Annotated in this window: 55 protein-coding genes (2 of these 55 running past the window's edge); all 55 read right to left on the reverse strand. The window is 49.9% G+C overall.

The genetic code is table 11. The features are described 5' to 3' along the window. On the reverse strand, nt 1-139 hold the 5' end (the start) of the coding sequence (gene pgsA, locus AC0YNX_RS10270; protein ID WP_475815592.1) for a CDP-diacylglycerol--glycerol-3-phosphate 3-phosphatidyltransferase. Its footprint begins 446 nt before the window's first position; the window shows 139 of its 585 coding nt (coding positions 1-139); the start codon lies at nt 137-139; the stop codon falls past the left edge of the window. Further along, nucleotides 136-1,464 carry a 30S ribosomal protein S12 methylthiotransferase RimO gene (gene rimO / locus AC0YNX_RS10275; RefSeq protein ID WP_475815593.1) on the reverse strand — a complete coding sequence of 443 codons (1,329 nt, stop codon included), beginning with the start codon at nt 1,462-1,464 and terminating at the stop codon, nt 136-138. The genes pgsA and rimO overlap by 4 nt, the downstream gene beginning before the upstream one ends. A 135-nt stretch (nt 1,465-1,599) precedes the next feature. Then, complete coding sequence (locus AC0YNX_RS10280; RefSeq protein WP_475815594.1) at nt 1,600-2,088, reverse strand: YajQ family cyclic di-GMP-binding protein; 489 nt, start codon at nt 2,086-2,088, stop codon at nt 1,600-1,602. Between the two features lie 107 nt (nt 2,089-2,195). Continuing rightward, nucleotides 2,196-3,206, reverse strand: a complete 1,011-nt coding sequence (locus AC0YNX_RS10285; protein WP_475815595.1) for a RodZ domain-containing protein — start codon at nt 3,204-3,206, stop codon at nt 2,196-2,198. A 23-nt stretch (nt 3,207-3,229) separates the two neighbouring features. Further along, nucleotides 3,230-3,994, reverse strand: a complete 765-nt coding sequence (locus tag AC0YNX_RS10290; protein WP_475815596.1) for a DUF3388 domain-containing protein — start codon at nt 3,992-3,994, stop codon at nt 3,230-3,232. A 194-nt stretch (nt 3,995-4,188) separates the two neighbouring features. Next, a complete protein-coding gene (locus tag AC0YNX_RS10295; protein ID WP_475815597.1) occupies nt 4,189-4,440 on the reverse strand; it encodes a DUF3243 domain-containing protein in 252 nt (83 codons plus the stop codon). A gap of 86 nt (nt 4,441-4,526) precedes the next feature. After that, entirely contained in the window at nt 4,527-5,258 is a 732-nt protein-coding gene (ymfI, locus tag AC0YNX_RS10300; protein WP_475815598.1) for an elongation factor P 5-aminopentanone reductase, read from the reverse strand. Between the two features lie 14 nt (nt 5,259-5,272). Then, nucleotides 5,273-6,559, reverse strand: a complete 1,287-nt coding sequence (gene yfmH, locus AC0YNX_RS10305) for an EF-P 5-aminopentanol modification-associated protein YfmH (RefSeq protein ID WP_475815599.1) — start codon at nt 6,557-6,559, stop codon at nt 5,273-5,275. 3 nt (nt 6,560-6,562) lie between these two features. After that, nucleotides 6,563-7,843 (reverse strand): EF-P 5-aminopentanol modification-associated protein YfmF, encoded by a 1,281-nt coding sequence (gene yfmF, locus AC0YNX_RS10310; protein ID WP_475815600.1) that lies wholly within the window; start codon nt 7,841-7,843, stop codon nt 6,563-6,565. A 130-nt stretch (nt 7,844-7,973) separates the two neighbouring features. Beyond that, entirely contained in the window at nt 7,974-8,753 is a 780-nt protein-coding gene (gene sleB, locus AC0YNX_RS10315) for a spore cortex-lytic enzyme (RefSeq protein WP_475816220.1), read from the reverse strand. Nucleotides 8,754-8,851: 98 nt separating this feature from the next. Further along, the gene (locus tag AC0YNX_RS10320; RefSeq protein ID WP_475815601.1) at nt 8,852-11,512 is read right to left on the reverse strand and encodes an FtsK/SpoIIIE family DNA translocase; all 2,661 of its coding nucleotides are present in this window, start codon (nt 11,510-11,512) and stop codon (nt 8,852-8,854) included. Nucleotides 11,513-11,588: 76 nt separating this feature from the next. Next, nucleotides 11,589-11,813, reverse strand: a complete 225-nt coding sequence (locus AC0YNX_RS10325) for a YlzJ-like family protein (RefSeq protein ID WP_475815602.1) — start codon at nt 11,811-11,813, stop codon at nt 11,589-11,591. After that, nucleotides 11,810-12,580, reverse strand: a complete 771-nt coding sequence (locus tag AC0YNX_RS10330; protein WP_475815603.1) for a ClpP family protease — start codon at nt 12,578-12,580, stop codon at nt 11,810-11,812. Before AC0YNX_RS10330 ends, AC0YNX_RS10325 begins: the two co-directional genes overlap by 4 nt. Before the next feature lie 139 nt (nt 12,581-12,719). Then, nucleotides 12,720-14,399, reverse strand: a complete 1,680-nt coding sequence (locus tag AC0YNX_RS10335) for a ribonuclease J (RefSeq protein ID WP_475815604.1) — start codon at nt 14,397-14,399, stop codon at nt 12,720-12,722. A gap of 469 nt (nt 14,400-14,868) precedes the next feature. Beyond that, entirely contained in the window at nt 14,869-15,732 is an 864-nt protein-coding gene (dapA, locus tag AC0YNX_RS10340) for a 4-hydroxy-tetrahydrodipicolinate synthase (RefSeq protein WP_475815605.1), read from the reverse strand. A gap of 84 nt (nt 15,733-15,816) precedes the next feature. Next, nucleotides 15,817-17,028, reverse strand: coding sequence for an aspartate kinase (dapG, locus tag AC0YNX_RS10345; RefSeq protein ID WP_475815606.1), 1,212 nt, complete (start codon nt 17,026-17,028; stop codon nt 15,817-15,819). Nucleotides 17,029-17,105: 77 nt separating this feature from the next. After that, on the reverse strand, nt 17,106-18,143 hold the full coding sequence (locus AC0YNX_RS10350; RefSeq protein WP_475815607.1) for an aspartate-semialdehyde dehydrogenase: 1,038 nt from the start codon (nt 18,141-18,143) through the stop codon (nt 17,106-17,108). Between the two features lie 105 nt (nt 18,144-18,248). Further along, the gene (locus AC0YNX_RS10355; RefSeq protein ID WP_475815608.1) at nt 18,249-18,836 is read right to left on the reverse strand and encodes a dipicolinate synthase subunit B; all 588 of its coding nucleotides are present in this window, start codon (nt 18,834-18,836) and stop codon (nt 18,249-18,251) included. Continuing rightward, nucleotides 18,833-19,732 (reverse strand): dipicolinate synthase subunit DpsA, encoded by a 900-nt coding sequence (gene dpsA, locus AC0YNX_RS10360; protein ID WP_475815609.1) that lies wholly within the window; start codon nt 19,730-19,732, stop codon nt 18,833-18,835. Before dpsA ends, AC0YNX_RS10355 begins: the two co-directional genes overlap by 4 nt. A 457-nt stretch (nt 19,733-20,189) precedes the next feature. Further along, nucleotides 20,190-20,633, reverse strand: a complete 444-nt coding sequence (gene dut, locus AC0YNX_RS10365) for a dUTP diphosphatase (protein ID WP_475815610.1) — start codon at nt 20,631-20,633, stop codon at nt 20,190-20,192. Beyond that, nucleotides 20,614-21,879: a M16 family metallopeptidase gene (locus AC0YNX_RS10370; protein WP_475815611.1), complete on the reverse strand. Its 1,266-nt coding sequence runs from the start codon at nt 21,877-21,879 to the stop codon at nt 20,614-20,616. The genes dut and AC0YNX_RS10370 overlap by 20 nt, the downstream gene beginning before the upstream one ends. Before the next feature lie 107 nt (nt 21,880-21,986). Next, a complete protein-coding gene (locus AC0YNX_RS10375) occupies nt 21,987-22,979 on the reverse strand; it encodes a polysaccharide deacetylase family protein (RefSeq protein WP_475815612.1) in 993 nt (330 codons plus the stop codon). A gap of 137 nt (nt 22,980-23,116) precedes the next feature. Beyond that, nucleotides 23,117-25,222: a polyribonucleotide nucleotidyltransferase gene (gene pnp / locus AC0YNX_RS10380; RefSeq protein ID WP_475815613.1), complete on the reverse strand. Its 2,106-nt coding sequence runs from the start codon at nt 25,220-25,222 to the stop codon at nt 23,117-23,119. Between the two features lie 246 nt (nt 25,223-25,468). After that, nucleotides 25,469-25,738: a 30S ribosomal protein S15 gene (gene rpsO / locus AC0YNX_RS10385; protein ID WP_126016425.1), complete on the reverse strand. Its 270-nt coding sequence runs from the start codon at nt 25,736-25,738 to the stop codon at nt 25,469-25,471. A 171-nt stretch (nt 25,739-25,909) separates the two neighbouring features. After that, on the reverse strand, nt 25,910-26,863 hold the full coding sequence (locus tag AC0YNX_RS10390) for a bifunctional riboflavin kinase/FAD synthetase (RefSeq protein WP_475815614.1): 954 nt from the start codon (nt 26,861-26,863) through the stop codon (nt 25,910-25,912). Between the two features lie 40 nt (nt 26,864-26,903). Next, nucleotides 26,904-27,824, reverse strand: a complete 921-nt coding sequence (gene truB, locus AC0YNX_RS10395; protein ID WP_475815615.1) for a tRNA pseudouridine(55) synthase TruB — start codon at nt 27,822-27,824, stop codon at nt 26,904-26,906. After that, nucleotides 27,821-28,831, reverse strand: a complete 1,011-nt coding sequence (locus AC0YNX_RS10400) for a DHH family phosphoesterase (RefSeq protein WP_475815616.1) — start codon at nt 28,829-28,831, stop codon at nt 27,821-27,823. The genes truB and AC0YNX_RS10400 overlap by 4 nt, the downstream gene beginning before the upstream one ends. Continuing rightward, entirely contained in the window at nt 28,828-29,184 is a 357-nt protein-coding gene (gene rbfA / locus AC0YNX_RS10405; RefSeq protein ID WP_475815617.1) for a 30S ribosome-binding factor RbfA, read from the reverse strand. The genes AC0YNX_RS10400 and rbfA overlap by 4 nt, the downstream gene beginning before the upstream one ends. 7 nt (nt 29,185-29,191) lie before the next feature. Next, nucleotides 29,192-32,245, reverse strand: a complete 3,054-nt coding sequence (infB, locus tag AC0YNX_RS10410; protein WP_475815618.1) for a translation initiation factor IF-2 — start codon at nt 32,243-32,245, stop codon at nt 29,192-29,194. Beyond that, nucleotides 32,238-32,570 carry a L7Ae/L30e/S12e/Gadd45 family ribosomal protein gene (locus tag AC0YNX_RS10415; RefSeq protein WP_475815619.1) on the reverse strand — a complete coding sequence of 111 codons (333 nt, stop codon included), beginning with the start codon at nt 32,568-32,570 and terminating at the stop codon, nt 32,238-32,240. Before AC0YNX_RS10415 ends, infB begins: the two co-directional genes overlap by 8 nt. After that, nucleotides 32,554-32,874: an RNase P modulator RnpM gene (gene rnpM / locus AC0YNX_RS10420; protein ID WP_475816221.1), complete on the reverse strand. Its 321-nt coding sequence runs from the start codon at nt 32,872-32,874 to the stop codon at nt 32,554-32,556. Before rnpM ends, AC0YNX_RS10415 begins: the two co-directional genes overlap by 17 nt. Before the next feature lie 33 nt (nt 32,875-32,907). Continuing rightward, the gene (gene nusA, locus AC0YNX_RS10425; RefSeq protein ID WP_475815620.1) at nt 32,908-34,005 is read right to left on the reverse strand and encodes a transcription termination factor NusA; all 1,098 of its coding nucleotides are present in this window, start codon (nt 34,003-34,005) and stop codon (nt 32,908-32,910) included. Between the two features lie 64 nt (nt 34,006-34,069). Next, nucleotides 34,070-34,534, reverse strand: coding sequence for a ribosome maturation factor RimP (gene rimP, locus AC0YNX_RS10430; protein ID WP_475815621.1), 465 nt, complete (start codon nt 34,532-34,534; stop codon nt 34,070-34,072). A 261-nt stretch (nt 34,535-34,795) separates the two neighbouring features. Continuing rightward, the gene (locus AC0YNX_RS10435) at nt 34,796-35,068 is read right to left on the reverse strand and encodes a hypothetical protein (protein ID WP_475815622.1); all 273 of its coding nucleotides are present in this window, start codon (nt 35,066-35,068) and stop codon (nt 34,796-34,798) included. A gap of 365 nt (nt 35,069-35,433) precedes the next feature. Continuing rightward, on the reverse strand, nt 35,434-39,741 hold the full coding sequence (locus AC0YNX_RS10440) for a PolC-type DNA polymerase III (RefSeq protein ID WP_475815623.1): 4,308 nt from the start codon (nt 39,739-39,741) through the stop codon (nt 35,434-35,436). Nucleotides 39,742-39,859: 118 nt separating this feature from the next. Continuing rightward, entirely contained in the window at nt 39,860-41,311 is a 1,452-nt protein-coding gene (gene proS / locus AC0YNX_RS10445; RefSeq protein WP_475815624.1) for a proline--tRNA ligase, read from the reverse strand. 7 nt (nt 41,312-41,318) lie between these two features. Continuing rightward, on the reverse strand, nt 41,319-42,599 hold the full coding sequence (rseP, locus tag AC0YNX_RS10450) for an RIP metalloprotease RseP (protein ID WP_475815625.1): 1,281 nt from the start codon (nt 42,597-42,599) through the stop codon (nt 41,319-41,321). A gap of 82 nt (nt 42,600-42,681) precedes the next feature. Then, complete coding sequence (locus tag AC0YNX_RS10455) at nt 42,682-43,821, reverse strand: 1-deoxy-D-xylulose-5-phosphate reductoisomerase (protein WP_475815626.1); 1,140 nt, start codon at nt 43,819-43,821, stop codon at nt 42,682-42,684. Between the two features lie 57 nt (nt 43,822-43,878). Continuing rightward, nucleotides 43,879-44,673, reverse strand: coding sequence for a phosphatidate cytidylyltransferase (locus tag AC0YNX_RS10460; RefSeq protein WP_475815627.1), 795 nt, complete (start codon nt 44,671-44,673; stop codon nt 43,879-43,881). Between the two features lie 32 nt (nt 44,674-44,705). Next, entirely contained in the window at nt 44,706-45,470 is a 765-nt protein-coding gene (locus AC0YNX_RS10465; RefSeq protein ID WP_475815628.1) for an isoprenyl transferase, read from the reverse strand. A 74-nt stretch (nt 45,471-45,544) separates the two neighbouring features. After that, on the reverse strand, nt 45,545-46,099 hold the full coding sequence (frr, locus tag AC0YNX_RS10470) for a ribosome recycling factor (RefSeq protein ID WP_475815629.1): 555 nt from the start codon (nt 46,097-46,099) through the stop codon (nt 45,545-45,547). After that, nucleotides 46,099-46,830: a UMP kinase gene (gene pyrH / locus AC0YNX_RS10475; protein ID WP_126016398.1), complete on the reverse strand. Its 732-nt coding sequence runs from the start codon at nt 46,828-46,830 to the stop codon at nt 46,099-46,101. The genes frr and pyrH overlap by 1 nt, the downstream gene beginning before the upstream one ends. A gap of 109 nt (nt 46,831-46,939) precedes the next feature. Next, nucleotides 46,940-47,590: a translation elongation factor Ts gene (gene tsf, locus AC0YNX_RS10480; protein ID WP_475815630.1), complete on the reverse strand. Its 651-nt coding sequence runs from the start codon at nt 47,588-47,590 to the stop codon at nt 46,940-46,942. Nucleotides 47,591-47,694: 104 nt separating this feature from the next. Further along, on the reverse strand, nt 47,695-48,393 hold the full coding sequence (gene rpsB / locus AC0YNX_RS10485) for a 30S ribosomal protein S2 (RefSeq protein ID WP_475779558.1): 699 nt from the start codon (nt 48,391-48,393) through the stop codon (nt 47,695-47,697). A gap of 199 nt (nt 48,394-48,592) precedes the next feature. Beyond that, entirely contained in the window at nt 48,593-49,228 is a 636-nt protein-coding gene (locus tag AC0YNX_RS10490; RefSeq protein ID WP_475815631.1) for a hypothetical protein, read from the reverse strand. Continuing rightward, the gene (locus tag AC0YNX_RS10495) at nt 49,221-49,802 is read right to left on the reverse strand and encodes a DUF6115 domain-containing protein (RefSeq protein WP_475815632.1); all 582 of its coding nucleotides are present in this window, start codon (nt 49,800-49,802) and stop codon (nt 49,221-49,223) included. The genes AC0YNX_RS10490 and AC0YNX_RS10495 overlap by 8 nt, the downstream gene beginning before the upstream one ends. A gap of 32 nt (nt 49,803-49,834) precedes the next feature. Then, nucleotides 49,835-50,164, reverse strand: a complete 330-nt coding sequence (locus AC0YNX_RS10500; RefSeq protein WP_475815633.1) for a hypothetical protein — start codon at nt 50,162-50,164, stop codon at nt 49,835-49,837. A 46-nt stretch (nt 50,165-50,210) separates the two neighbouring features. Further along, on the reverse strand, nt 50,211-51,617 hold the full coding sequence (locus tag AC0YNX_RS10505; protein ID WP_475815634.1) for a DUF342 domain-containing protein: 1,407 nt from the start codon (nt 51,615-51,617) through the stop codon (nt 50,211-50,213). A 19-nt stretch (nt 51,618-51,636) separates the two neighbouring features. Further along, nucleotides 51,637-52,422: a FliA/WhiG family RNA polymerase sigma factor gene (locus tag AC0YNX_RS10510; RefSeq protein WP_475815635.1), complete on the reverse strand. Its 786-nt coding sequence runs from the start codon at nt 52,420-52,422 to the stop codon at nt 51,637-51,639. Between the two features lie 4 nt (nt 52,423-52,426). Further along, nucleotides 52,427-52,861 carry a hypothetical protein gene (locus AC0YNX_RS10515; protein WP_475815636.1) on the reverse strand — a complete coding sequence of 145 codons (435 nt, stop codon included), beginning with the start codon at nt 52,859-52,861 and terminating at the stop codon, nt 52,427-52,429. A gap of 4 nt (nt 52,862-52,865) precedes the next feature. Next, nucleotides 52,866-53,360, reverse strand: a complete 495-nt coding sequence (locus AC0YNX_RS10520) for a chemotaxis protein CheD (RefSeq protein ID WP_475815637.1) — start codon at nt 53,358-53,360, stop codon at nt 52,866-52,868. After that, nucleotides 53,357-53,977 carry a chemotaxis protein CheC gene (locus AC0YNX_RS10525; protein WP_475815638.1) on the reverse strand — a complete coding sequence of 207 codons (621 nt, stop codon included), beginning with the start codon at nt 53,975-53,977 and terminating at the stop codon, nt 53,357-53,359. The genes AC0YNX_RS10520 and AC0YNX_RS10525 overlap by 4 nt, the downstream gene beginning before the upstream one ends. Nucleotides 53,978-53,981: 4 nt before the next feature. Beyond that, nucleotides 53,982-54,443: a chemotaxis protein CheW gene (locus AC0YNX_RS10530; protein WP_475815639.1), complete on the reverse strand. Its 462-nt coding sequence runs from the start codon at nt 54,441-54,443 to the stop codon at nt 53,982-53,984. A 14-nt stretch (nt 54,444-54,457) separates the two neighbouring features. Next, nucleotides 54,458-56,530: a chemotaxis protein CheA gene (locus tag AC0YNX_RS10535; protein WP_475815640.1), complete on the reverse strand. Its 2,073-nt coding sequence runs from the start codon at nt 56,528-56,530 to the stop codon at nt 54,458-54,460. 45 nt (nt 56,531-56,575) lie between these two features. Further along, nucleotides 56,576-57,671, reverse strand: partial view of a protein-glutamate methylesterase/protein-glutamine glutaminase gene (locus AC0YNX_RS10540; RefSeq protein WP_475815641.1) — the 3' portion only. The gene runs 239 nt beyond the window's last position; the window shows 1,096 of its 1,335 coding nt (coding positions 240-1,335); its start codon lies beyond the right edge, outside the window — the gene reads right to left on this strand; it ends in the stop codon at nt 56,576-56,578.

The following is a 57,671-nucleotide window of genomic DNA, read 5'->3' on the forward strand; positions in this document are numbered from 1 at the left end:
CTAAAATTTGATTCCATGTAATGGAGAAATCGGAGCCGGAAATCGTCAGCGGCTTCAAATCCACATTAATTAAGAGCAGTACCATGATGATCGGAACCAAAAAGATGCGGGCAAGTGTAATACGATTGGCTAAATTCACGATAGTCCCTCCCCGGACATATCAAACTCATAAGCGTGCGTTATGCGCACTCTCTGAATTTCGCCGATAGCGGCTTTACAATTCGAGATGAACACTTCACCGTCAATCTCCGGCGCATCGTAAGGAGAACGGCCGACGTACACATCGCTGCGACCGTCGTAGCGTTCAACCAGCACATCGATCTCTTTGCCGACATGCTTGCCGCTCAGCTCCTTGGACACTTCACGCTGAATTTCCATCAGAGTGTTGGAACGCCATTCCTTCACATCATCCGGCACTTCGTTCGGCAAACGAACGGCAGGTGTATCTTCTTCCGGAGAATAAGTGAATACGCCTAGACGGTCAAACTTCATCTCACGAACAAAGTCGCACAGGCGCTCGAAATCCTCATCGGTTTCGCCAGGGAAGCCGACAATAATGGATGTGCGAAGCGCTACATCCGGAATACGTGATCGAATGCGCTGAACTAGCGCACGCGTATCCGTCTGACGGCCAGGACGGCGCATCCGCTTCAGGATCGAGTCCTCGCTGTGCTGCAGCGGCATATCGATGTAATTGCACACTTTCGAGTTCTTTGCAATCGTGTCAATCAGCTCGTCTGAGAAGAAGCCAGGGTAAGCATAGTGCAGACGCACCCATGCGATGCCTTCGACTTCGCTGACGCGATTGAGCAATTCTGGCAGCATAAATTTATCGTACAGGTCCGTACCGTAGTTCGTGGAGTCCTGCGCAATCAGGCTGACTTCCTTCACGCCTTGATCTGCAAGCTGCTGCACTTCGGCAACAATCGACTCCATCGAACGGCTGCGGAACTTTCCGCGCATAATCGGAATCGAACAGAACGTACATGCATTATCGCAGCCTTCAGCAATCTTCACATAGGCTGTGTAGCGCGGCGTCGTAACAAGACGCGGAAGCTTCTGATCATAGTCGAATGCTGGATTGCCGACCTTCACCGGACGTTTGCCATTTAGAGCCTCATCGACAATATCCGTAATGTGGTGGAAATCACCTGTTCCGACAATCCCATCAATCTCGGGCATCTCTTCCATAAGCTGCTTCTTGTAGCGCTGCGTCAAACAACCGGAGACGATAAGAGCCTTCAGTCTTCCGGTTTGTTTAAACTCAGCCATATCGAGAATCGTATTAACCGATTCTTCCTTCGCTGCATCAATGAAACCGCAAGTGTTCACAATAATAACCGTAGCGTCATCCGCCTGATCCACTAGCTGATAGCCGCGCGCATCGATTAATCCGGACATAATCTCCGAATCCACGAGGTTTTTCTCGCAGCCTAATGTTACTACTTTAACTCGTTCTGTCATTATATCCCCCAAACCCCTCCGAAAAGCTATCCTAACAAGTATAATACAAGGCATTTGCAGTGTCAAAAAAGGAAAAAGCCCCGCTTGCCTGCGCGAAACGCGGCAAATCAGGACTTTAGTTTAACATATCTGACCTTAACGGTAGTTCGTAAATTGCAGGTCAATCTGTAAATCTGCACCTCGTAACATCGCCATGACAGCTTGCAAATCATCAAGGCTCTTGCCGGTAACACGAATGGAATCCCCTTGAATCTGGCTCTTCACCTTCAGCTTGGAATCCCGAATAAGCGTATTGATTTTCTTCGAAATATCCTGTTCGATTCCTTGCTTTAGCTTAATCTTCTGTCTGACCGTTCCTGCTGAAGCGCCTTCAAGCTTGCCGAACTCCATATTCTTGATCGGCACACCGCGCTTGATCATTTTGGATTGCAAAATATCAATAACGCTCTTCAGCTTGTACTCATCATCGGAGACGACGACAATATCGTCTTTCTCAAGGTCGATGCTGCTCTTGCTGTTCTTGAAATCAAAGCGCGTCTCGATCTCGCGCAGGGCTTGCGTAATTGCATTGTTTAGCTCTTGCATGTCAACCTTCGATACAATATCAAACGCATTCTCTGCCATTGTTCATTGCAGCTCCTCTACTTCATTTTCATGGACAGTATTATAACGCATCTTCGTGCGCAAGAAAAGGCATTCATCCCTGTCCTTTCCAGGAAGAATGCCCTTCATTATTGCGTTGCCGGATTTTCGGTTGTATCCGTTGTTTGTGTCTGTGTCTGAGTTTGCGTACCGTCAGGCGTCCCCGTCGATTCAACCATGTTCAGCTGCATTCTGCGCGGATTCGCTTTGTTGCCGTCAGCGAGTGCGACGCCATCGACAGAAACTTCAACCAAATCTGCACGGCCTACATTAACATAAGCAGGTCCATCCACCTCGAAGGTTTCCGTTCCTCCTTCTTTCGTGAACTGCTTCTGATAGATATATTTGCCGCTGCGATTCTTGCTCTTAATGCCTACCCATACCCCGCCGGTTGCTTTAAAAGTAACTGTATGTTTGCCGGCAGGCGATACATTATAGAAATCCACCGTTCCGCTCGTACGATCCAGTACCAACGTCGTTGTCGGTGGAGGAGGCGTCACAGTTTCATCTGGCGGAGGAGTGTCGTCTTTGGGAGGCGTTGTATCGTTGTCTGTCTGATTCCCAGTCGTATTATCCGTGGTTGATTGATTCGAACCCGAAGAATCATCCGAGTTGTTCTTGACCGTATCCTTATCAGGCTTCGTCTCTGGAGGCTTCGTCTGATCCGTCATCTTCGTCTGATCCGCCGAATTGACATTGTCCTTGCTCGGCTGCTTAATCGCATAGATATAGACTAGTACGACAATAAGGAGCAGAAACGACCACATTAATGCGCGGAAGCCCCAACGACTAAGACGATCGGATGTATGCGATTGTGCCCGGCGGCGTGGTCGCTGAACGGGTTCAATCACTTGCTCCGGAGCGCTAGAAGGAATTTCATTCGTATATAAGCGAAGCACCTCTTCAGCATCCAAGCCGACCGCTTCTGCATAGTTCTTCACAAATGCGCGAACATAGAATGACCCGGGCAGCACTTTATAGTTGCCATCCTCTATCGCTTCAAGATAGCGTTTACGAATCTTCGTTAATTCTTGGATATCATCCAATGACAGACTGCGCTGCTCTCTTGCCTTCCGCAGCAGAGCGCCTAAATCCGACATGACCACACCTCCTTAATTAGAAATTAGAAATCATCATAACCCATCGTGAACTTCTCGTAGGAGATTTCCTCATCCGGCGTATTGCGAAGTTCGATGATATAATCAAAGTCGCTGTATTCAAAGGCAGATTCCTTCACGAAAATATCCGGATGCTCAATAACCTTCGTCGATGGCATAGCCATAATTTCTTGAAGGAGCGCATGATGCTTCTCATTAGATCTTATTGTAGATACAATGCCGTCAATGATAAAAATATTGTTTGGCGTCATTTCCTCTTCCGACAGCTGGCTGCGAACGGTCTGGCGCAGAAGAGTTGACGAAACAAACGTCCATCGTTTATTGGAGCAAACACTGCCCGCAATAATCGATTCCGTCTTTCCTACACGAGGCATGCCGCGCAAACCGATAATTTGGTTACCTTCCCTTTTGAACACTTCGCCAAGGAAATCGACAAGCATGCCAAGCTCGTCGCGCGTGAAACGGAACGTCTTGCGATCATCCGAATCGCGTTCGATGTAGCGTCCGTGGCGAACAGCGAGAATATCAAGTAGTCTAGGCTCGCGAAGCTTCAGTACGGTAATATTATCAACCTTCTGCAGCATACGGCCGAGAATTTCGATTTTTTCATCATCGTTTGTTTGAAGCAGCATGCCGCGCGTACGGTTCTCTACACCATTAATGGTTAAGATATTAACTTCAAGCATCCCGAGCAGCGAAGCGATGTCGCCTAGCAGACCAGGACGGTTCTTATGTATCTTGTACTCCATGTACCACTGTTTAAACTCCATAGGACACCTCTACTTAAGTATAAAAAAGGATTATTCGGCTCTAGAATAAGTCGGCTCTAAAAAGTTTATTCTACAATATTCGTCAAAATCCTGCAACTTTATCAAAACATTACAGAAAAGCCTCCACTAAAGGGAGGCTTTTCCGAATCATTCAGAAACTATAAGTTTCACGCCTAACTTTTCTGAATGAACGTTTACGATTGTGAGACAAGCTTGACCATAAGGCCCGCAATCGTTTTACGCTCTGACTCATCGCCGACATCCCAAAGCTCTTTAATGGCTCGTTCCTGCTCGTTCTTCGGATCGACCTTTTCTCCAAGGAAAGAGCCGATCTCAAAAGCAAGATTAGCAATTGTGTCTTCATTCAAACCCATGCCTTTTGCCTGTGAAACACGATCATTCAAGAAGTTTTTCCATGTGTCGTAATTAGAAAGGACAGTTGACATGTTAGTTCCTCCTTCGCGCGTTAGCCGTTACTCGGCAACAATCGTATTTTACGCGCAAAGCGTCCTTCTTATACAACGTTCATCCGTCACGTGAGCCAGCCGCCGTTCGGACTGATGATCTGTCCGGTAATATAAGCGGACTCGGGCAGCGCCAGAAAATAAACGAGCGATGCAATTTCTTCGGGCTGCGCGAAGCGTCCAAGCGGAATTTCTGATTCCAGCGCGCTCTTCTCCTCCGCGTTCAGGTTGTCCAACATGACGGTATCGACCGCACCAGGGGCAACGGCATTCACCGTAACACCAGATGGGGCGAGCTCCTTAGCCAGTGCTTTCGTAAAAGCATTCATGCCGCCTTTACTCGTGGAATAGAGCACTTCGCATGAAGCGCCTGACAGCCCCCAGATCGACGACACATTAATAATGCGGCCGAAGCGTTGTGAAATCATTGAAGGCATGAACAGCTGCGTGCAAAGAAACATGCCCTTCAAATTCACATCCATCACTTCATCCCATACATCATCTGTCACGTCGGCAAGCATGCTGTAATGGGCAATACCGGCATTGTTCACGACAATGTCCGGCATCATACCGCGCTGCTCCAGCTTCTCGCGCATCCGAGTAAGTTGTTCCCTAGAACGAACATCTGCCGTAACGGTAAGTACATTAGCAGCGCCAAGACGCATGCAGCTGCGAGCGGTTTCGTTCGCAGCTTCATGAGCTTGATTATAGTGAATGACGACATTCATGTTCTCCGAGGCGAACCGGCGCGCAATCGCCGCGCCGATGCCCCGGCTTCCCCCAGTTACAAGAACGGTCATTTCCTTGAGTGTTTTCACTTTGCTTCTTTCGCTACAATGGATACCGCCATGCGGTTCCAATCGAAATGGCTGCGCAGACGCGCATTCGCTTCATCCAGCGTGATATCCTCATACACTGGAACGAGCTTGAACAAGTCAGCTCCGCGGAACCGGTAGCGCGTAAATTCGCCGGCTATTGCCTCAGGGGAGTTGAGCATGCGCAGGTAGCCGCCAATCTTCTTCCGTTTCGTCCGTTCGAATGTCGCTTGATCAAGACCGCTCGCCTTCGCGCCTTCAATCGCTTCGCGCAATCTGCGGATCAGCTCATCCGGGTCTTTGGTTTCACCGCCAACGACAGAGAACGCGTAATCCTCGCTGCTGTTGAACTCATGCCCGAACGAATCGGAGATGAGATTGTCATCGTACAGCGCATGATAAATTGGCGAACTCGAGCCGAGCAGTGCCTCAAGCATCAGCTTCGTCGTCAGCTCGGTACGAAGCAGCTCAACCGGATCATTCGAACCGCGAGCTTCCTTGAAGCCGATCATGCACTTCGGCATGGATACCGGAAGCTCCGTCAGTTTGCGAGGGATCTTAACCGTCTCCGGTTCCGCATCGAAGAATCTGGCAATTTCTCCTTGCGGCTCGAAGTTCTTCGCCGCCTGGTTCTCGCGAACCAGCTTCATCACAGCATCAGGCTCTACGCCGCCAACCACGAAGAGGAACATGTTGGACGGATGATAGAAAGTCTCATAACAGCGATACAGCGTTTCTTTATCAATCTTATAAATGGACTCGACCGTGCCCGCAATATCAATATGTATCGGATGCTTATGGTATAGCGCATCTATTAAACCGAAATACACGCGCCAGTCGGCATTATCCCGGTACATATTGATTTCCTGCTCGATAATCCCCTTCTCCTTCTCGACATTCTCGTCGGTGAAGTAAGGATTCTGCACAAAGTCGATAAGTGTCCGCAGGTTCGCATCGATTTGCTCCGTTGCCGAGAACAGGTAGACGGTCCTGTCAAAGCTCGTGAACGCATTCGCCGAAGCGCCTTGGGATGCAAATGTCGCAAAAATATCGCCAGTCGGCTCTTCGAACATTTTGTGCTCCAGAAAGTGGGCTATGCCGTCCGGTACAGAAATCGGTGTCTGTTCGCCAACTGCGAAACGGTTATCGATGGAGCCGTATTTCGTTGCAAACGTCGCGTAGGTTTTGCTAAACCCTTGCTTCGGCAGCACGACGACTTCCAGACCGTTTGGCATGACTTCACGATACAATGTTTCTTGAACGCCTTGGTAAGCTAACGTCTCCATCTGCTAACCCTCCTTCCGATCACGTAGGAAATAGATCGTATCCAGTTCAGTCTTCTTCGCGATCGCCGCGATCTGCTCCGCAGTAACAGCCTGAACTTGCTCAAGGAGCTGCTGCGCCGAACGTTCCCGCTTCGACAGAATTGCATTGAAATCAAACCCGATCATCTCATTCGCGGAATCTTGCAGCTCACGCAAATGGTTCGCAATCATCGCTTTGGTCTGATTCATCTCCAGGTCGGTATAAGAGCCGCTACGCATACTCTCGAGCTGCTCTTGAATAATGGTTGTTGCTTTCTCATAATTGGCGAACTCGATCCCCGATTGAATCGTACATATGCCTTTATGCCCATCAAGACGAGATGCCGCGTAGTAAGCAAGACTCGCTTTCTCCCGCACGTTCAAGAACAGCTTCGAATGCGGGTATCCGCCGAGAATGCCGTTATACATCAGCGCTGCGGGGTAATCATCATCCCCATACGACGTATTAATACGCAGGCCCAGATTGAGCTTGCCTTGCGTCACATCCATCTTCTCGATGACGTTGCGCACTTGACCAACAGGCTTGCTCACCACTGGAAGCGAATAGTCGGCCGGCTGGCCATCATTATGATGGAACGCTTCGGCTACGAGCGCTTTCACTTCTTCCAGCGACGTATCGCCGACGACATAGAGGTCAAAGGCAGCCTTGGACAGCCAATCACGATATGCAGCCGTAATCGACGCCGGTGTAATGCCTTCGATATCTTCGAGCTTGCCAAGCGGGTGAAGCCGGTACGGCTCATCCTCGCACATCACCTCGAGGCAACGCTCCGCCGCATATCTGATTTTGTCATTAATAATCGCTTCCAGTCGCTTGCGCAGCGTTTCTTTCTCTGCTTCCACATACTTCGAGCGCAGATGCCCGTTCTCCAGCGTCGGCTCTGTCAATACTTCGCCGAGCAGCTTCAGTGATTGTGCAAGCAGCGGCTGGTTCGATGAAACGAACTTATCATTGATGACATCCATACGGAACTGCACAATCTGAGCGTCGCCGCGCTTATACACATCAAAGCCAAAGCCCGCGCCGTACAGATCGTCCAGTCTCTCGCGAAACGCGATCGTTTCTGGTGTAGAGGCCGTCCCCCTACGTAAGATGAACGGTACTAGAGCTACCGATGTAACGGTTTCTTCCTTTAGTGGCAGGCCAGCATACAAAGAAATCGAGAAGGTCTTAAAACGCTGTGTCGGCAGTACGTGCAGCCGAATTCGATTCAGCTGACCTCTTTGAAATGGAGAGTTGCTCACGCTCGTGACGTCCCCTTCCGCTCAAGTTTATAAAGTCAATCTATTCCAATTTCTAAACTTCTATTCCATTCTACCCGATCGGAAATGGAAGAAGCAACCTGCGGTCGATTGCAGGCTGCTCCTGTAATTGCTACATGCAGAAAATATGTTTACCGATTGTTTTGACCTGTGGACGCGACCAAATCCACTTCGATGTCGCAGTCTCCGGGTTGAAGTAATAGATACAGCCTCCGGTCGGATCCAAGCCGTTAATGGCATCTTGAACCGCCTTCTTCGCATTGTCATTCGGCGTCAGCCAAATCTGTCCGTCAGCGACAGCTGTAAATGCTCCCGGTTGAAAAATAACGCCGGATACCGTGTTCGGGAAGCTTGGCGACTTCACCCGATTCAGAATGACGGCTGCCACCGCAACCTGGCCGATATAAGGCTCGCCGCGTGACTCGCCGTACACCGCATTCGCCATCAGCTTCAGATCATTCGCGCTAAGTCCAAGCTTGTTCGACTTGCTCAGATCGGTAGAGCCAGAATTTGTATTCGACGAAGAGCCTGATCCCGAGCTGCCCGTGCCAGAGCTCTCGGCAGTCGGTTTCCAATTCTTCGTAGCTTCCCATAGCTTCAGCTTCGTCTTGGCGCCAACAACGCCATCGGCTTTCATGCCGAACTTCGACTGAAACCAGGTCACTGCATTCTTCGTCTTCGTACCGAACACGCCGTCTATCGCTCCATTGAAATAACCGAGCGCCTTCAAGCGGCCTTGCAGCTCCTTTACGTCACTGCCGGACGAGCCAACCTTGAGAATCGCACTGCTGAACGTCTCGGTTGTCTTGCCAAAAGAGGCATGCTTAATCGTAAATGCGCCGAACAACAGAAGGACGATGACGATGGTCACCGTTATTAAACGATTTCTCATCACTAGTATCTGCCTTTCTCTTGCAAGTGGTTTCGCTTAGCAAGCGAAGCATATGGCTAGTATGAGAAATCAAGGGAATGATTATGCACGAAATTGGATCAGGAGCTAATCTTTCCTGCGTCATATTGATCCAGCGTCAGCATTACTTCACGCGGCTTGCTGCCCTCATAAGGGCCAACAATGCTGCGCGCTTCCATCTGGTCAATGAGTCTTGCGGCACGCGTGTAGCCAATTCGCATCCGACGCTGCAGCAGCGAGACGGAAGCTTGTTTAGCCTCAAGCACAATACGAACTGCTTGATCGTACAAATCATCAAGAATTTCTTCAGCCTCGGTTACGCTATCGTCGATCTCTGGAACGAGATCTTCTTTGTACTCAGCCTCGCCTTGACCGCGAGCATAAGCAACAATAGATTCAACCTCCTGATCGGACAGCCAAGCGCCTTGCACGCGAATCGGCTTGGACATGCCTACCGGCAAGAACAGCATATCTCCGCGTCCGAGAAGCTTCTCTGCACCGACCGAGTCGAGAATGGTACGGCTGTCGACCTGGGATGATACGCCAAAAGCGATCCGTGAAGGAATGTTCGCTTTAATGAGGCCTGTAATAACGTCAACGGATGGACGCTGCGTTGCAATGATCAAGTGGATACCGGATGCGCGCGCCATCTGCGCGAGACGGCAGATCGAATCCTCGACATCATTAGCGGCTACCATCATGAGGTCGGCAAGCTCGTCCACGATAACGACGATATATGGAAGTACAGCTGCCGGATTATCCGCCATCAGCGTATTATAGCCTTCAATGTTCCGTGTTCCCGACTTCGAGAAGAGCTCATAGCGCTTCTCCATCTCGACTACGATCTTCTTCAGAGCAAGCGATGCCCGTCTCGGATCGGTGACAACCGGAGCCAGAAGGTGCGGAATGCCGTTGTACATATTGAGCTCGACCATCTTAGGGTCAATCATGAGCAGCTTCACTTCATCTGGACGCGCTTTGAACAGAATGCTCGAAATAATGCCATTGATACAAACCGATTTACCCGAACCGGTGGCGCCTGCTACGAGCAAATGGGGCATCTTAGCCAAATTGCCGACGATCGGTTGACCGGAAATATCGCGTCCGAATGCAATCGACAGCTTGGAGCTGGCGTTCTGGAATGAAGGCGTCTCCATGACTTCGCGCATCGTCACCACGGAAACCTCGGTGTTCGGAACCTCGATCCCGATGGCAGACTTGCCCGGAATCGGCGCTTCCATCCGAATATCCTTCGCTGCCAGGGCAAGCGCGATGTCATCCGTTAAACCAACGATCCGGCTTACTTTCACGCCGGTTGCAGGCTGCACTTCGTACCGCGTCACCGCCGGACCTCTTACAACATCAAGCACCTTCGCACGCACGCCGAAGCTCTCCAGCGTCGCTTCCAGTTTCCGGCGCGCCTCGATTGAATCCGCGGAATCTCCGGACTTCCCGCTTCCGCTCGGCTTCTGCAGAAGCGTCAGCGGAGGCAACACGTAAGGCTTCTCGGTAGGCGGCTTCACGATGCTGCCCGGACTCTCCAAGCTATCCGGTTCATCCGGTGTAATCGCCGGACTTGTCGGTAAATTCGTGGCAGGCAGATCGCTGTTGAATTCCTCATCCAAGTCGTCATTCTCATCTTCATTCCTAAACGGCGGTTCAAGCTCATCATCAGGCACATAATCCGAGATTACAGCAGCGTCTGCATCGGTATCGGCAATTTTCACCCATTCCGGTTCAACTGCCGCTGGTTCTGCTTGCAGTGCTTGCGTAGGAGACTGAGGCCCAGTCTCTTTAAACTGCTCCAGCACGTTCGCTTGCCAGCCATTCTCGTCTTGCTCGTCCTCATCATCTTGCCATTGTACCGCTCGGCTTCCACCCTTCATCCCTGCAGCGGAATTACCGTCTTCCATCTGCCATTCGTTATCGTGAGTTTCGGCATTCGATCCGTTCGGCACATCATTGAACCAGGAGAAGAATGGCGACTTGCGCTTTTGTTTAACTGGTCTTGGGAGTTCTTCGTAGTCATCATCATCGTCCAGATCATCTGTCATGACGACGGTGCCTGCAGCTGCGGCGCCTTTCGCGCTGGAGGATTTCATCGACTGTCGCTTGCTGAACAGCTTCACGCGCAGCAAGGACCATAGCCTTCCTCCACGCTCCCGTCCTGCGCGCATCAGATCCACATAGGATTTGCCTGTCATGAGCATGATCGCGATTGCGAACATAACAATCATAATGAACTTCGCGCCAAAATAACCAAACAACCAATAGAGCAGCGTATACTGCATCGCTCCTGCATAGCCCCCACTAATGGATGCAACTACACCTTGATCTCCTGTCGGCGCATTAAAGAGGGCCCCGCGCACATCACTGCCAAGCTGTGCAAGTATGTATGAGGCAGTTAGGCCGCCTGTCGGCTCTGTCTTCTGGTCCATAACCGCAATCGAGCTCCATAGGGTACATGCAAGGACGCACAGCAGTAACCCAGTCTTGCGGCTCGACCAGCCTGAGGGCCATGCACGTTTCACCATAACGGCAAGCCCCACGTAAATGCCTGCTAATGCAAGGACAAAATAAAACTTACCCAGTATGAGGCCAAACAGCTTCGATAACGATCGACCGACTGTCGCCTCACCTGAGAGCGCAATGACAGACACTGTAATGAGCAGAATCCCGTACACTTCATATTTAAGGCTCGTCTTAATCGAGCTTTTTCGTTTCTTCTTTTTCTTCGCCAAAATCGTCACCTCTGGTCCTTATTATACCATAGGAGACCGACCATTTGTTCTACTTTTATCCAATCTGTATCAAAGCTTACGACACCGGGTGTCCATATGGGATAAGGGTTCCCGGCGATAATTCCGGTCGCAAATACGCATCGAGCGGACCGTCAAGCAGCCGAACGATACGGCCGATTCCAGATGAGACTGCTTCAATCTGTAACGTAACATCTCCAATTTGGAGCGACACGTACGGACCTGGCTCATTATTAATCCCGTCGAATACGAGCTCAGACGGCATAATCGAATAGATAGTCATTGTGTCAGCCCTCCGCTTGGTGCAGACTGCTTACGCTCGTCAATGAAGAGATTAAGTTGGCGCAGCGCCTGACCAATCCCCCCTACCTCATCAATCAAACCATGCTTCACCGCATCGGTGCCGATAACCGTTGTACCGATATCTCGCGTCAATTCGCCTGTCTTGAACATGAGCTCCTTGAATTTCTCTTCCGATATGTTCGAATGAGAGGTCACGAACCTTACGACGCGTTCTTGCATCTTGTCCAAATACTCGAACGTTTGCGGCACGCCAATTACAAGCCCGTTCAACCGAATCGGATGAATCGTCATCGTTGCCGTCTCTGCAATGAATGATTTATTCCCTGCAACCGCGATGGGAACACCAATCGAGTGCCCTCCGCCAAGCACGAGCGTCACAGTCGGCTTCGTAATCGAAGAGATCATCTCTGCAATGGCGAGCCCTGCTTCCACATCGCCTCCAACGGTATTAAGCACGATCATAATGCCTTCGATCTTCGAACTTTGCTCCGCTGCTACGAGCTGTGGAATGAGATGCTCATACTTCGTCGTTTTATTTTGCGGCGGAAGCACGAGATGCCCTTCCACCTGTCCAATGATCGTCAAACAAAATATATTCGATTCCGATGATGACGGCGTCGATGTCTGCCCAAGCTGCGTAATCGCTTCTACGACCGGATTAGCGCTCGATGGCTTGCGGTCACCTGCCGGCGGCTCCGGCTGCGGCTGCGGTTGCTCTGATTTGTACTGATTCCCTTCTTCCCACATTGCGTAAACCTCCTCCAATTTTGCCTATGGTTCGGCTCTGCATAGTATGGAATTTCTTCTCAGATTTATACAATTGGGGCAGCAGAACGCAAAAAACGGCCTTCTCACTCAAGTGAGAAGACCGTTACTGGTTGTAATCCTATACTTCCATAATGATTGGCAAAATCATTGGGCGACGGCGTGTTTGCTCATACAGGAAGCGGCCAAGCGCGTCCTTCACGTTCGTCTTCAGCGAAGCCCATTCATTGACTTTGTCGTTCATTAGCTTATGCAAAGTTGAAGTTACGATCCGGTTCGCTTCTTCGAGCAAACCTTCGGATTCACGCACGTAGACGAAGCCGCGGGAGATAATGTCCGGACCGGACAGAATAGTACCGTCTTGCTTGCTAAGCGTTACGACAACAACGAGAATACCGTCTTGCGAGAGCAGCTTGCGGTCGCGAAGTACGATGTTGCCTACATCACCAACGCCAAGACCGTCGATGAGAACGTTGCCTGCTGGCACTTTGCTGCCTTTACGCGCTTGTCCACCTTGGAATTCAACGGTTTCGCCATTATCAAGAACGAAGATGTTCTCGCGCTCGATACCGACTGCTTCACCGAGCAGTGCATGCTGACGAAGCATACGATACTCGCCGTGAATTGGAATGAAATACTTCGGTCTGATCAAGTTCAACATCAGCTTCAGTTCTTCTTGGCTGCCGTGACCGGATACGTGTACGCCGGATACAGAGCCTGGTCCATAGATTACGTTCGCGCCTAGGCGGAACAGCTCGTCCACCGTACGGCCGACATAACGCTCGTTGCCTGGGATTGGCGTAGCTGCAATAATAACTGTGTCACCTGGCAAAATGTCCACTTTACGGTGCGTCGAACGCGCCATTCTTGTGAGGGCGGACATTGGCTCACCTTGGCTGCCTGTGCAAAGGACAGCGACGCGGTCTGCTGCCATTTTGTTCACTTCTTCAGGCTCGATGATCATGCCTTCCGGAATGTTCAAGTAGCCGAGCTCGGAAGCAACGGATACGACATTGACCATACTGCGGCCAACGACAGCGATTTTACGTTTTGTAGCAACTGCTGCGTTCACGACTTGTTGAATCCGGTGAACGTTCGAAGCGAACGTTGCAACGATAACACGCTGTGTCGCTTTGCGGAAAATATCTTCAAGCTCATTGCCGATCATGCTCTCCGAAGGCGTGAAGCCTGCGCGCTCCGCATTCGTGGAATCGGACAGAAGCGCAAGAACGCCGCGAGCTCCGATGCCAGCCATACGCTGCAGATCCGCATATTGATTGTTAACCGGCGTGTGGTCAAACTTGAAGTCGCCTGTGTGAACAACCAAGCCCTCAGGCGTGTCCAAGCATACGCCGACCGAATCCGGAATACTGTGATTTGTTTTGAAGAAGGATGCGCGGATCGAACCGAGTTGGATCTCTGTATCCGCATTGATCAGGATGCGCTTCGTCTCGCCGAGCAAGCCCGCTTCCTTCAGTTTACCTTCGATCAAGCCGAGTGTTAATTTCGTGCCGTAAAGCGGCACATTTAGATTCTTGAGCACATATGGCAAACCGCCGATGTGATCTTCGTGTCCGTGCGTAATGAGAATCCCTCTTACTTTATCACGGTTCTCCGTCAAATACGTTATGTCAGGGATAACGATATCAATTCCGAGCATATCTTCTTCTGGGAACTTCAGACCTGCATCAACTACGACGATATCGTTTCCATATTGGATCACGTACATGTTCTTACCGATCTCGCCAACGCCGCCTAATGCAAAGACAAGCAGCTTATCCTGGATGTTTTTCTTAGACAAGTGTATCCGTACCTCCTAATAGTTTTACGAAGCAAAACAAACCACAGCTGCAGCAAGACGGCTGCAAACTGAAGAGTGCTTGTCCGCACCATATAATCATTTATTTGTCGCGCATGAAATTGCATCGTTTGTCGCTTCCTCCCGCAGGATCGAAAACGCATGCAATTAATAACTAGTGCATTGAACGCCACCCTAGGCGTTACCCATTTTCAATATTTTGCCGCACACCGTCACTTGCCTTCATTATACATGATTGAAAATACGAAAAACAAGTAATCGGTAATAACTGTATCCGAAGAATAACCGAATTAGGACGTCTTCTGACGGCGATAGCTTACGTTGCACGGAGAAAATATTTAAAATTTACACAAGTAAAAACTTGTAAGTTCTGTCACCTAAACGAAAAACCGATGCAAGCGCATCGGTTTTTCGCGAATGCAGCAACTATGAATAAACATACAATAATGAATTAGTTCAAAATCTTACGAAGCGGTGCGAGCTCCGCCTCTGTCGCGTCGACAAGAGGAAGTCGAACGCCACCAACCGGCAGCCCCTTCTCCTTGAGTGCCGCTTTAACGAGCACCGGATTCGGCAGGTCGAACAGTCCGCGGAAGATCGGCAGCGACTTCGCATGCAGCTTCGCCGCTTGCTGCACTTGACCATCCAAATAGCAATTGATCATTTCACGAATTTCCTTGCCAATAATGTGGCTCGCTACGCTTACGATACCGTGCGCGCCAACGGCGATAGCAGGCAAAGCACTGCTGTCATCACCGCTGTAAACGGTGAAGCCTTCTGGCGCTTCAGATACGATCTGAGTCACTTGGTCGAGCGATGCGCATTCTTTTGTTGCGACGATATTCGGAATTTGTGCGATCCGCAGCGTCGTCTCAGCAGACATGCTAACGATGGTACGACCAGGAACGTTGTACGCCATAATTGGCAGCTTCGTTCCTTCTGCAATGACTTTGAAATGCTGATAAATGCCTTCTTGTGTCGGCTTATTATAGTAAGGAACGACAATAAGTGCTGCATCGACGCCGCATTGCTCTGCGACTTTCGTCAAATGGATCGAATGAGCGGTCTCGTTGCTGCCTGAGCCTGCGATAATCTTGCAGCGGCCAGCCGCGTGTTTTACAGCATAAGTAAACAAAGCGATCTTCTCATCGTCGGTGAGCGTTGGAGATTCTCCAGTCGTACCAGATACGACGATACTGTCCGTTTGTTGTTCCTCGATCAAATAGTCCATCAACCGTCCTGTTGTTTCCCAGTCAATCGACCCGTCTGCGTGGAACGGGGTAACCATTGCAGTAACTATTCTTCCGAAATCCATTATGACTCCTCCTATATCGTTTACGAGGGCAGGTTGCACAATCGTAAGCATCTACTTGGCATCGTAAGCATCATTCTTTGCTGTTTACTCGTGCAATGAAAACTTGGCATGCAGCGCTTGAAGCGCGCTTGCCATATAACTCTCGCTGACCAACACCCAGATAGTCGTATTGGAGTCAGCAGATTGCAGAATTGGAATTCCTTGTTCCGTCAGCGCTTCCACAATCCGCGCCATAATGCCCGGAACACCGTTCATGCCGCCGCCAATGACCGAAATCTTGGCACAGCTGCTTACCGCTTTAGGCATATAACCGATCTCGTGCAACACCGATACCGCTTTGTCTGCATCGTGATCGAACACCGTATACACAGCGCCGCCGGGATTTACATTAATGAAATCAACACTGATCTGGTGACGTGCCATCGCTTGAAAAACCTGCAGTTGCACGTCCGTATGACCATCCTGTGCTTGCACCGTAATTTGCGTGACTCCGCTGACATGCGCGACGCCGGTTACGTGACGATCACGAACCGCAGCTCTCGCAGCATCGAATGTATCCGTAACAAGCGTGCCTTCCTCTTCGGAGAATGTCGAGCGAACGCGCAGCGGAATACGCGCTTGCTGCGCGATCTCAACGGCACGCGGGTGAATCACTTTTGCACCTTGTCTGGCCATATTGCCAATCTCAGCGTAGCTAATGACGGTTAATGGACGAGCATCCTTCACGATCCGTGGATCGGCTGTCAGTATGCCGTTCACATCTGTATAAATATCAACACGCTCTGCATGAAGCGCGGCACCAAGCGCCGTTGCCGACGTGTCGCTGCCGCCTCTGCCTAGCGTCGTCATTTCCCCTGCTTCCGTTACGCCCTGGAACCCCGTAACGATAACAACATTGCCGTCCTTCAGCGCTTTATGAATGGCCTCCGTACGGATTTCAAGAATTCGCGCACGGCCGAATTGACTGTCCGTTATGATACCGGCGCCGCCGCCTGTAAGCGCAACCGCGGGAATATTCGCCGCGCGGAGCAAGCTGCACATAACTGCGGCCGAGATGATCTCGCCGCAAGCTTGCAGCATGTCTTGTTCTTTAGGCGGCAAGGAATCGCCGTGACTGCGAATGAGCGAGAGCAGCGTGTCCGTTGCATACGGATCGCCTTTTCTCCCCATTGCAGAGACGACAACGACAAGTCCATACTGTCGTTGCCGCTCCCGTTGAATATGTCCGATGACCAGCTCTCTTGCCTCATTCGAAGACAGCGAAGTGCCACCGAACTTTTGTACAAGGATGCGCATTGTCAAACCTCCGTATTCTGTCGGATTTAACCGCCTGAATCGTTGGTATTCTGACAATCTACTCTTGTTATGAACCCTTATTCCATCTCGATAGCGATATATTCTGCGATCTGTACTGCATTCCATGCTGCGCCTTTAAGCAGATTATCCGATACGATCCACAGGTTTAGTCCCCTTGCATGGCCCAAATCACGGCGCAAACGGCCGACGAACACATCTGGTTTACCTGCAGCGATAGTCGCAAGCGGGTAAAGCTGATTGGTCGGGTCATCAACGAGCGCAACACCTGGAGCCTCTGCAAGGAGCTTCCTTACTTCATCTAATTCATAATCATTCTTCAGCTCTACGTATACTGATTCTGAGTGACCGTATACGACTGGAATACGCACGCAAGTCGCTGTCACTTCAATGGAATCATCACCCAAAATCTTCTTCGTCTCGCGAACCATCTTCATCTCTTCAAGTGTATAGCCGTTGTCCTGGAACTTATCAATTTGCGGAATGGCATTGAATGCAATTTGATGCTTTACCGGCAACGAGCCTACTGGCAAAATGTCAGGGTTCACGTCATGACCGTCAAGCGCATCGCGGGTTTGGCGCAGCAGCTCGTCAATTGCACGAGTGCCTGCTCCTGAAACGGCTTGATACGTCGAAACGATAATGCGGGAGATGCCATACCGATCTTGCAATGGCTTAAGTGCCGCTACAAGCTGAATCGTCGAGCAGTTCGGGTTCGCAATGATCCCTTTGTGCTCCGATACTTTATCGATATTCACTTCCGGTACGATAAGCGGTGTTTCTGGATCCATGCGGAATGCGTTCGTATTGTCGATACATACCGCACCGCTCTCGACAGCGTGGGGGGCGAGCAGCTTAGACACATCGCCGCCCGCACTGAACAAGGCGATTTCGATCCCTTTGAAACTTTCTGGTGTAGCTTCTTCGACTGTATGCTCTTTACCTTTAAACATGATCTTCGTACCTGCCGAACGTGCGGAAGAAAGCAACTTCAGCTCTTGAATCGGAAAGTTCCTTTTCTCGAGCAAGCCAATAACTTGTTCCCCTACTGCGCCTGTCGCCCCAACTACTGCGACGTTAAACAATTTCTGCGACACTGGCTGCTGTTTCCTCCTTAAAAAAACCTTATGTCAAGGGATTGCTCCAATTGCATATGAATTCAAACAATTTCAATTAGCATAAGCGCGCACTTCACTAAACAGTTAAGTACGCTCAATAAGGAGTGGTTGCAGCTGCTTGCCTAGCAGCGCCGCTTCACAAGCTTCCGGAACTAGCTCCATCTTAGCGACGAGCGAGTTCGGCTTCTGAATTGGATTGTCTTGGCCAAAGGGTACAAAATAAACATTCTTCGTGATTAATAATTTGGCAATATTCGCGGCATTCAAGCCCAGACCGTCATTCGTTGAAATCGCAAGCACGAGCGGACGCTGATTACGCATCTGCGACTTCGCTGCCATTAGAACGGGACCGTCAGTCATCGCGTTGGCAAGTTTGCTTGTTGTATTGCCCGTGCAGGGCGCAATAACAAGGACGTCGAGCAGTTTGGATGGCCCCAGGGGCTCCGCATCGACGATCGTGGATATAATTTCGTTGCCTGTAATCGACCTCAATTGACGCTGCCATTCTGCTGCTGTTCCGAAACGCGTATCTGTCGTAATGAGTGTCTGCGACACAATTGGAACGACGTTCGCTCCTTCATCGACAAACCGCTGGATTACCGGCATTACTTCTGCAAACGTACAATGTGAACCGGAGAGCGCATAGCCCACCGTTTTGCCTTGCCACTTCATTGCCCATTCCCCCGTTGCAAAGAATCTTCCATAATCAATCGACTTAAACAATCCGCAATGATACGTCCAGCGGTTTTAGGTGCGACGATGCCAGGTAGACCGGGGGCGAGCATAGCTTTAATTCCACGCTTCTCCGCAAAGCGAAAATCCGTTCCGCCGGGCTTTGAAGCGAGGTCGATAATGACCGCTCGCGATGGCAAATTTGCTATAATTTGCGCTGTGACTATCATAGTCGGAATTGTATTAAAAAGCAAGTCAATATTGCTCACATGATGCAACAGTTCCTTGAGATAAAAGGGCTCAAAGCCCATCTCATAAGCCCTTGCAAAATGCTCCTCGCGGCGTACGCCGACCTTCACTTTTGCCCCTAATCCCTGGAGCGTTCTTGCCAGCGTAAACCCGGTTCTGCCGATACCGAGCACCATACATGAGGACCCATGAATCGTGATGTCCGTGTTCTGGATCGCCATCATGACGGCCCCTTCGGCTGTCGGAATCGAGTTGTATATCGCAACATCATCTCGGTCAAACAGCTCCACCAACCGAATGCCATGCTTTGCGCACAAGTTACGCAAGTAAGGCTTCGCCATTCCTGTATAAACGGTACAATGCTTCGGCAGCTTCGCTACATGATCATCGGTCAGCGTAAGCTCCTTGTCACTGAACACGGCGACAATCTTCCCGTCATCATCAGTACCAACCGCAGGCAGCACAAGCGCATCCGCACTTGTGAACAAATCTTCGCTCATCTCGGCCCGTACCGCCCCGTCGAGTGAAGAATGCAGCTGATCGAAGCCGGCGACAGTGACGAGCGCATCGAGCTCGGTCAGCTTCCGGATGACCTCCAGTCCCCGGGCGTCCCCTCCGAGAAGTAAGACCTGAACTCCTGTCAGCATAGGTATCACTTCCTTTCCACTGCAACCGCTAGGTGCAGAACAAGTTGCACTTCAGGCCCGCGGTAACACGCAAGCCATTAGGCGCTCTTAAGCAGCGTCCCGGTTGACAGTAAGCTGCAGCCGATGGCGCAAATAGCAAGCGCACTGGCGATTTTGCCTCATGCGCTCTTGGTTATAGATCATCTTATGCATTCGCCCAGAGCAGGGTGAAAGGAGAATTGCGTAAACTGGGCCGCTTCGCCGTCGAATGTTCTTTCGGCCGCTGTTGTACTTGGATTCCTTGAACGATTTGAACGATGTAGGAATCCAAGTACAAAGGCGGACGCTGGCGCTCCTACAGAATCATTCGACTGCTATGCTCTCATTTACGCGGGGAGGAACAACAAAAAAAGCGGTACAGAGTATAACCTCTGTGCCGCTTTCGGTATAAATCTAGTCCATCAGTCCTGTTTGTGTCTTACACGCCTGTATGTCCAAACCCGCCTGAGCCGCGGACAGTATCCGGAAGCTCTTCGACTTCGGAGATTTCGACCGCCGGCACGAGCTGGAACACCATCTGCGCGATGCGCTCGCCGCGTTCGATGACGAACGGTTCCAGCCCGTGATTGATGAGCAGTACCTTCACCTCGCCGCGATAGTCCGCGTCGATCGTGCCCGGTGAGTTCAAGCACGTGATGCCATGCTTGAACGCGAGCCCGCTTCGCGGTCGAATTTGTGCTTCGAGTTCGCCTGGCATTGCCATCGAGAAGCCCGTCGGAATGAGCTTCCGTTCGCCGGGCTGCAGGGTAACAGGTTCGCTCACCGCTGCTTGCAGATCGAATCCGGCTGCAAGCTCAGACATTTTGCGTGGTAATTGCATATCTTCGTTGCCAGGCAACCGTTTAAATGCTACTTGAAACAAGTGAGTCCCTCCCGATTGCTGCTGCTGCTTTATCGTTGCTGCCTACCATTGCGACTGAGAAAGGAACAGATAGCATTCTCTTGGTAACCGCTTGAATATCACTCATCTGTACGGAATCGATCCGCTCCAGCATTTCATCCAGCGTATAATGACGACCAAGCATCAGCTCATTCTTACCGAGACGGTTCATCCGGCTGCTTGTGCTTTCCAGGCTTAGAATAAGGCTGCCCTTGAGCTGTTCTTTGCCGCGGTGCAGTTCTGCATCGCTTAGCCCTTTAACAGCGAGATCATGCATTTGCTCCAGCGTCAGATCAAGTACTTCCTTCGTCTGCTTCGGCGCAGTACCCGCATAGACCGTAAACAAACCGCTGTCTGCATACGAAGTATGGTACGAGTAGACAGAGTATGCAAGCCCGCGCTTCTCGCGGATTTCTTGGAACAGTCTGGAGCTCATGCCGCCGCCAACTGCATTGTTAAGCAGAATCATCGCATACAGCTGCGGATCTGCAATGGAACAGCCTGGGAAGGTGATGCAAATATGATTCTGTTCGGTCTTCTTCTTATGGAAGACGTACTGGCCGCTGAACGTCGGCGTCGTAACAGCTATTTCACTGCCAACATTGCGGAATCCGCCAAAATGCTTCTCAAGCAATTCAATCAGCGACGCTTCTTCTACATTACCGGCAACCGCGATGACCGTATTGTCGATCCGGTAGTTGCTCTTCATATAGGCACGAAGAGAATCGCCGTTCATGGCACTAAGACGCTCTTCCAGACCGAGAATCGAATAAGCAAGCGGATGATCGCCGTAAGCAGCACGGGACGCTTCATCATGGACCTTGTCGTCTGGCGTATCTTCGTACATCGAAATTTCTTCGAGAATGACATTTTTCTCTTTAGCGAGCTCGCCTGCATCCATCTGCGAATTGAAGAACATATCCGCAAGAGCATCTACAGCGATTGGCAAGTGCTGGTCAAGTACCTTGGCAAAATAACAGGTGTACTCCTTCGCGGTAAAAGCGTTCACGTTCCCGCCGATACCGTCGAAGAGATCTGCAATATCTTTGGCGCTGTGACGCTCCGTTCCTTTGAACAGCATATGTTCGATGAAGTGGGATACTCCGTTATTCTCCGGTGTTTCGTTGCGGGAACCTGTCTTTACCCAAATCCCGAATGAGACGGAGCGGCAAGTTGGGATATATTCCACAACCACACGCAATCCGTTGCTTAATTTATAAATATTCAAGTGCAATTCCTCCTACACGTTTCTGCTGCCTGTATGTTCGTTCGAGCAGTTGTCATTTTATGGTGTTGCACTAGAAGCAGAAATACAATGTCTCCACTATATCAAAATTATGGTGCTGCCTCAACTAAAGCTATTCTTTTGGAGGAAAGCGTCTCACTCACCGTCCCTAGCCTCAGTCCTTTCTGTTTAATGGCTGTTATAATGCCTTCGAGCGCTGCACTTGAAGAATCCGTCGGATGCATGAGTATGAGCGAGCCGGGTTCCACCCTCGTACGTACTTTACGGATGATCGAATAGGCCGGAGGATGCTTCCAATCAACCGTGTCGAGTGTCCACAGCACCGTCTTCAATCCCTGCTCTGCTGCCACATCAACCGTCATTTGATTGAAGTCACCTGACGGCGGTGCGAACCATTTGTTCTTCACGTGCAAAGTCGATTGCAATAGCGCTTCAGTCTTTGCAATTTGATTATATGCAGAACGGCGGTCTAACTGACTCATATTCGGATGCGTGTAGGCATGATTGGAGATTTCATGTCCATCTGCTTGTATGAGCTTGGCGACATCTGTGTTCTTCTTAAGCCATGAACCGTCCAGAAAAAAAGTCGCTTTCACATTTTCTTTCTTCAACGTCGCTAGCATCGAAGGAATATACTCGTTCCCCCATGCCACGTTGATCATCAGAGAAACCATGTGCTTGTTCGGATTGCCCTTATAGATTGGATACCGTCCGAGCGAGTCTAAGCTAACCTTCGGCTCAACTTCCTTATACACGTAGCGGATCGGGACATTCTCCGGCGCATTCTTCATCAGCAAATAGGTCTTCTCGACATCGATCTCCAGCCCATTGTAACCAGGAATGGCTTTCCACACCCGGTCAACCGTTGCATCTACAGCCGCTACCCGCTTCTTCTGCGCCTCTGATTCAATCATGTCCAGCAGCGTGCTGATTCCAAATGATGCATCGAAGGCTTGTATATCTGTAGTCGCACCTCCGTGCTTCATTGCAGCGACATATAAGGAAAGCGGTTCGTTCAACCGCACGGTAAACAGCAGTGCACACATCACGAGCGCCATCACAAGTGTTTTCTTCAGCTTCATACATTGTCCCATCCTTTCTCCTACATCTTATTATGGCTCGGACAACAATATGAGTAAGCACATGAAACGCATCTTTTTTGATAAACGCAAAAAAGAGACAGATTCGCATCTGTCTCCTTCATCTCAAACGAGCTTGATTATGATTGTTGCGCTGGCACTTCTGGTGTCAGAAGAACTTTGCGGGAAAGGTTGATACGGCCTTGAGCATCAATTTCAGTGACCTTCACTGTAATTTGATCGCCGATCTTCACCACGTCTTCTACTTTCGCTACGCGCTCAGAAGAGATTTGGGAAATGTGCACCAATCCATCTTTGTTCGGCAGAATTTCAACGAAGCAGCCGAATTTCTCGATCCGCTTAACTGTGCCGAGGTAAACCTCGCCCACAATAACTTCACGGACGATGCCTTCGATAATTTGTTTCGCACGCTCATTCGCTTCTGCATTGGAAGACGCGATGAACACAGTTCCGTCTTGCTCGATATCGATTTTTACGCCAGTTTCATCAATGATTTTATTGATGATTTTACCGCCCGAACCGATAACGTCACGGATTTTGTCCGGGTGAATCTTCATGATGACAATCTTAGGCGCGTATTGCGACAAGCTTGTACGCGGTGTAGCCATCACTTCATTCATTTTGCCCAGAATGTGCATACGGCCTTCGCGGGCTTGCTCCAGCGATTGCGACAGAATTGCGCGGTCGATACCGTTGATCTTGATGTCCATCTGGATCGCCGTTACGCCTGCAGCAGTACCTGCAACTTTGAAGTCCATATCGCCGAGGTGATCTTCCATACCTTGAATATCCGAGAGGATGGAGAAGTGATCGCCGTCTTTGATCAGACCCATTGCAATACCTGCAACCGGTGCTTTAATTGGAACGCCTGCATCCATCATCGCAAGTGTGCTTGCGCAAATACTTGCTTGGCTTGTGGAACCGTTCGATTCCAACACCTCGGATACAAGACGGATTGTGTACGGGAATTCCGTTTCACTTGGGATGACTTTCGACAACGCACGCTCACCAAGAGCACCGTGACCGATTTCGCGACGGCCTGGAGGACGAAGCGGTCTTGCTTCACCAACGCTGAACGGCGGGAAGTTGTAGTGGTGCATGAAGCGTTTCGTTTCTGTCAGGTCGATACCGTCAAGAATTTGAACGTCGCCCAGTGCACCAAGCGTACAAATGCTGAGTGCTTGTGTTTGTCCACGCGTGAACAAGCCAGTGCCGTGTGTACGCGGCAGAATAGCTACGTCACATTCAATTGGACGAATCTCAGCCAATGCCCGTCCATCCGGACGAACTTTATCATGAGTAATCAAACGACGAACTTCTTCTTTGACGATATCATAAAGCACTTCTTTCACGTCGCCAAGAAGCTCAGGTGTTTCAGCATACTCCGCTTCAAAGTGAGCAACAGCATCTGCATTGACTGCGTCAATCGCTTCTTGTCTTGCATGCTTCTCAACAACACGAACAGCTTCAACAAGACGTCCTTGCGCGAACGCGCGAACGGCTTCGTTCACCGATTCGTTTACCGCATGCAGCTTCACTTCGAGCTTCTGTTTGCCAGCAAGACCTTGCAGCTCTTCGATCGATGTCACGATACGCTTGATTTCGTCATGTCCGAACATAATCGCTTCAAGCATAACTTCTTCTGACACTTCGTTTGCTTCCGCTTCCACCATCATGATGGCATCTTTCGTTCCGGAAACAACAACAAAGATGTCGCTCTTCGACCCTTGGTCAACCGTCGGGTTGATGATGAACTGACCGTCGATACGGCCAACGATAACACCACCGATTGGACCATTAAACGGAAGATCCGAGATGCTCAGTGCAGCAGATGTACCGATCATTGCTGCGATTTCCGGTGAGCAGTCTTGATCCACGCTCATCACGATGTTCGCGATTTGCACTTCGTTCCGGAAGCCTTCCGGGAACAATGGACGAATCGGACGGTCTGTCAGACGGCTCGAAAGAATGGCTTTCTCGCTTGGACGACCTTCACGCTTGATGAATCCGCCAGGGATCTTACCAACCGCGTACAGACGCTCTTCGTAGTTCACCGTCAGCGGGAAAAAGTCAAGGTTCTTCGGTTCGTTCGATGCAACGACCGTACAAAGCACAACAGTTTCACCGTATTTCACGGTAACCGCTGCATTAGCTTGCTTAGCGAGACGGCCTGTCTCGAGAACGAGCGGGCGGCCGCCTAATGTTGTTTCTACACGCTGCAGCATAATTATCCTCCTCACCGCAACCGCTATACCTCACTCAAGGTACCCGGTTGTCAGTCTTCTAATGTTTCCATTCGTGAACTTACTTACCATTTCCTGCTGTAAAAAAATCTATAAGAAAAGCCCCTCATATCACGATGGAGCAGTTCATAAACGGTATGTATCACACATTTACAAAAAGCAACCTAGTGCAGCCGTCCCGGAATCCCAGGCGGCTTAACAACCAGGTTGCTTTTATCCCCGCATCTATTAACGGCGAAGGCCGAGTTTTTCGATCAATGCGCTGTAACGTTTAACATCTTTGTTTTTCAGGTAAGCCAACAGTTTACGACGTTGACCAACCATCTTAAGCAGACCGCGGCGCGAGTGGTGATCTTTCTTGTGCGTCCGTAGGTGATCTGTCAAGTTGACGATGTTTTTCGTCAGGATAGCGATCTGAACTTCTGGTGAACCAGTATCGTTCGCGTGGGTTTTGTGCTCGTCGATCAATTGGTGTTTAACCTCTTGAGTAATTGCCATCCGTATTCACCTCCTTCTATCATAATCGCCATTAGCCTCGCCGCCGTCGGTGAAAATCGAGCTGGCCAAGCTAAGGTTCTGATGTTGCGCGACCTACATACGAAGTATGGGTACGCAACCTTTAAGAGTATAGCACAACAGCCTAGCAAAAGTAAATGCCGATATCGGCGATTACTTATTATAGGTTGTCAAAACATTCCGCGCTTTATCCGAATCTGCCTTGATCTGGCTAACCAACTCATCAATCGAGCCGAACTTCTTCTCGGTACGAAGAAATGCGATGAATTCGATCGTTATCGTCTTATCATACAGATCTCCGCTGAAGTCAAACAAATGCGCTTCCATCACCGGTTCTGGCAGCTTCTCATGGAATGTCGGTTTCACACCGATATTGAGCACGCCCGGCATCCGTTTGCCATCGACGTGAACCATTATCGCATAAACGCCTTGTCTCGGAACGATGAAGCCCGCTTCCGGCTTCACATTGGCTGTCGGAAATCCGATTGTTCGCCCTCTGCCTTCCCCATGAATGACAGTTCCGCGAACTTGATAAGGCTCGCCAAGCAGCTGTTCGGCTGCTTCCGGACGGCCATCTTGCAGCGCCTCACGAATGAGCGTGCTGCTTACTTTATCGCCATCTTGCATGAAAGGATCCACAATTTCCACCTCGATGTCCGGCTCCCCAAGAGCCCATAACGTTTCCGGTTTCCCTGCGCCTTTTGCTCCGAAAGTGAAGTCAAAGCCGACAACCGCTTTCTTCACACGAAGCGGCCGCAGCACCTGACCTACGAAATCTTCCGGCGAAACGCCCGCAAAGGTTAAATCGAACGTGACAATATAGACCACGTCGACCCCAATCCGGCGAAACCGTTCAATCTTGTCTTCAAGCGGTGTCAGGCTGACTGCATACTGCCCGCTTTGGCCAAGCACTTCCTTCGGATGCGGATGAAAGGTCATCACCGCACTTTGAAGCCCGGTTGCCTTCGCCAATTCCACCGCGCGGCGGATAACATTCTGATGCCCGCGGTGCACACCGTCAAAATGACCGATCGCCAGCGCCTTCGGCACAGTTTGCTGCTCTGTGCACGTGGTTGCAATCGGGTATTGTAATGAGATGATTTCCATCTGCAGTCACACCTGCTTTATGATCTTCACTATAACAAGCTTACGCGGTAGGAGTGAAAACTTTCACACCTTTAAGCGAAGCTGTTTCTTGATCTTGCTCGAACAAACCAGCAAACGTTCCATCTTCACCATACAACCGAATGATCGCATCCAATTCGAATGGATCATGCTCGAGCAGCGAGTGAAGCTCGATACGTTTCCCTTGAAAAGCACGCTGTACATTGTGGTTGCTCACCGTCGCGCGTGGAAAGTGATTAATCGCCTGATCAGCTGGTGTCAGCTTCGAAGCAAGCTCGCCTGATTCCATTAGCTCTGCAATCGATTCGAGCGTGTAGCAGTCCGCTTCTGTGAAGCCGCCTGACATCGTTCGAGTCAATTTCACCATAACTGCCGGAACATGAAGCGCTTGTCCAATATCAACGCAAAGGGTTCGGATATAAGTGCCCTTGGAGCATTCCACCGAGAATCGAATCGTCGGATGAGGCTGATCCAGCTTCATCTCAAGCAGCTCGAGCTTGTGGATTGTGACCACTCTCGACTTCCGTTCAACGACTTGTCCTTCTCGTGCAAGCTCATAGAGCCGTTTGCCGTCTACCTTCACCGCGGAATACATCGGCGGTACTTGTTCGATCTCTCCGATAAATGTAGCGAGAACGCGCCGAATCTCGTCTTCCGTAATAGTTACGGAAGGAAGCTCACTCAGTACAGTGCCTGACATATCTTCGGTATCCGTAGCGATACCGAATTTCATCTCTGCTTCGTAGCTCTTCGGACGCTCTTGCACATATTCGACGACACGCGTCGCTCTGCCAATGCAGAGCGGAAGCACGCCTGTTACTTCGGGATCGAGCGTACCGGTATGTCCGATGCGCTTCACCTTGATCAATCTTCTAACTTTTGCAACGACGTCGTGAGAGGTCCAGCCAGCTGGCTTCCAGACCGCCAAGATGCCATCCATCATTTATCCAGCGCCTCTCTTACTGCATTGACTACTAATGCGGAAGATTCAAGAATGCCATGCGCAAGCCTGCAGCCAGCCGCACGAACATGTCCTCCACCGCCGAATGATTGCGCAATCGCAGATACGTCCACCTTGCCGGCGGAACGCATGCTTACTTTCACTTCGCCATTCTCGGTTTCTTTGAGCAAAATGCCCACTTCTACACCTTCCACATTAAGCGCATAATTGACGAGACCTTCTAGATCATCACCGATGGCGCCAGTCTCTGCCATGTCCGCATGTGTTATGTAGAGTGAAGCGATCTTGTTATCCTCCGAGAACAAAAGACGGCTTAGGCCGCGCTGCAAGATAAGCAGCTGAGCCTTCGTCATCATCTCCAGCAGCAGGTTCGCGATATAATGAGCTGGCGCGCCCTCTGCAAGCATATGTGAAGCAATATGCATCACCCGAGGAGTTGTATTGGAATAGCGGAAACCGCCCGTATCCGTTAACAAACCGGTATAAATGGCGGTTGCTACTTCTTTATCCAGCGGGATCGCACCGTGCTCAATCAAATCATACAAAATTTCAACCGTTGCAGCCGCATCGACTCGGATCAAGTTTGCCGCCCCGAACGCATCATTAGTAGGATGATGATCGATATTAAGAAGCTGTGCGTCATCGGTAAATAGCGTGCTCACAAGACCAATTCGGCGAAAATCAGCGCAATCGATCGCGATAATACGATCGAACTTCTCAGTCGGCTGCGATAAGCTGTAATTGATAATCATTGCGGACCTGTCCATAAATTGAAGCCGGACAGGCACTTTGCCTTCATTCATTAAGATGGCTTGTTTGCCAAGCTGGTCAAGCAGCCAGCCAACAACGATCGTTGAGCTAATTGCGTCGCCATCTGGCTGAACATGCGAGACGACAAGAAACCGATTGCCGCCTCGAATGAATTCAAGCGCCTTCTGAAGCTGCTCCAGGTATGCGACCGAGAACGCCGCAGAATCTCCGGCGGTCATTGCTGAACACTTCCGCCGTTAATATCAGTGAGCAGCGATTCGATCCGGCTGCCGTACTCGATGCTGCTGTCGAACTTGAACAGCAGATCCGGCGTGTGACGGAATCGAATTCGCTTGCCGAGCTCGGAGCGCAGGAAGCCTTTGCCACGGGCAAGTGCTTTCAGCGTCTCCTCCTTCTGCTCTTCACTGCCAAGCACGCTAAGGTAAATCCGCGCCTGGGACATATCGTTCGTCAGATCGACGCCCGTTACAGTAATGAAGCCAATTCGCGGATCTTTAAGCTCCGTCTGAATGAGCTGGCTTAATTCTTTCTTGATTTGTTCACCTACACGTCCTACGCGGACTTTCGCCATAGGTTAATCACCTCTCTACTGACTCCAAGATGTAGGCTTCAATGATGTCGCCTTCTCTGAGGTCATTAAACTTATCCAGCGTAATACCGCACTCGTAGCCTTGTGCCACTTCTTTGGCATCGTCCTTGAAACGTTTAAGCGATTCGATCTCGCCATCGAACGTTACGATTCCGCCACGGATCAACCGTGCTTTAGCATTACGCGCAATTTTACCGGAAATAACCATACAACCTGCGATTACGCCGACCTTCGTAACTTTGAACAAGTTACGCACTTCTGCTTGACCAATAACAACTTCCTTGAACACTGGATCAAGCATGCCTTTCATTGCGTGCTCGATTTCGTCAATGACGTTGTAAATGATGCTGTGCAGACGGATATCAACTTTCTCTTGCTCGGCTGTCGCAAGAGCTTGTGGCTCAGGACGAACGTTAAAGCCGATTACGATAGCGCTCGACGCAGCAGCAAGGTTGATATCGGATTCAGTGATCGCACCGGCACCGCTGTGGATGATTTTGACACGTACGCCTTCAATATCAATCTTGGCAAGTGATCCTTTAAGCGCCTCAGTGGAGCCTTGAACGTCACCTTTGATGATAACGTTCAGATCTTTGATCTCGCCTTCTTTAATATGATTGTACAAATCTTCAAGCGTTACTCTCGAGTTCGCGCCAAGATCAGCTTGACGCTGCTTGATTGCGCGACGATCTGCGATAGCACGTGCTTTACGCTCGTCTTCGAATACGAGGAACGGATCGCCCGCTTGAGGAACCTCAGTCAAACCAGTAATCTCAATTGGCGTACTTGGACCCGCTTCTTTGAGTCTGCGGCCCTTGTCATTGACCATGGCACGAACACGGCCGAAGCAGTTACCTGCAACGAATGCGTCGCCGATCTTAAGCGTACCGTGCTGTACGAGCACGCGCGCAACCGGACCTTTACCTTTATCAAGCTCAGCTTCAATGACCGTACCGCGAGCACGTTTGTTCGGGTTCGCTTTGTAGTCGTTCATTTCTGCAACGAGCAGAATCATCTCGAGCAGCTCTTCGAGGTTCGTGCGCTGCTTCGCAGACACGTTTACGAAGATCGTATCGCCGCCCCATTCTTCCGGAACGAGTGCATACTCAGTCATGCTTTGTTTGATTTTGTCAACATCCGCGCCTGGCTTATCAATCTTGTTCACAGCGACGATGATTGGCACGCCTGCTGCTTTCGCGTGATTGATCGCTTCAACCGTCTGTGGCATCACGCCGTCATCCGCTGCAACAACGATGATGGTAATATCCGTTACCTGTGCACCACGGGCACGCATAAGCGTAAACGCTTCGTGACCTGGTGTATCAAGGAAAGTAATTTTCTTGTGGTTGATTTCGACTTGGTACGCACCGATATGCTGCGTAATGCCGCCTGCCTCGCCGCTAGTTACATTCGTATGGCGAATCGCATCAAGAAGCGTTGTTTTACCGTGGTCAACGTGACCCATGATGGTAACAACTGGCGGACGAGTTTCAAGTACATCATCTTCGTCCTTCTCTTCGAATGTCTCGAATGCATCCTCTTCAACCGGGATCTTCACTTCAACTTCAACACCGTATTCAGTGGCAATCAGTTGAACCGTATCGAGGTCTACCTCTTGGTTGATCGTTGCCATTACGCCAAGCGTAATGAGTTTCTTGATGACTTCGGAAGCATCCTTATGCAGCAGCTTCGCCAGATCGCCAACGGACATTGTACCACGTACAATAATTTTCTTAGGTGTGTTGTCGATCTTCTCTTTGTACACTTGTTGCTGGCCTTTACCGCGGTTGTTCTTGCCTCCACGGTTGTTTCTGAAGTTGCTGCCCGTACGGTTATCGTCAAAACGTTTGTTTACGCTGTTGAACGAATTGTTCGCAGCTTTCGGATTCGTTCTACGCTTATCTTCCGTCGTGAACGTACGTGCAGGTGTACTGTTAGTACGGTTTGCTGACGATTGCTGCGAATCTTGGCGAGGTGCATTGTTACGGAAACCGCCGCCACCCTGACTGCTGCCACCTTGACCGCTTTGACCTTGCGGACGGTTGCCTTGATAGCCGCCGCCACCTTGACCGCTTTGACCTTGCGGACGGTTGCCTTGGTAGCCGCTGCCACCTTGACCACCTTGACCTTGCGGACGATTGCCTTGGTAACCACCGCCACCTTGACCGCTTTGACCTTGTGGACGATTACCTTGGTAACCGCCGCCACCTTGACCGCTTTGACCTTGTGGACGATTACCTTGGTAGCCGCCGCCACCTTGACCGCCTTGACCGCCTTGACCTTGTGGACGGTTGCCTTGGTAGCCGCTTCCTTGACCTTGCGGACGGTTGCCTTGATAACCGCCGCCTTGACCTTGTGGACGATTGCCTTGGTAGCCGCCGCCTTGACCTTGCGGACGGTTGCCTTGGTAGCCGCCGCCTTGACCTTGCGGACGATTGCCTTGATAGCCGCCGCCTTGACCTTGCGGGCGCTGCTGATTAGAAGAAGAATGAGATGCATTCGCCGAAGGTTGTGTGTTTGTAGTTGGAGCTGTGTTTGAAGCTGTGTTTGAAGCTGTGTTTGAAGCTGTGTTTGAAGCTGTGTTTGAAGCTGATTCTGTAGCAGATGATGGACTTGGAGCCGATTGTGCAGCGTTATTCGCTGCTGATGATGGTGTATTTGTTGTGTTCATATTCCCCTGCGTTTCTTGAGTATTTTTGTTAGCATGACCATGATTCTGCGCTGCATTCGAATTCGTTTGCTGCGGCTTACGCTCTGGTTGTCCTTGCTGTGAAGGACGATTATTATTGGAAGCTCCTGCCGCTGCGGATACCGTCGCGTTCTCCTGCGCGCGTTTAGCGGCAGCATTCGCTTTGATGTCTCGGAAGAATCCTTCCACTTTCGAGACCATTTCATTCTCCATGACGCTCATATGATTATTTACAGGAAGATTGAGGCGCTTGAGAATGGTAATAATTTCTTTGCTGCTCATGTTTAGCGACTTGGCGTATTCATAGACTCGCGTCTTATCTTTATTGTCTTTGCTCTCGTTTTGTTTAGTCAATATACTCCACCTCCGAAGGTTCAATTAAGCTCTGTTGGATGCTCTTTGAGAAGCCTGCATCGGTTACGCCGAGCAGCACTCGCTCCGACTTGCCAATCGCTTCCCCGATCGTAATCCGGTCAAATGCTTCAATTAGCTTGACATTGTAGGTGGCACATTTGTCCCGAAACTTCTTCTTCGTATTATCTGATGCATCAGCGGCAACTATGACGATTTTTGCTTTTCCTTGCCTAACCGCCTTCAGTACGGTTTCATCCCCGGTCACGAGCTTGCCTGCTCGCATCGCCATGCCGAGTAAGGAGAGTGCTTTATGCTTCTTCGTCATCGTTATCCATCGCATCCTTATTCGCGTTAAACGTATCCTCGACGGCAATAAAATCCTGTTCAAGTTGATCATAAATTTCGATGCCGACGGTCTGTTTCAGTGCCCGATCCAGTGCTCTGCTCTTCTTCGCTAGCTTGAAGCAGGACACTTTACCGCACAGATACGCGCCGCGTCCAGCTTTTTTGCCTGTCAGGTCAATCAATATCGCCTCGTCCGGAGTTCGAACGACGCGAATCAGTTCCTTCTTTGGCATCATCTGCTGGCAAGCCACACATTTGCGCAGTGGTATTTTTCTAGGTCTCACCATGCATCCCCCCTGAACACGCCTATACAAAAATTAGTCGATGGAGATGGAATCCTGGTGCATCGTGCCCACTTGCGATTTTGGACGGCCAAACTCTTGCTCAGCTTGAGTTTCGCTCTTAATATCAATCTTCCAGCCTGTCAGCTTCGCAGCAAGGCGAGCGTTCTGGCCTTTGATACCAATCGCAAGCGACAATTGATAGTCCGGCACGATAACACGCGCCATCTTCTCTTGCTCGTATACGATAACTTCGATTACCTTCGAAGGGCTCAGCGCATTCGCAACATATTCTTCGACGTTCTCGGACCAACGAACAATATCAATCTTCTCGCCCTTCAGCTCCGTAACGATCGTTTGCACGCGCATCCCTTTCTGCCCTACGCAAGATCCGACCGGATCTACTTCCGAGTTGCGAGAATGTACGGCAATCTTCGAACGGAAGCCCGCTTCGCGCGCAACGGAACGAATTTCTACTACACCGTCGTAGATTTCAGGAACCTCTAGTTCAAAGAGACGCTTAAGCAGACCTGGATGCGTACGTGAAAGGAAAATCTGCGGACCCTTCGTCGTATTCTCGACCTTTGTAATGAACGATTTCACCCGATCGCCATGCTTGAACTTGTCAGTTGGCATAAGTTCAGTAAGCGGCAGTACCGCTTCAACTTTACCGAGGTCGATGAACAGGTTCCGTACGTCTTGACGCTGAACAATCCCGTTCACAATGTCTTCTTCTTTATCGATGAAAGCATTGTAGATGAGACCGCGCTCAGCTTCACGGATACGCTGTGTGACGACTTGCTTCGCCGTTTGTGCGGCGATGCGGCCGAAGTCACGAGGGGTTACTTCGATTTCTGCGATGTCATCAAGCTGGTAATGCGGGTTAATCTCGCGGGATGCTTCCACGGAAATTTCAAGACGCGGGTCAAGAACGTCATCCACGACTGTTTTGCGCGCATACACTTTAATGACGCCTGTAAAACGGTTAATATCCACACGCACGTTTTGCGCGGTATTGAAATTGCGCTTGTAGCTTGAAATCAGGGCCGCTTCGATCGCTTCCAGCAAAATATCTTTGCTGATCCCTTTCTCTCTTTCGATTTCCGACAATGCTTCAATAAATTCCATGCTCATTGGAAATGAGTTCCCCCTTTCAACTGGTTCCCTATCGTTATATTCATGCCTTCATCTTCAACGATTAGAAAATGATGGCTAAACGGGCGCTTGCTACTTTAGCGTAAGGAATTGTATGTTTCTTCTTACCGATCTCGACAACAACTTCTTCGCCATCAAAAGAAAGCAGCGTACCTTCAAACTCCTTCAAGCCGCCAATCTGCTCATAAGTCGTTACAAATACATGCTTGCCCACGGATTTGTGGACATCCTCCGGCTTCTTCAGCGGACGTTCCGCACCTGGCGAGGATACTTCCAGGAAGTAAGCATCCGAAATCGGATCGTTCTCATCAAGCTTCTCACTTAAGTATTCGCTAATGCGGCCGCACTCATCGATATCAATGTGGCCTTCTAGTTTGTCAACGTAGATCCGAAGGAACCAATTGCTGCCTTCTCTCACATACTCGACGTCAACGAGTTCAAATCCATTCTCATCGAGGAATGGCTTTGCCATTTCCTCAACTGCGGTTTTGATCATAGCTGTGTTCAAAAACGATGTACCTCCCACTGCAGCTGTTCGCCACGCAAGAGGCGGCGTTACTGGCAGTTCAATTTAGTTCAGCTGAATATCAACCTCATGCGAGATGAGGGTCATTCTACATTCTGTATGGCGAAAAAGGTGCAGACAAAACGTAAAGAGTGGGTTTCCCCACTCTTCTGCGAAAAGGTCGTATCATCAGCATTACCAGAAAGATTATACCATAACCATGATGTGGTGACAATAAGGGGCGCTCATGGTGGCGGGGAGCCGCTAGTCGCGCGTGTGGCTGCCCGGGCAGGACCACCGCTCCGTTCGGTAGTGCGCCTGCGGCCGCTGTTGAACTCGGTATGCTTGAATTAGACCGCCAAGCGGTAGCATTCCGAGTTCAAAGGCGGCACGTAAACTCTCCGGCTGCACCATCGAACTACGCTCCCCTGCCCATTTGCCCCCCTCGCCGCCGCCATTCGCTTTGCGGCAAAAGCCGCTGCTGCCGGAGAACCTCGGCAGCAGCGGCTGTAGCGGCTTCGCCCTTTTTGCGAGCACCCAGTCGGCCTGCGTGACTGTTGCAGTCGCTAGTGAATCCTAAGGCACTTAATTTTGAATGCTGAGCGCTTTTGCGAAGCTAACAAACTAAGAGCACGTTATTATCCATATATCGCGGACCAAATCGTCCATTTGAAGCCTAATAACTTTTCTGGAGTTCGTTAACTCAGAAATGATGCGAGTTTCTTCGTAATAAGTACTTGTGAGTTCGTTAGGTAGAAATGTATAAAGCCAATTCCCTAAGAGCTTGAAACCAACACCATAGTCGTCCCTACGGGACTCGTTTGCCTGCGGCAAACCTCCCACCACTCGAACCACTAACAACACGAAACCCGGTGCCTCAGCACCGGGTTTCCATTTACCTATTAGAACAACGACAACTGGTTCGACTCCGGCAAGCCGCGGAAACAGCCCATGCCTGTCAGAACCTCAACAATCGTCTTCGAAGCCTTCGACTTCTGCTGGAAGTCCTCGATGGACAAGAACTCGCCGAAGTCACGAGCGCCGGCGATATTCTTCGCCGCATTCTCACCGATACCGCTGATTGCGCCGAATGGAGGAATGATCGACTTGTCTTCTACGATGAACCGCGTCGCTTCGGAACGATACAAATCTACTGGCTTAAACGTGAAACCACGTGCTGTCATCTCCAGCGCCATCTCAAGGAGAGACACGCTGTTCTTCTCCTTCGGCGTTGCAGTAAAGCCTTTTGCCTCGATTTCGCCTAATCGGCGCCCGATTGCTTCGTAACCTTGACACAGAAGCTCAAGATCGAAATCCTCTGCACGAATCGAGAAGTACGTCGCATAGTAATGGATCGGATAATACAGCTTGAAGTATGCGGTACGCACAGCCGAGATAACATAGGCCGCGGCGTGCGCTTTCGGGAACATGTACTCGATCTTCAGACACGAGTCGATATACCACTGAGGTACCTTACAACGCTTCATCTCTTCGATCCACTCTGGCGTCAGACCTTTACCTTTACGTACGCTCTCGGTGATTTTGAACGCGAGACCCGCATCCATGCCTGCTTTATAAATTAAGAAAAGCATAATATCATCACGACAGCCGATAACGGTCTTGATCGTGCAAGTCCGGTTCTTGATTAGCTCCTGCGCATTGCCAAGCCATACGCCTGTTCCGTGAGACAAGCCTGATATTTGCAGTAAGTCGGCAAAAGTCTGGGGCTTTGTCTCTTCAAGCATCTGACGAACGAATTTCGTTCCCATCTCCGGTACGCCGTAAGTTGCGACCGTAGAACGGATTCGGTCAGGCATGACACCAAGCGCATCCGTCGAGCTAAACATGCTCATTACCTTCGGATCGTTCATCGGGATTGTCGTCGGATCGACGCCGGTGAGATCCTGGAGCATCCTCATCATCGTCGGATCATCGTGTCCGAGAATATCGAGCTTAAGGAGATTATCCTCGAAGGCATGATAGTCAAAATGCGTCGTTTTCCACTCGGCGTTCACATCATCCGCTGGAAATTGCACTGGCGTAACATCTTCAACCTCAATGTAATCCGGGACTACGACAATACCGCCCGGATGCTGACCGGTGCTTCGCTTAACGCCCGTACAGCCGTTCGCGAGGCGAGCAAGCTCAGCTCCACGCCACTTTTTTCCATAGCTTTCTTCGTATTTCTTCGCAAAACCATATGCTGTCTTCTCCGCTACCGTACCAATGGTTCCTGCACGGTATACGTTCTCAGGACCGAACATTTCCTTCGTGAAGTTATGCGCGATCGGCTGATATTCGCCGGAGAAGTTAAGATCGATATCGGGAACTTTATCGCCTTTAAAGCCCAGGAACGTCTCGAACGGAATATCCTGTCCTTCACCCTTCAGCGGCTTACCGCAGTTCGGGCATATTTTATTCGGTAGATCAAATCCACTCGGATAGCTGCCGTCGAGGAAAAACTCGCTATATTTGCAATCAGTGTTCAAACACGTATAGTGTGCCGGGAGCGGGTTAACCTCGGAAATCCCAAGGAATGTCGCTACAACGGAAGATCCTACGGAACCACGGGAACCAACCAAGTAACCGTCTGCATTCGACTTCTTAACAAGCCGCGCCGAGATTAGATAGTTGGCTGCGAAGCCCGCTTTCGTGATCGGCACGAGCTCCCGCTCCAGCCGCTCTACGACGACCTCTGGTATCGGCTCTCCATATAGCTGACGCGCCGTATCATAGCACGTATTACGCATCTCCTCATCCGCTCCTTCCAGAATCGGAACGAACAACTTCGGAGGGAACATACTGTACTCTTCGAAACGGTCAGCAAGCTCGGAAGTATTCTTGACGACGACTTCATAAGCGCGTGCTTCACCGAGGAAAGCAAATTCCTCTAACATTTCTTTCGTTGTGCGGAAATGCGCATCTGGTTTTTGAATATCCTTGAGCGGACTGAACCCGGTAATACCGTGAATGGTAATATCCCGGAACAGCTTGTCCCGCTGCTGCAGATAGTGCACATTGCCCGTTGCGATAATTGGCTTGCCAAGCTTATCGCCGATTTCACAGACGCGGCGAATGGCTTGTTCAATCTCCGCACGGCTTGCTACGAAGCCCTTTTCCACGAGATGCATGTAGAAAGTGACTGGCTGAATTTCCAGTACGTCGTAATACAGCGCAACCTCTTCTGCTTCTTCGACCGATTTGTTCATAACCGCCTCGAAGAATTCACCTTTCTCGCAACCCGAGATAATAAGCAGTCCTTCACGCAGATCTGACAGCTTGCTCTTCGGAATCGTTGCAACACGTTTAAAATGCTGGGTATGCGACATCGATATAAGTTTAAATAAGTTCTTCTTGCCTGTTCCGTTAAGCGCATAAATACAGCAGTGGAACGGACGCATATTGGATAAGTCGAGTCCCACATAGTCGTTCAGCATTTGCAGACCCGTAATATTGCGCGCTGCACAATCGCCAATGAGTCCGAACAGAACGCCGCCGAGTGCAATGGAGTCATCTATCGCACGGTGATGATTCTCGAGACTGATTTTATATTTATCTGCTAGCGTATTCAGCCTGTGATTCTTCATCGAAGGATGAAGGAACCTTGCAAGCTCCAGCGTATCGAGCACCGGATTCTTCACTTCAGGCAAGCCGTTCGCTTTGCACGCCGCTTGAAGGAAGCCCATATCGAACCTTGCATTATGCGCGACAAGGACGGAATCGCCAACAAAATCTATAAAGTCGCCAATCTTCTCGCTAAGATCAGGCGCGTCTGCTACCATCTCATTCGTAATATTCGTCAGCTGCTGGATGTTGTATGGAATATCCTCATGCGGATTAATGAAAGTGGAGAATCGATCAATCTCCTTACCCTCATGCATCTTCACGCCAGCAAGCTCGATAATCTTATTATTCACGACAGATAAGCCTGTTGTCTCCACGTCGAAAACAACATAAGTCGCTGTCTGCATCAACTCTTCACGAGCATTCATAACCATCGGAATGGCATCGTTGACGACGTTCGCTTCAAGGCCGAACAGCACCTTAACGCCATGCTTCTTCGCCGCTTTCGCAGCTTCCGGGTAACACTGGACGTTGCCGTGGTCGGTAATCGCAATCGCTTTATGACCCCATTTTGCCGCTTGCTTGATGTAAGTATCAACTGACGTTATCGCGTCCATTGTACTCATCGTGGTGTGAAGATGGAATTCGACGCGTTTCTCTTCCGCATCATCCTTCGCTTCTTTCGGAGCTACTACTTCATGCAGATCGGAAGGCATCATGACAAGCTCAGGCTCCATCATGAATCGGTCATATTCCACACGTCCGCGCGCTTTGATCCACTTGCCGTTCGCGAGCTGCTTCAGAACTTTAACATCTTCCTTCGTCTTGGCGAACATCTTCATAGCTATGGAATCTGTAAAGTCCGTCACGTTGAACGTAAACAGGGTGCTGCCGTTCCGCAGCTCCTTCTCGTCTAAGCCGAAAACAGTACCTTGAACGGTTACCTTCTTCTCTTCTTCGACGACATTCATGATCGGAACGGCTTCATCGCGAATGTCATACCCGACGACTAGGCGCACATCGCCTTCATCAAGCGGTGGCTCCTCAGGCACGCTTGCCATCATCATCGCTTCGAGCACTTCGCGCTCTTCCATGACCCGCTTCTGATTGAACTCCTCGAACACTTCTTGGTTCGACTCTGCAACAACCAGCTTCACGCGACAAGCGACAGAGAACTGCTGCTGATAGAAATCAACTGCAAGCTCGTCAATTTTCTTCTTCCGTGCAAGCTCAAGCCCCATCTCATCCATTAAGTGCAGTGTAATGTGGTCACCGGATACATCCATCTTCGACTTGCTAATCCAGCCATTTACGGATGGATTGCTATGCTGCAGCCACTCGACGAATGCCGGCCAGTATGCCTCGATAACCTCTTCCTTCTGCACATCTTCACCAAACTGAAACTGGAACGAAATTTGAGCTATATGGGTAAATTTCGCTTGAATGCTGCGACAAAAAACAGTAAAAGCCGGTAAAGGAACCAAAGACGCTTTGCGAATGCAAAACGTCCACTCCCGGTTACTCCGGCTTACGACCACTTTGTCTATATAGGCATCACCAAAATGCTCATCCGTCAATTGCTGCGGCAATTCTGCCTGCTTCAATAGCAGCTCGAACCGCTGCCGCTTGTCCCCGGTTTGGTTCATTCATTTCTCCCCCAAATGTAAACGGCTACTACCGTCTCCCAGACGGCAATAGCTATCGTTACGCGTTTACGTGTCTCAAGAAGAAACGGCCCAAAGGGCCGTCTCATCTCCTATTTCATTAGTACGCGCGAGCAAACACAACCGTATGCTCTGCTTTCTCTCCGCACACCAAACATTTTGTTTTATGCTCAGCCGGTTCAAACGGAATGTTACGGCTTGTTGCGCCCGTCTCTTCCTTCACCTGGCTCTCACATGCATCCGAGCCGCACCAGCCTGCCGTAGCGAAGCCGCGCTGCTCTTCAAACAACGATTTCATCTCATCAAGCGTTTCGACCGAATAGGAATGATCCGTACGGAACTGCTTCGCTCGCTCAAGCATATCATTATGGATCTCCGTCAGCATACCATCAATTTCTTCCTTCAAATTGCTTTGAAGTACGATACGCTTCTCGCCTGTAATCCGGGATACGAGAACGACTTGTCCATTCTCCATATCGCGAGGTCCAAGCTCAAGGCGAATCGGTACGCCGCGCATTTCGTATTCATTGAACTTCCAGCCTGGGCTAACGTCGCTGCGATCATCCACTTTCACGCGAATGCCTGCCTTCTTCAGCTCAGCGAACAGCTCGTCCACACGGCCAATCACTTGCTCACGTGTCTTCGGAGGTCCGATTGGAATCATGATGACTTGTGTTGGAGCAACCTTCGGCGGCAATACTAGCCCGCGGTCATCGCCATGTACCATAATCAGCGCACCCATCAAACGAGTCGATACGCCCCATGAAGTCGTGTGGCAGTATTGCAGCGTGTTCTCACGGTCCAAATACTTGATATCGAATGCGACTGCAAACTTCGTACCGAGATAATGGGAAGTACCGGCTTGTACCGCACGGCCGTCCTTCATCATGGCTTCAATGGAATAGGTATCTACTGCACCGGCAAAACGCTCAGAAGGTGTCTTCTGTCCCATAATAACCGGAATCGCCAAGTAGTTCTCGCAGAAATCGCGGTAAGTCTCAAGCATCTGATTCGTTTCTTCGCGAGCCTCTGTCTCATTTTCATGAGCGGTGTGGCCTTCTTGCCACAAGAACTCCGTCGTACGAAGGAATGGCAATGTGCGTTTCTCCCAACGTACAACGTTTGCCCATTGGTTAATCAGGACAGGCAAGTCACGGTACGATTGAATCCACTTCGCATACATATGACCGATAATCGTCTCGGATGTCGGACGAATCGCCAGACGTTCTTCCAGCTTCTCTCCGCCTGCCTCGGTTACCCATGGCAGCTCCGGGTTAAAGCCTTCAATGTGCTCCTTCTCTTTCATGAAGAAGCTCTCCGGGATGAACATCGGGAAGTACGCGTTGCGGTGACCGGATTCCTTGAATCTGCGGTCTAATTCATCACGCATGTGCTCCCAAATTTCAAACCCTTCCGGGCGGAATACGATACAACCGCGCACTGGGGAATAATCCATCAGTTCGGCTTTTTTAATAACATCAATGTACCAGCGTGAGAAATCCTCGCTCTGCGGCGTGATTTCTGCTGAAACGAACTGCTTCTCTTTCGACATGACCGACTCAGTGCTCCCCTCTTACCAATCGCAAAATATCATTATATGTGACCGCCAGCATGAGCAGCATCAGCATGGCGAAGCCAATGAAGTGCACCATGCTCTCCCGGTTCGGATCAATCGGACGTCCGCGGACTGCCTCCAGGCCAAGGAAGACGAGCCTGCTTCCATCCAGTGCCGGAATCGGCAGCAAATTGAATATGCCTAAATACAAACTAAGTACTGCTACCCATGAAACGAGCTGCGTTATGCCCTGTGCAGCAATTTGACTTGTTACCTGTGCAGTCCGCACAGGACCGCCAAGATCTTCCATCTTGAAATCACCCAGCACAAGCTTCTTGAAGCCGTCAAAAATCATAATCGTCATATTCTTCATCGCTTTGCCCGCGAAGGTGAATGTTTCGGTGAATGTGACGGAGCGGGATGGCGCAGCTGCTGATATTCCCAGCTTGCCTACACCCGAAGCTTTATCAAGCTTTGGCGTTACCTTGATGGAATGCAGCTTGCCGTCGCGAATGACGTTGAATGTCAGCGGCACGTCGACGGACTTGCCAATCATGTCGATCATCTTCGTGGAATCGCCGCCAATCTTGACCCCATTGACCGAATCAATGACGTCTCCGACTTGAATATCCACCTTGGAGGCAGGCATTCCATCTACAACATCGCCAATGAGCAGACGATCCGGGTTCTCCATCGGTACGCCTGCCATCTGGAAGTAGACGCCGAACAGCACGAATGCGAGAATAAAATTCATTACAGGACCTGCGACAATTGCTAGTGCGCGTTGTCCGACAGTCTTGCTGCCGAACTGACGATCCAGCGGCGCAACCTGAGTCTCTTTCCCCTTCGTGATCATAAGCGCCTGCGGATGTACGCGGTATGACTCCGTTACACCATCTGCCGAAAGGGCAATTCTCATCGTGCGTTCGATATCAATCTTCTCGACTTCACCACGTACCACATTGCTGCGATCATCCAGACGATCAAGGTAGATGCGCGTAACAACGTCATCCTTCAGTCTTACGGCTACCGTTTGACCTGGCTGGACTTCAACAAGCTCCGGATCTTCTCCTGCCATTCGCACGAAACCGCCTGCTGGCACTAGTCGCAGCGTATAGCGCGTCTCGCCGCGCTTGATGGAAAACAGCTTCGGACCAAATCCGATTGCAAACTCTCTAACCAATATACCGGCACGCTTCGCAAAATAAAAGTGACCCCATTCATGGATCGTCACAATGACGAAGAAGACCATTACCGTAGAAAAGACGACCTGTATCATATGCATCGTTATTCGAGCCTCCTGTTCGTAACGGCCTGTACTTAGATTATCATTATTCTCCCGTACGATTCAAGAGAACCCCTTAGGCTCAGATGTTTGCAGCAACAGAACGCGCCCAAGCATCAACTTCTGCTATCGACTGTACGTCTGGTACGTCGATCGCTTGATGCTGCTCAAGCACTTTTGCAATAACGGTCTCGATCTCTAAGAATGTAATTGTTCCTTCGAGGAAACGCGCAACTGCGGTTTCATTCGCCGCGTTGAATACCGTCGGTACCGATTGACCTGCTCGACCGCTCTCATAAGCGAAGCGAAGGCAAGGGTAACGTTCGAAATCCATTTCGCGGAAGTGCAGCGCTGACAGCTTCGCCAGATTGAGCGACTCTGTCGGCGTCGGCCTGCGCCCCGGATAGGTGAGCGCATATTGGATCGGCACGCGCATATCCGGCATCCCCAGCTGTGCGATAATGCTGTGATCGACGAACTCTACATATGAATGAATGATGCTCTCAGGATGGATGATGACGTCGATTTGATCATAGGACAAGTCAAACAGCCAATGCGCCTCAATGACTTCTAGCCCTTTGTTCGCCATCGTAGCAGAATCAATCGTAATCTTCGCACCCATCGACCAGTTCGGATGATTCAGTGCCTCTGCAAGGGTAACGCCTTGCAGCTCTTCACGAGTCCGATCACGGAACGAGCCTCCCGAAGCGGTCAGCGTGATGCGCTTTACATCCGAACGTCTTTCACCGTTCAAGCATTGGAAGATCGCGGAGTGCTCGCTGTCAATCGGGAGAATGGATACGCCCTTTTCAGCAGCTCTTCGCATGACAATATGGCCTGCGGTCACGAGTGTTTCTTTGTTTGCAAGCCCAATATGTTTCCCCGCTTCAATTGCAGCAAGCGTTGCCTCCAAGCCTCTGCTTCCGACTATAGCCGTAACAACCGTATCCGCATCCGTATCCGCAGCAGTTTCAATGAGCCCTTCATTGCCATAAAGCACTTTCGTCCCGGATGGCAGATGAAGTTTGGCTTCTTCCGCGAGCTCCTTTGTGGACAAACAGACTGTCTTCGGCTTGAACCGCTTCGCTTGTTCAATAACAAGCTCAAGATTGCTGCCTGCCGCAAGCCCTTCAACCTGATAACGCTCAGGCTCTCGGCCTAAGATATCGAGTGTTTGTGTACCTATTGATCCAGTGGAGCCAAGAATCGTAATTTTCTTCAATCTTCGACCCTCCTGATGTTCATGCATTCAGAAAAATCAGACTCACTCACATGAGTCTTACAGCGGTAGCAATCCCGTCATGACGAGCAGCGGAAATACAACCAACCAGCTGTCACAACGATCGAGTACGCCGCCGTGTCCCGGCAGAATCGAACCGGTATCTTTGATCCCGCGGACCCTCTTGTACGCGGATTGAATCAAGTCTCCGAGTTGACCTGCAACCGCAGCAACAAGTCCAATAAGCAGCGCACGACCAATGTTAATAATATCCGGATATGCCAATGCAAATATGACCGCGATTGCCAGCGAAAGCACAACGCCGCCTATAGAACCTTCAATCGTTTTGTTTGGGCTGATGGACGGCCACAGTTTACGCTTGCCAATAGCTCGTCCAGTGAAATAGGCACCGATATCAGAAGCCCAGATCGCCCCGAATGCCATACAAGTCGTGAACAGGCCATGGTTATCCGCATTACGCACTTCAAACATCGCATGGAATCCATAACCGACATAGATTGCGCCAAGCAGCATCAGAGCTGCGCCATCAATCGTGATCACGTTCTTCGTCAGCACCGTCACTGTTAACAATAAGAATAACAATAACCAAATCGTATGTATCGCTGCAGGATTATCGAGTCCGAATTCATCCCAAGGAATGAACAGCACGAGCGTACCTGCAAAGCCAAGTAGTGATAAAGGATGGAATGCAGCTACCCCGTTCATTCGCCTGTATTCAATAAAACCGATAATTGCAAGCAAGAGGAGAAGTGCAAAATAAAACCATCCGCCAAGTACGGTTAGCGCGATAAAAGCAGCACCACCAATTAGGCCTGTAATAATCCGTTGTTTCACTTTAGAAGACACGCTCCAGTTAAGCCTAAGGTCTATACCCCGCCGTAACGACGAGCACGCATCTGATATTCACGAACAGCTTCGTGAAAATGCGCTTCTGTAAACTCAGGCCAATAGACATCTGTAAACCACATTTCGCTATAAGCCAATTGCCATAGCATAAAATTGCTGAGACGAAGCTCGCCGCTTGTGCGAATAAGCAGGTCAGGGTCAGGTAAACCTGCGGTAAGCAAGTGAGCTTCCATGTGCGATTCATTGATATCGCTTGGATCCAGCTTGCCATCAGCCACAGCTTGGCTAATGCCTCGAACCGCTTCAATCATTTCTTTACGGCTACCGTAATTGAGGGCAAAATTCAGTACAAGTCCGGTATTACCAGCTGTACGCTCAATAGCCTCTTCCACCGCTAGCAAGGTGTGCGAAGGTAGATCGCCTCTATATCCCATCATGCGCACCTGCACGTTATTCTCCATCAGGTCCTTCAGTTCGATGGATAGAAACTCTTGCGGCAGCTTCATGAGAAACTCCACTTCTGCTTTCGGCCGCTTCCAATTCTCGGTCGAGAATGCGTAGAGCGTCAAATATTTAACGCCAAGCCGATTGGCAGCCATCGTAATCCGTTTGACCGTCTTCATACCGGAATGATGCCCGGCCATCCGCGGCAGCCCGCGGCTCTTTGCCCATCTGCCGTTGCCGTCCATAATGATTGCGATATGCTGCGGGATATTATCCGACTCAGGCATCTGCGACTGTGGCACAGTAGACTTGCCGAATAAAGCTTTCACTCGCTGTAACACATGTTCGTCCTCCCGCCGCTAATGTCGATTTATGCAGGCAGACCCCACCTGTCGGAGGGGCCGGTTCTTATGCATTAAACTTCCATAATGTCTTTCTCTTTAGCGGATAGTACGCGTTCAACTTCAGCAACAAACTTGTCTGTCGTCTTCTGAATGTCATCTTGATGACGGCGCGATTCATCTTCGGAGATATCACTCTTCTCAAGCTTCTTGATGTCATCGTTCGCATCGCGACGAATGTTACGGATGGCTACCTTCGCTTCTTCGCCGAATTTTTTCGTCATTTTCACGAGATCTGAACGGCGCTCTTCCGTCAACATTGGAATGACGAGCCGAATGGTTGAACCATCATTCGACGGTGTCAAGCCAAGATCCGATTTCATAATCGATTTCTCGATCGCACCAAGGGAGGATTTATCCCAAGGCTGGATTAGAATGGTCCGGGAGTCCGGTGTGTTGATATTTGCTAATTGGTTAACAGGCGTCATTGCCCCGTAATATTCAACTTGAACACGGTCCAACAGTGCCGGAGTTGCTCGGCCTGCACGGAGCGTAGAGAGATCGCGCTTCAATGCGATAATTGCTTTGTCCATGCGCTCTTCAGCGCTCTTCTTGATTGACTGTGGCACTAGCCCACACTCTCCTTCATCACAATAGTTCCGATTTTTTCACCGAGAACAACGCGCTTAATGTTACCCTTCTCTGTAATGTTGAACACAACAAGAGGAATGTTATTGTCCATACAGAGTGAAGACGCGGTCGAATCCATTACGCCAAGGTTACGGTTCAGCACTTCCATATAAGTCAGCGTTTCATACTTCTCAGCTGACGCATCTTTAAACGGATCCGCAGAATATACGCCATCCACTTTGTTTTTCGCCATTAGAATTACTTCAGCTTCAATCTCAGCTGCACGAAGCGCCGCAGTTGTATCTGTTGAGAAGAACGGGTTACCTGTGCCTGCAGCGAAGATAACGACACGGCCTTTCTCCAGATGACGGATTGCCCGGCGACGTATGTAAGGCTCCGCAATTTGCTGCATTGCGATAGATGTTTGTACGCGTGTTGGCACTTCGATTTGTTCAAGCGCATCTTGCAGCGCCAAGGAATTCATAACTGTAGCTAGCATGCCCATATAGTCAGCAGTTGCACGGTCAATTCCTTTTTCAGAACCTGCAATACCACGCCAGATGTTGCCGCCACCGCATACGATAGCAACTTCAACGTTCATTTCTACAACTTCTTTTACTTGCTCTGCGATCGATGAAATCATTGCAGAGTCGATGCCATATCCATTGTTACCCGAAAGCGACTCTCCGCTAACTTTCAATACTACACGTTTGTACACGGGACTTTGCAACGTGGTTTACCTCCATCTTGGACCTTGTTTCAAGGCCGCATACTTAATAAAACAGTCCTATTATAGGAAATAGGCGGGGCGAACGCCCCGCCCCGCTTGTGCGTTCGGATTACAATTTAGCTTGCGACATAACTTCTTGAACGAAGTTGTCTTCTTTTTTCTCAAGGCCTTCACCAAGCTCGAAACGAGCGAAGCGACGGATAGAGATGTTCTCACCAATTGTGCTGATTTTCTCTTTCAGCAGTGTATGGATCGTTTTGTCTGGATCTTTAATGAATGGTTGCTCAAGCAAGCAGTACTCTTCGTAGTATTTGCTGATACGGCCATCAACCATTTTTTCAACGATTTTCTCTGGTTTGCCTTCGTTCAGCGCTTGAGCTTTCAAGATTTCACGCTCTTTCTCAAGCTCTTCTGCAGATACTTCTTCACGGCTTACAAACTTAGGGTTTGCAGCTGCGATTTGCATTGCGATATCACGAGCGAACTCGCGGAACTGATCTGTTTTACCAACGAAGTCAGTTTCGCAGTTGATTTCTACCAATACGCCGATACGGCCGCCAGCGTGGATGTAGGACTCTACTGTACCTTCAGTAGCTGCACGACCCGCTTTGTTTGCTGCTGCGGAAAGACCTTTTTCACGAAGCAAGTCGATTGCTTTCGCGATATCACCGTTTGTTTCATCAAGCGCTTTTTTACAATCAAGCATACCTGCGCCTGTTCTTTCGCGCAATTCTTTTACTGCACTAGCACTAACTGCCATTGTGGAATCCTCCTGAAATGTTTAAGGTTAAGTATTCGAAAAAAGGGCGGTGAGAGGTTATTCACCGTCTGACCACCCTTTCGTTTTCTATCGCTATCAGCTAATTAAGCAGTTGTTACTTCGCCTTGACGCGACTCAACAATTGCATCAGCCATCTTCGCAGTAAGCAATTTAACCGCACGGATTGCATCGTCGTTACCTGGGATAACGTAGTCGATTTCGTCCGGATCACAGTTAGTATCAACGATACCAACAATTGGGATACCAAGTTTGCGTGCTTCAGCAACCGCGATACGCTCTTTGCGTGGGTCGATGATGAACAGTGCGCTTGGCAAACCTCTCATGCCTTTGATACCACCAAGGAACTTCTCAAGACGATCTTTCTCTTTACGGAGAATGATAACTTCTTTCTTAGGAAGAACGTCGAAAGTGCCGTCCTCTTCCCACTTCTCAAGAGTTTTCAAGCGATCAATACGCTTTTGGATTGTTTGGAAGTTAGTCAGCGTGCCGCCGAGCCAACGTTGATTGATGTAGAAGTTGCCGCAACGTTCTGCTTCTTCTTTCACCGAATCTTGTGCTTGTTTCTTAGTACCTACGAAGAGAATAGTGCCGCCTTCTTCGCCGATCGAACGTACGAAGTTATAAGCTTCTTCGACCTTCTTAACTGTTTTCTGCAAGTCAATGATGTAAATACCGTTACGTTCTGTGAAGATATAACGATCCATCTTAGGGTTCCAACGACGAGTTTGGTGACCGAAGTGTACCCCAGCTTCTAGAAGCTGTTTCATGGAAATTACCGCCATCTCTTACACACCTCCTGTTAAATGGTTAGTAGTGGTTACCTCCGCCAATATCATCTTTCGTCATCACTCAGGCCGGGCCAGAGCACCAATGGCGAAATTAATCGGCGTGTGTTTTTAACACCGTCAATTACTATATCACATCTATATGCACGCATGCAACTGTGATTGACAGATTTTCAGGACCAAGTCCTTACAAGCATTAATTATCCCCTATTGCCGCATCCATCTCACGCTTTGCAGAAGATGGCTCTAACGGCTTGCTTGTCAAAATCGTGCCGACCTGGTGCAGCGAAAGCTTCCCTTGAAAAGCAAAATAGCCTGCACGTATTTTCTTGGTACGCATCAGGTCAACGAATGCCTTCTTATTGTTGATAACGCCTTTAGCTGCAAGGATAACCGCTGTATCGGCAACGCTCGTGTTCGGCGGAATGCGAAGAACGATCCGCTTCTGCTCTGGTGCTGTTGGAGCCGCTGAAGCCTCTGGTGCTGTAACAGCACCATCTGACTTGCTGGAGCTCGTTTGCTTATCGGCATCGGCTTTCGCATCAGATGCATCCTTCGCATCGTTATCTTTAGCAGCGTTATCCTTCGGTTTGTCCGCGTCCGCTTTCGTGTTCGCTTTCTTCGCTTCGGCTTCTACACGCTGACGTTCATTCGATACTGCTTTGTCCAGTTCCGCTTGCGTATACATCTTCGCATCGCTGCTAATATCGTCAGACTGGTTAAGCGGATCAGGGCTATTAACCTGCTTCTCGCCAATAAGCATGAGCTGCAGCAAGGCTGAGCCTATAATAATGCCGACGCCAAGTCCGAATAGAAAAGTCCGTTTATTCATGACGTGCCGCCTCCTCCTGCTTCGAGAGCTGAAGAATAAGCTGCACTTCTCCTTTATTCAAGCCAAGATTCTTCGCAATGGCATCAATGGACTTGCCATTCTGATACATAGCGAATAATTCGGCATAACGCTCGCGAATTGTAGGTGTCTGAATGATTGGTTCTTGCTGCAGAATCGCTGCCTCATCTGCTGCACCGCTCTCGTACTTGGCATGCGCAACCTGCGCGGCTGCCCAAGAAGCTTGTTCTTTCACTTGCGCAATGGCTACGTCAAGCTGCTTGGACTGTTCGCTGATCACCTGTTCGAGTTCTGCGCAACGGTTCTCCAACTGCCCAATGCGTTCATCACGCTTTACCGCTTGCTGCTGCGCATCTTGCGTGGATTTGGACACAAGCTCCATCATCTCTTTATTGTCCGCTTCTAAATTCTCCATAAACTGCTCAAGAGCTGTTTCCATATTACGGACCGTCTGTGACTGGTCACTTTGCTGATTTCCATTTGACCTTCGTGGAAGGACTGCTGCGCATACGACAGCAATTCCGCCGATAAGCATAATGGTTTGCCATGGTTCCATAATTATCACCTGCTCAAATTCGGATACTCGCTTCAGAGCGAAATATCAATATGTTTGCCTTTATACGGATGCTGCGATTCCCCTTGCCCCTGATCCGAGTCTTCGGCACTATCTGCTTGCTGATTCTGTTTCTTCAGCTTCGACTGCGACCTTGATTCACGCTGATTATTGTTCTTAATCTGCGGTTCGCTGCTCTGCTCCACCGCAGTATTACGCGATCGTGCAAGATCCGTCTGTTTGGCAGTATCATGCTCAAGACGCAACTGTTCCCCGAGCATACGCTGGTTCTGCTGACTCTGCTGAGCCCCGTGGTCAGGGGTACGAGGAATCGACATTTGAAAGTCGATCGGTTTAAACGGCATTCTGATCGCCCCTTGCTTCAAATAAGAAGCTTTTTACGTGATAGGCTTACCTGTATGGAATCATGGTGATATCGCCCTCAGAATACCGGAACGAAATACGTTCTGTTGCATCTTTAATGAAGCGCGTATACCGGCCGATAACAATTTTCGTGCCGCCATAGATGACGTTTACCGCGTCAACACGGGCACGCTCCGTGTCCTCAAGCGATTTCTCGATTTCAAGTACTGCTTCCTTGGCATTTGCAATCTCTTCAATAGCTACACGTTTGGTCGAGTTCAATTTGACGCGAAGCGCCATCTTGTCCGGCGACAATTGACCTGCCGCTGCAAGCTGATCAAGCAGAGTAAGAGCCTTCTCTGTCTTGTCCAAGCTCTCATTCGTGTGCTTAATATGCGCGCGATGCTCAAGCAGCTGTGAACGAAGCTCAGGCCGTACGCCTACTTCAATCGTAGTCGCCGTCGACATGGTGTTCCCTATCGTTCTGGCAAGAACGCGTTCGCCCGCTTGTACGACGCCGCCAACGACGAGACCTTTTGTTCCGCTGCAAATGACACTCTTGCCTGCACGAACATGAGAGTGCATGATGCTTTGCGAGACGATAATATCTTCAGCAGCTGTCACGTTTCCGTCCTGAATGAACGAACTCTTCACATTCTTACCTGCGAGGATATGGCCCTTGTTGCTTGCCAGCACGCCGCCTGTAATTTCGATGGAGCCTTCTGATTCGAGAACTGCCCCTTCAACCCCGCCAATAATACGAATATCGCCAGATGCTTTGATACGGAATCCAGTCAATACATTGCCACGGACGACAACTGTGCCGACAAAATCAATATTTCCGATCTTATAATCTACATCGCCATTTACTTCGTAGACCGGGAACACATTGATCTTGCTCTTGTCTGTCATTGTAATCAAGCCGTCAATTGTGGAATAGAGAGCGGTTTGCTCCGGATTGAGAACGACGTTCTTGCCCATCTTGAAATACGCCTCTTTACCGTTCCTGGATACGATTGCGTCACCGGTCACCGCTTTGCCGTCAGTCCCAGGTGTTGCGCTAATCTTCTCTGCTATCAATTGACCTCGCTTGACGTTCTTAAGCTGTGAAACTTCCTTAAAGTCAATTTTACCGCCTTCTAGCTCAACAGGACGGTATTCGCCCTCTGACATGTCGTAGGAGAATTGAATATAACCGTCATGTCCATTAACAGGCGGCAGACCTTGCGCGACCACCGTTTGGCTGTAAAAAAACGCACTAGGCTGTTGTACAATTCGGTTCAGCACTTCCCGATGCAGACCGAAATTCACACCATGACTCTTCAAAAACTCTTCCAGTTGCGAGAGCGTACAAGAGAACTGATCGTCCGCAAGGTTAAATTGGAGCGTTGCTGTCAGCTTATCTTGCGATAGCTGAACAACAAGGTGATGTTGTAAGATTTCAATAGTCGACAATCCTGCCCCCCCCTTTACATTAATGCTGCATGAGTTGATCTTTTTGTTTCTCCAGCGCCCCCCTTAATCTCAGAATAGCTTTCGAGTGCAATTGAGAGATTCGAGAAGGTGACAACGACATCACTTCTGCAATCTCACTTAATGACAACTCTTCATAATAGAAGAGTGAAATCACAGTTCTCTCTTTCTCTGTTAAACGGTCAATCCCGCGAACAAGAGATTCTTTCAAGTAAAACTCATGCACCTTGTAGTCCGGATTCTTCGCTTTCTCGTCAACAAGCAGTGAGAGCCTTGTCTCGGATTCTTCCTCGCGAATCGGATCCTCAAGGGAGCAGACCGTCGTTACTGCAATTTCTTGAAGCATGACGCCAAATTCCTTCTCTGATACGGAGAGATAATGACTAATCTCCGAATCCGATACAGAACGCATATATTGCTGCTCTAGCAGCTGATACGCTTCTTCAATCTTCTTCGCTTTCTCGCGAACGGAACGAGGCACCCAGTCTCCTTGACGGAGACCGTCAATGATCGCACCGCGAATACGCCATGAAGCGTAAGTCTCGAATTGAAGACCGCGTCTATAATCGAATTTTTCTATGGCATCGATAAGTCCCATAACGCCATTACTTGCCAGATCATCCTTGGAGACGTTCTTCGGCAAGCCAATAGCCATTCGGTTGCTAACATAATCAACCAAAGTGAGATAATGCTCGATCAACCGTTTCTTTGCATCAATGTCTCCGTCTTCTTTCCACTTCTGCCATATCTCGATGTTAGACAAATGAGGCGCTTTCGGCTCAATCATCGTCTCACCCTCCTGTTAGGTGACGTATTGCTTTGGCCAATTCTTCAGGCTCTTTATTCTGAGTCGATACAAGTTTCGGAGGTGTTAGTGGTTGAAATATCGGCTTCTGACCTGACTCCAGCTCTACGCTTCCGTCTAATTGATTTTTTAACAATTGGTTCAAATCTTCACTCGATTCCGGTGTGGAATAATCAACGGACTGCCCTTTAGCAGGATCCTGCTCCGATTCGATGTTGCTCGTTACGGAGACAGGCGATCCTGGCTTCAATACGACTGCGACTAGTGCGCGAAACACATATGTAATTGCAAAAAATGCTAGAAAAGCATATAAACATCTAAGACTTGAAATGGCAAGTCCATTACTGCCTAGCGAGAAAAGTAACGTAAGTAAACTGCCGCCTATACCCAGCGAAACGTTCCAGCGCCATGACCCTAACATGTTGTTAAATCTCCTTTACTCCTTGGTTAACACTCCGAATCATTAACATGCCGCTAACGCTGTTGAACTCTATCGTTCTGCCATAATTAGCGCCTGTATCTTCTGCAAGAAGCGGAATAGCGTACTTCTTCAGCATCTCCTTGCACGATTCCACATTACGAGGTCCAATCCGCATAGAATCATGATTCGAGTTGAATGCAAACATTTGAGCACCGCCGGCCATTTTCGCCACGAAACGTCTAGGTTCAGCTCCTGCCTGTTTCATCAGATTGATGAGGTGAGGTATGGAAGTATCGGCGTATTTCGCAATGTTGATAGAGGCTTCTCTGGCAATCTCGGAGGATGGCAGCATAACATGTACCATTCCGGCTACCTTCGTACGCTCATCAAACAAGGTCAAGCCGACACAGGAGCCTAATCCCGTCGTTTTGAGAATTGCGCCATTCGACGCAATATTCAGGTCAGCCATGCCTACTTTCACTACATTTTCAAGCATCATTCGTTAGGCACTCCTAAGGCGCTAAAAATCTTCTCAAACGATTCCGGATCTGGGATCAAGAAGAAATGCCCTGCTAGCTCTTCCTTTCCTTCCAGAAACGTCGTATCGATCAGCAACGCGGAATCCCCCATCTCGCCGTATTGGACGAGACCATAACTAAGGATGGCGCCGGCCATATCAATGGCAATGGCTGGGACGGTTGGTGACAAATACAATTGAGTGAAATCGGCCAATGATGATAGATAAGATCCTGCTAGTATGTTACCAATTTCAGCTAGTGCAGAAAATTCCATTTCAGAGTAGCCGTCTTCACTTGATGATTCCATCGCAAGCAAGCCACGCAGCAATTTCCTCGCGGAGCTCTCTTCGATTAGAAAGAACATATTCCCCGGTGCATCGCCTTCAACACGAAGGAATACTGCAATGACGACTTGCTCGAATCCGCCAACTCGATCGGCAACTTGCTCGAACGGAATTAAACTGACGGTGGGCACATTCATATCGACTGGCTTGTCCAGAAGCCGAGAAAGTGCAGTCGCTGCATTACCAGCGCCAATGTTCCCGACTTCCTTCAAGACATCAAGCTTGAACGCTTCTAATTTATGTAGTGGATTCACTTGTTTAGGCCTCAACCTGTTCCAGCTGAATAATTTCGCTCTTATTAAGCACTTCTGCGAGGTTTAACATGATCAAGAGGCGGTTGTCTCCGATTTTTGCTACACCGCGAAGATATTTCGCCTTAATGCCACCAACGACTTCTGGCGGAGTGTCAATGCTCTTCTCGTCGATATCAATGACATCGTTCGCTGCGTCGACGATAAAACCGACTTCAAGATCATTCACCGCGACTATAATAATACGGGAGCTTTCTGTTTCTTCCGACTCCGGCAGGCTGAAGCGACCGCGCAAATCAATGACTGGAAGAACCACGCCGCGCAGATTAATAACCCCTTTGATAAAAGCAGGCGTCTTCGGAACTCGAGTAATTGGCATCATACGCTCAATTGTACGTACTTTGTCGACTTCAACGCCGTATTCTTCATTCGCCAGTCCAAATACGATAACTTTGATTTCTTCACTCATAGCGGGAGCCTCCCTTATTTAATCAGTGCATTTGGATCTACAATTAATGCAACCTGGCCATCGCCAAGAATGGTCGCACCCGAGATTGCTTCAATATTCGTCAAGTATTTGCCAAGCGATTTCAGGACGATCTCGCTCTGACCGATAAACTCGTCGACCGTTATCGCGCCGATCTTGTCTCCTTTGCGGATGACGACGATTTCCGTCTCATTCTCCTCTTCCTCAAGGAAGCTCGATGACTCCAGCACCTGTGCGAGCGAAATAAGCGGAATAACCGAGCCGCGGTAATCAATCATGCGATTGCCGTGGATTTTGCGAATTTGCTCACGCGGTACGATGCCTGTTTCCACGATGGAGGATAACGGAATCGCGTACTTTTCCGTGCCGAGTTTCACGAGCATCGCAGAGATGATCGAGAGCGTCAGCGGCAGCTGGATCGAGAACTTCGTTCCTTTGCCTTGCTCGGATTCGACGGATACATTGCCGCCTAGTGAAGTGATCTTAGACTTCACGACATCAAGTCCAACACCACGGCCGGAAATATCGGAGATCTTATCTGCGGTACTGAAGCCTGCTGCAAAGATCAGCATGTTAATCTCAGCATCAGTCAAGCGCTTCGCTTCATCAACAGACACGACGCCATTCTTGATCGCGATCTGCTTCACCTTCTCGCGGTTGATACCGCGGCCATCCTCTTCCACCTCGATAAACACGTGGTTTCCGCTGTGGAATGCGCGAAGATGAACAGTTCCGGTCTCGGATTTACCAGCAGCAATCCGGTCTGCGATCGGTTCAATCCCGTGGTCAAGCGAGTTCCGCAGCAAGTGGACAAGAGGATCGCCGATCTCATCAATAACGGTACGATCAAGCTCCGTATCAGCTCCTGAGATGATCAGATCCACTTTCTTATCGAGCGATTTCGCCAGATCGCGAATCATTCGAGGGAATCGGTTAAACACGGATTCTACCGGCACCATCCGCAGCTTCAGGACGATGTTCTGCAAGTCGCTGCTAACGCGGCTCATATGCTCTACGGTTTCTGTCAGATCGTTTCGGCGAACTTCGCTCGCCAGCTGCTCTAGACGAACGCGATCAATCAGCAGCTCGCTGAATAGATTCATTAGAGCATCGAGACGCTCGATGTCTACGCGGATTGTGCGAGAGACTGCCCCGCCTGTCGCCTGTGCGGCAGGTGCTGCAGCCGGTGCTGCTGTTGCTGTTGCTGCAGTCTGAGCTCTTGCCGAACTAACCTCAGCTTGTGCCGATGCAACGCTTGCTGATGCGGTTGGAGCTGCTTGAACGGCAGCTGCACCTGCGAGTTGTTCGAGCGATTCGCGGTCGAGCTGTGTAATCGTTGCTCCTTCGATTTCAGAAACAGATTCGATTCCTTTGCGCAGCTCAGCTTCCGAAATGCTCGCAATTGTAAACACGGTGAAGGTGCGATCAAACTTTTCTTGCTCGATCTCTTGAACACTAGGAACGGATTTGACAATCTCACCGTTATGCTCCAGGAAGTCGAACACCATATAGGCACGCGCAGCCTTGAGTACACAATCCTCGCGTACGGTAACAACAATATGGAATACCGAGAGACCAGCAGCAATGGATTGGAGCAAGATTGAGCTTTGGAACTGATCGAGCAGTTCTCCGCCGGAAGTATTGCTACCTCCGCCTGCGTCTCCTCCTGCCGCTTGATCCTTCTTGTGATCGCCTTTAACGATGACTTGGAGATTCGAGACGATGGCCGTTACATCGGCTTTACCTGTTCCTCCACCAATAATGTCTTGCACCATCGACTCCAGTGCATCGAGACCTTTGAACAGCGTATCGAAGATAAAATTGTCCATCTTGAGCTTGTTGTTACGGACGAGATCGAGCACGTTCTCCATCTCATGGGTTAGCGATGCCAAATCTTCAAAGCCCATCGTCGCAGACATACCTTTAAGTGTGTGGGCTGAGCGGAAAATAATTTGTACGATGCTTATATCTTCTGGCGCACTCTCGAGTTTGAGCAAGTTTTCGTTTAATGACTGTAGATGATCGTTCGACTCGTCAATAAACATTGAAAGATAATCGTTCATATCCATTTCTCTGCACCTCCTAATGATTGGTCGTCATGCGAGCTGGCACGCTTACTTGCGCACCGCTTGCGTTATTGCAGCTGCAATCTGCCGCAGATTGACGACTGACTTCGCAATGCCGGCTTCAATCGCGGATCGCGGCATTCCATATACGACGCACGATTCTTCGGCTTCTGCGATTGCGCTCTCCGCGCCGCTGTCGTTTAGCACTTTCATGCCTTTCATGCCGTCGCTGCCCATGCCGGTCATAATAATGGAATGACGGCGCAGTTCAGTGAATGCCGCACACGATTCGAACATCGTGTCTACGGAAGGCCGATGACCACCTCTTGGCGCTTCATCTGATAGCTTGATGCTGTAGCCCTCGCGATCCTTGGCAAGCTCCATATGATAGCCCCCCGGCGCAATATACACCACGCCTGCAAATACGCGTTCGCCATGCACAGCTTCGGTCACGTGCAGCGCGCTGAATGAGTCAAGACGTTGTGCAAGCGAGTGTGTAAACTTCGGCGGCATATGCTGAACGACGAGCACCGGAGCGGGAAAATCAGCCGGCAGCGCGGTAATGACTTCATGCAGTGCGCGCGGCCCTCCAGTCGAGGTTCCAATCGCTACCAGATGCTTGAAGTTTCGGTTCGGCGCTGGTTTGCTCAGATTCTTCGCCGGGACATCCGTCTCCGGTTGCATGACCGGAGACGGAGCAGGAGCAGGCTGGGGCTTCTCCTTCTTCGCAACCGGTATGCTCGATCCTGGCGCTACCGCCGGCTTACCTGACTCCACATGCTTCGACGATGCAGCTGCAGTCTCGTTTATCGCAGCTTGATCGAACTTGTCCTTGCTCGCTTTCGCTTCACCCGAACGGCGTGATGACTTCGACATTGCAGCAGTATCCAACTTGATAGTCTCCTTCTGCTTCGTTGCTGCAGCATTCTGCGGAGCAGGCGACTGTGCCGATACTTGCTGGTAAAGAGAAGAGTGCCGCTTCGTCAGTACCGCAATCCTCAGCTTCTCAAGCAGCTGTTCACCAACCATCTGAATATCAGGCGAGTTCGGTCCGGAAGGCTTGCGGATAAAGTCAAACGCGCCATTCTGCAGCGCCCTGATCGTCTCTCGTGTTCCGTCGTCACTGATGCTCGAGAGCATAATA

It is taken from the genome of Paenibacillus sp. J31R98, assembly GCF_056269245.1.

What these genes read in the sequence shown, in the direction of transcription:
- AC0YNX_RS10285 (WP_475815595.1), bottom strand. Translation starts at nt 3,206, where the DNA reads ATGTCGGATTTAGGCGCTCTGCTGCGGAAGGCAAGAGAGCAGCGCAGT.
- AC0YNX_RS10495 (WP_475815632.1), bottom strand. Translation starts at nt 49,802, where the DNA reads ATGGAACCATGGCAAACCATTATGCTTATCGGCGGAATTGCTGTCGTA.
- sleB (WP_475816220.1), bottom strand. Translation starts at nt 8,753, where the DNA reads ATGAGAAATCGTTTAATAACGGTGACCATCGTCATCGTCCTTCTGTTG.
- yfmH (WP_475815599.1), bottom strand. Translation starts at nt 6,559, where the DNA reads ATGGAGACGTTAGCTTACCAAGGCGTTCAAGAAACATTGTATCGTGAA.
- AC0YNX_RS10390 (WP_475815614.1), bottom strand. Translation starts at nt 26,863, where the DNA reads ATGGAAATCATCTCATTACAATACCCGATTGCAACCACGTGCACAGAG.
- rpsB (WP_475779558.1), bottom strand. Translation starts at nt 48,393, where the DNA reads ATGGCGGTAATTTCCATGAAACAGCTTCTAGAAGCTGGGGTACACTTC.
- AC0YNX_RS10415 (WP_475815619.1), bottom strand. Translation starts at nt 32,570, where the DNA reads ATGACGAAGAAGCATAAAGCACTCTCCTTACTCGGCATGGCGATGCGA.
- AC0YNX_RS10325 (WP_475815602.1), bottom strand. Translation starts at nt 11,813, where the DNA reads ATGACTATCTATTCGATTATGCCGTCTGAGCTCGTATTCGACGGGATT.
- nusA (WP_475815620.1), bottom strand. Translation starts at nt 34,005, where the DNA reads ATGAGCATGGAATTTATTGAAGCATTGTCGGAAATCGAAAGAGAGAAA.
- AC0YNX_RS10290 (WP_475815596.1), bottom strand. Translation starts at nt 3,994, where the DNA reads ATGGAGTTTAAACAGTGGTACATGGAGTACAAGATACATAAGAACCGT.
- AC0YNX_RS10535 (WP_475815640.1), bottom strand. Translation starts at nt 56,530, where the DNA reads ATGGATATGAACGATTATCTTTCAATGTTTATTGACGAGTCGAACGAT.
- rbfA (WP_475815617.1), bottom strand. Translation starts at nt 29,184, where the DNA reads ATGGCGAAAGTCCGCGTAGGACGTGTAGGTGAACAAATCAAGAAAGAA.
- dapA (WP_475815605.1), bottom strand. Translation starts at nt 15,732, where the DNA reads ATGGATTTCGGAAGAATAGTTACTGCAATGGTTACCCCGTTCCACGCA.
- AC0YNX_RS10530 (WP_475815639.1), bottom strand. Translation starts at nt 54,443, where the DNA reads ATGAGTGAAGAAATCAAAGTTATCGTATTTGGACTGGCGAATGAAGAA.
- pnp (WP_475815613.1), bottom strand. Translation starts at nt 25,222, where the DNA reads ATGCTGCAGCGTGTAGAAACAACATTAGGCGGCCGCCCGCTCGTTCTC.
- AC0YNX_RS10490 (WP_475815631.1), bottom strand. Translation starts at nt 49,228, where the DNA reads ATGAATAAACGGACTTTTCTATTCGGACTTGGCGTCGGCATTATTATA.
- AC0YNX_RS10500 (WP_475815633.1), bottom strand. Translation starts at nt 50,164, where the DNA reads ATGCCGTTTAAACCGATCGACTTTCAAATGTCGATTCCTCGTACCCCT.
- AC0YNX_RS10295 (WP_475815597.1), bottom strand. Translation starts at nt 4,440, where the DNA reads ATGTCAACTGTCCTTTCTAATTACGACACATGGAAAAACTTCTTGAAT.
- AC0YNX_RS10515 (WP_475815636.1), bottom strand. Translation starts at nt 52,861, where the DNA reads ATGTTAGGGTCATGGCGCTGGAACGTTTCGCTGGGTATAGGCGGCAGT.
- AC0YNX_RS10355 (WP_475815608.1), bottom strand. Translation starts at nt 18,836, where the DNA reads ATGAAGTGGCAAGGCAAAACGGTGGGCTATGCGCTCTCCGGTTCACAT.
- dpsA (WP_475815609.1), bottom strand. Translation starts at nt 19,732, where the DNA reads ATGCTGACAGGAGTTCAGGTCTTACTTCTCGGAGGGGACGCCCGGGGA.
- proS (WP_475815624.1), bottom strand. Translation starts at nt 41,311, where the DNA reads ATGTCGAAAGAGAAGCAGTTCGTTTCAGCAGAAATCACGCCGCAGAGC.
- tsf (WP_475815630.1), bottom strand. Translation starts at nt 47,590, where the DNA reads ATGGCAGTTAGTGCTAGTGCAGTAAAAGAATTGCGCGAAAGAACAGGC.
- AC0YNX_RS10280 (WP_475815594.1), bottom strand. Translation starts at nt 2,088, where the DNA reads ATGGCAGAGAATGCGTTTGATATTGTATCGAAGGTTGACATGCAAGAG.
- rpsO (WP_126016425.1), bottom strand. Translation starts at nt 25,738, where the DNA reads ATGGCAATTACTCAAGAGGTTAAACACCAATTGATCGACGAGCACAAA.
- rimO (WP_475815593.1), bottom strand. Translation starts at nt 1,464, where the DNA reads ATGACAGAACGAGTTAAAGTAGTAACATTAGGCTGCGAGAAAAACCTC.
- AC0YNX_RS10375 (WP_475815612.1), bottom strand. Translation starts at nt 22,979, where the DNA reads ATGAAGCTGAAGAAAACACTTGTGATGGCGCTCGTGATGTGTGCACTG.
- AC0YNX_RS10400 (WP_475815616.1), bottom strand. Translation starts at nt 28,831, where the DNA reads ATGACCGCCGGAGATTCTGCGGCGTTCTCGGTCGCATACCTGGAGCAG.
- AC0YNX_RS10510 (WP_475815635.1), bottom strand. Translation starts at nt 52,422, where the DNA reads ATGATTGAGCCGAAAGCGCCTCATTTGTCTAACATCGAGATATGGCAG.
- AC0YNX_RS10440 (WP_475815623.1), bottom strand. Translation starts at nt 39,741, where the DNA reads ATGAACCAAACCGGGGACAAGCGGCAGCGGTTCGAGCTGCTATTGAAG.
- AC0YNX_RS10330 (WP_475815603.1), bottom strand. Translation starts at nt 12,580, where the DNA reads ATGTGGGAAGAAGGGAATCAGTACAAATCAGAGCAACCGCAGCCGCAG.
- truB (WP_475815615.1), bottom strand. Translation starts at nt 27,824, where the DNA reads ATGATGGATGGCATCTTGGCGGTCTGGAAGCCAGCTGGCTGGACCTCT.
- dapG (WP_475815606.1), bottom strand. Translation starts at nt 17,028, where the DNA reads ATGCGCATCCTTGTACAAAAGTTCGGTGGCACTTCGCTGTCTTCGAAT.
- rseP (WP_475815625.1), bottom strand. Translation starts at nt 42,599, where the DNA reads ATGCATATGATACAGGTCGTCTTTTCTACGGTAATGGTCTTCTTCGTC.
- ymfI (WP_475815598.1), bottom strand. Translation starts at nt 5,258, where the DNA reads ATGACCGTTCTTGTAACTGGGGGAAGCCGGGGCATCGGCGCGGCGATT.
- AC0YNX_RS10520 (WP_475815637.1), bottom strand. Translation starts at nt 53,360, where the DNA reads ATGATGCTTGAAAATGTAGTGAAAGTAGGCATGGCTGACCTGAATATT.